This is a genomic window from Alphaproteobacteria bacterium (assembly GCA_016722515.1).
In the GTDB taxonomy this organism is placed as follows: domain Bacteria; phylum Pseudomonadota; class Alphaproteobacteria; order Rickettsiales; family JADKJE01; genus JADKJE01.
On sequence record JADKJE010000005.1, the window covers coordinates 1 to 57,671 of the forward strand.

The following is a 57,671-nucleotide window of genomic DNA, read 5'->3' on the forward strand; positions in this document are numbered from 1 at the left end:
GTCAGTTCGCCATGAGCGACAAACGCAAAAAGGCCGACGATGGGGGTGCTCTACCGAATAAGGCTTGGGGACTGCTCATTAAGTTTTCAGAAGACCATGGCAAGATTCTGCTTTTACGCAAAGACGCGCAAACCAAGAAGAGTCTGAAGGAACGGCTGCAGGATTTCTTTGGGCATCAGAACCCCAGCCTAAAGGCGGAAGACCCGTTTGAGGAAGTGACCGAAAACGGCAAGAAGCGTTACAAAGCAAAATTCAACGTATTTGCACGCTCTGACAACAACGCCTAGCGTAGGCTATGGCAACAGTCATGGTCAGGAAATCGCGTAAAGCCGCAGATTGTCTTGACTAAAAAAGCCGTACTGGCTTTTCCCAAGTACGGGTTTTTTATAACTGAGAGCGATAGAGCGGCGTACTTTAGAAAAAATGGGCTGTTTTAGGGGTGGGAAAGTCAGGATAAAGTCATGGGAAAACACCGCACAGACTGGGCTTTTGCGGGGCAACCGTTACCGAGTGTAGAACGGTTGTCTTTCAGTTAATGGCGGAGGGAGGGGGATTCGAACCCCCGATACGGCTTTTCAACCGTATAACGGTTTAGCAAACCGCCGCCTTCAGCCGCTCGGCCATCCCTCCGTTATAGACGTAGATCTTCCCTCCTTCTTGAGGAGGGAAGATCTAACATAACTATCTTATCGCTTTTTTTCAAGCAGAAACTTATTCTTCATCCTCAGGGATAATTATCGGAGGCGTTTGGTCGTTCGGAGTCAAGCCATAGCTGGTGGAAGGAACGTAGGACATTCCTGGGCCCGTTGGCATAACGAATGGTTCAGCATCGATGCTGCCGTTGGAATTTGAGCTTTCGCCATCATTTTCGCCATCACCCGGATTTTCTGGGTAAGGAGCGCCGCGATTGCTGCGATGCGCGTGCTCACTACGGTCACCACGATCATGGCGCGAGTCGCCATCATGCTGCTGTTGATCGCCGTGTTGATGTTGGTGATCGCCTTGCTGATGGGGTTGGCTATAACGGACATTTTGCTGATGATACATAACAATCCGATTAAAATGGTCAGCATGTTGCAACCAATATTCAGTATCAGTACGATCCTGCGTCATTTTCGCCATTTCCATGTATTTATCGCGCATTTGGATCGCACGACGCAATGGAACCGCTGCGTAAGGATCTTGGTTGGGGTTATTGCCGCCACCATTACTATGGCCGCGGTAGCCGCCTCCAGGGCGGTGCTGAGGTTTGCCCTTTGGGCGGTTGTTGGGATTGCCACCACTACGAGGGGGGCCTGAAAATCTTTTGCGGCGCATCGGCTGCATACTTGGCTGCATGTTGTCTGACATAGACTCCACTTTCTTAGGTTAAAGGAAACGTCCACTAAGGCCTGTTTGCTACAACACAACGGATAATCCCACTGAGATCCCGCCGCAATTCATGCACATGAAACCCTATATTCCCCAACAAACTTGCCACTTCCGTTTCCTGGTGATTGCCTATCTCACAGATAAACCATCCACCTGATGGTACGATATTTGGCAGTGTGGGTATAATCTTCCGATAATGCTCTAGTCCATCTTCTCCACCAGACAACGCCCGATGAGGCTCATAATCTCTTACGTTAGGCTCTAGTGATGCAATATCAGAACTCACTATATAAGGAGGATTTGTTATTACCAGGTCAAACCGACCATCAACATCCTCACCAAATGATCTTAATTGAAATTCACCCCTTTTGGCAAGCCCTAAATGCACGGCGTTGGTTTTAGCGATTTCCAGGGTGTTTTCGTTGATATCAATGCCAATGCCCGTGGCACAAGGGAACTCAGCCAGCAAGGTTAAGAGAAGACAGCCAGTGCCGGTCCCTAAATCAATGATCCGCAAGGGTTGATTCTTATCTTTAAAGAGAGTCAAGGCTGCTTCTATCAGCGTTTCGGTGTCAGGGCGGGGAATTAATGTTTCGCTGGAGACGTTAAAGGCACGTCCCCAGAATTCCTGCGAACCGACAATCAGTGCATAGGGTTCGTGGTCAATGCGCCTCTTTATGAAGGATTGATAGAGGGTATAGAGCTCCTGGTTTACGGTCGCTTCAGGATAGCCAATGACATATTCCCGCGTTTTTTCTAGAGTGTGCGCCAAGAGCAATTCGGCTTCAAGATGGTGCAAATCAATCCCCGCGCTTTTAAGCGCATGTTTAGCTTCGCTTAATGCCTGCTCAATCGTGCGTTGGGGTTTAATCATCGGCCGATTCAGAAAGTTTTATGGCTTGATCTTCTGAAATCAAGGCATCAATCAATTCGTCGAGTTCACCTTCTTTGACCACACCATCAATTTTATAGAGGGTAAGGTTGATGCGGTGATCGGTAACGCGTCCTTGTGGGTAGTTGTAGGTACGGATACGCTCCGAACGGTCTCCCGATCCGACTTGTTGTTTACGACTGGCGGAGCGTTCTTTTTCTTTCTTTTCGCGTTCCATTTCATAAAGGCGGGAACGAAGTATTTTTAAGGCTTTAGCCCTGTTTTTATGCTGCGATTTTTCATCCTGCTGTGACACAATCAAACCAGTCGGAATATGTACGATCCGTACCGCACTGTCGGTCGTATTAACCGACTGACCACCTGGTCCGCTTGAGCGGAACACGTCGATACGCAGGTCTTTTTCTTCGATATGGATATCAATTTCCTCAGCTTCTGGTAATACCGCAACGGTTGCTGCTGAAGTATGTACACGGCCACTTGATTCAGTTTCAGGGACCCGTTGCACGCGGTGAACTCCCGATTCAAATTTAAGGCGGGCGAATACATTTTTGCCGGTAATGCTGGCAGATGCTTCTTTATATCCGCCAATACCCGTGTCGGAAATGGAGAGAATTTCAAACTTCCAACGGTTACGTTCACAATAACGCTGATACATTCTGAATAAGGATGCCGCAAACAGTGCGGCCTCTTCACCGCCAGTGCCTGCACGGACTTCCAGGATAGCATTTTTTTCGTCGTCTTCATCTTTTGGCAGAAGCGACATCTTAACCTGATGTTCCAGTTCTGGCAGGAGCGGCTTTAAGGCATAGAGCTCCTCTTCGGCCATCGATTTCATTTCAGGGTCGTTTAAGAGTGAATTTAATTCTTCGATGTTTCTTTCGACTTTCTGGAGTTCATGGATTTTTTCAACAATAGGTGTCATCTCCGCATATTCTTTAGAAGAAGTGACGTATTCTTCATGTGAAAGCTTATCCGGTGACTGCAGCTTGTCGCTCAGAAGTTGGTGGTTTTGCAGAATTTTATCCAGTTTGTCCGAAAAACTCATAATCTCTATCCTTGGGCAGGATTCCCTGCTTTGTTTTTAAGTCTATTGAATGGCGCGCAGTATGTCGGCAGCCGTGAATGCTACGGTAGATTGCTGGCTCTGGTCAAGATTTTTAATCACCACCTGATTAGCAGCAAGTTCCTGATCACCCATAATCACCGCATGGCTTGGGTTTAATTTAGAGGCTTTCTTGAGTTGTTTACCCAGATTATTTCCGGGGTAAAGCTCGACTACGATGCCACTTTTTTGACGTAATTCATGAACCAATGTCCATGACGCACTCAGCGCAGCTTCACCCATAGGGATGATGACAATGGGGCGTGGCTGTTGAAGGTTAAGATGGGTACGAGCCAGTTCGTATAAACGTTCAACGCCCCCAGCACAGCCCACGGCTGGCGTTTCGGGGCCACCCATCATGCTGATGAGTTTATCATAACGTCCGCCTGCCAGGACAGTCCCTTGGCTTCCTAGTTCGGTGGTGGTGAATTCAAAGGCGGTATGGCAGTAATAATCAAGGCCACGTACCAGTTTAGGATTTAGATGAAACGCAATACCTATGGCTGAGAGTCCCTGCTGAACCATATTGAAGAATTGTTTGGCATTCTCAGTATAGAAATCCCCCAATATCGGAGCGCCAGCAACAATCTTTTTATCATTCTCATCTTTAGAATCGAGGATGCGCAATGGGTTTTTGGTCAGTCGCATTTTACTATCGTCGGATAGTTCCTGCTGATAGCGTGAAAAATAAGCAACCAATGCTTCGCGGTAATTGGCGCGACTTTCATCGTCCCCTAACGAATTAAGCTCAAGGGTCGTGCGCGAACGGATACCCAATGCTTCCAACATATCGGAAGCTAAAGCAATCAACTCAATATCGGCGGTAGGTTCAGCAGAACCGATCGATTCTAAGTTAATCTGGTGAAATTGGCGATAACGCCCTTTTTGTGGGCGTTCATGGCGAAACACAGGGCCAGAAGAAAAGAATTTAAGCGGCAATTGATGGTGCATGCCGTTGCTGATAAAAGCACGGCAGATACCGGCGGTAAATTCAGGGCGCAAGGTAATGCTGTCATCGCCCATGTTAAATGTATACATCTCTTTGGTAACAATGTCGGACGTATCACCCAGGGTGCGCTTAAACACGTCCGTAAATTCGAAATTAGGGGTAATAATCCCTTTAAAGCCGTAGCGTGAGGAGATATCTCTGGCAATCGTGACGACGCGTTCAAATAATGCGTAATCATCACCGATGATATCCTGGGTACCGCGAACGGGCTGAAGCTTCATGGCTTGTGGTTTCGTAGACATAGATTTCTTTTATGCAAGATGGAAGAGGCCACTATACCATGAAAAAATGGTTGGGGGAATCCTCAACATCAATAAAAAGGCCATCCCTGCCTGGGTTAAGTAATAACCAAAAGAATATACGCTTTTTATCGTCTTTTTATCGTCATCACGACGCCGATGAAACCGCCGATCCACCCTTTACTCAAATTCGATAAAATTTATTAATAATTGATTTATTGAAAAACATAATAAGATTTTGTTTCCATTGTGTTGGTTGTCATTTGATGTTAGTTATTTCATCAAAATAACATAATATTAAAGAGGGACGCAATATGAAATCAAGCGCATTATCCGCAAGCGAGATACGGATTCAAGAAGATTCAGATACAAGCCAACACGCTGCACGTTCTTCCCAGGAAGAGCTTCCTTTGCTTGGGAGTCAAATAGTGGCGTTTGTTCAAACCATAAAACAATTTCTTAACCTAAAGGAAGAGAAATCCCCAGAGGAGATGACTAACCAGATATCGCAACTTTATGCCACCGCAACGTCTCTGTATCAACGGTTTAAAAATGAGCAGAAATCATTAACAGTTCCTAGTCATATTTCTCTATTTTATTGGGCCTATTTAAAAACGCATCTACTCTACACAGAACGGGTTGTGGTGAGCGAACAAGAAAAATGGGAGTGCCTAGCCCCAATACCGACTATTGTGAACGACAGCATAGATGAGGGTGATGTACAAAAACTACACCTGCGTCTAGCTGAATTAAGCTTAGTCGTTGGAATGGTTCCTTCAGCTGAAACACCACTTCAACAATGTTTGGATTATTTTCATCAATTACAAGCGGGGATTCGTTCCTTTTCGAAGGTTAGCAAGGATGAAAAACAGCGCCTGGCTCCTTTATTTATTCAGCGGTATAACGAGCTGATCTCGTTGCGTAAATTGCCGCATGAGTATCAGGATCATAAGTTGGCGGAGAGTCTTCTTAAAGCCAGCATCAAGACTCACATGGTTCAGGTATTTATTCTTTTATCGAATCATATTGAAATGTCTCCTGATAAGGCAGTTGAGCACATGCAAGCCATGTTGTCGATGTTAGGATCTAAAGTGACGCCTGGTGCTGCAGAAAATCTTTTGGATTTCTACGCCGAGAAACTTCAATTGCAGCTTGCGGCCGAACCTTCGTGCGCGTTTGATGCATTATGTAATACCTATATTGCACAGCTGAAGCTGGTTTCTCAGTTAGAGCAGATAAAATGGGAAAAACTTGCGGCTATTTATAAAGATTGTTTGGCCTCCGGAGCTATTCTTTTTAAACACTATCAAGCAATTAAAGAAACACTGACTGAAGATCAAAGAAAGCTGTTTTCAAATGCCTATCATTTTAGTGTTAACCGAGGAACTTGCCATATAAGAGAAGTGTTGCCTGCTAAAGTTCAGCGGGTGAAAGATATCATTCAGGCTGTAGAAACAGGTGGGCTTGAGAAAAATCCTGGATATCTGGCTATTTCGTACCGACATCTTCAGGAATATGCCTTTTACCCCAACAAAGTTGTTGCGGTTGATGATTTTATTCAAGAGGTGAGAGGATTAGGGCGTAAAATCAGGGAATGCCTGCCGATGCCCGCAGATCCGCATGCTGCATTAGCTATAAGGACGGATGAACGCTGGGATGTTGAAACTTATTACGCTAGTTATCTTCAAGAATTGAAGGCAGCGCTATGCCGTGAGCAATATAATTATGTGATTGATGGTATTAAAAAAATCAGGGATGAAATGCCTATAACCATTCCTGTCTTTGAAGCGTGGTTTGACAGTCATTTGGCACAGGCTTATTTATACAGTGGACTAAGCAAATCAGGACGTTATGAAGAACGTGAATTTCAAGAGCGGTTGAATATTGTGCTGCCATTACTGTGGGATGTTTATTGTCATGGGATGATAGGCGCTTCTGATCCGGATACTCATTTTTTCCTCTATCGTTCGACTGTACTTCAAGACGTGATGGGAAATATTTATAGCGAGGTTAATATTATTGGCAAAATAGCCCTTGAGCTCTTATCTAAACACGTTAAAAATCCTATTCGGGGCACATCAAGAGAGGTCCTTGTTGATTCCTTAATGCAGATAACCCAGCTGCAAGGACTCTTATTTGGGTATTATTCATGGACAGAAACACACTCTATCAAGCGCTTTTTAGGTGGCGAGGGAAGTATGGGTAGCATGGAAAGAGTAGAAATACCCGTTTTATGGAATGAGTACTTAGACCTTTTCAAACGTTGCGAATTCTATTTTCAAAAGCTGAACCATGAACATGTTATCTACCAGGAAGCGCTAACGAACCGGGCAACGGATGATGAAAGGGCCCTTAAACTAAGAGAAGATATGCAGGCTGATGCATATAAGGAACTGTTAATAGCGCTGGAGAATGCAGACAAGCAAAAAACTCCTTCCTTAGCTAGGAATCACAACACGTCACATTCTAAAAAATTTAAACGGAAGAAACCGAGTAAACGGCATAAGCATGCTAACCAAAATCATGCTCGAAGCGCTTCTAGCAGCAATGGTTTAGCGCCAAGATCAGATCAAGTGAATGACAACATCATGGTGATTGCTCCAAAAACACCTATGCGAATCAGGGTTGAAGAAGCTGAAAAATGGATTGGGATGCAAACGCATGAGAAAGCCGTGCAGGCATATTGGGGGTTCCATTCTATTTTAAATGATTATCAGCGCGCTGGAGTTGAGAGTGAAGATGCCTGTGAAAATCAAATCAGGGCCTTGCTTGGAATAGCCGACTGCCATGGATTTTCTGCACGCAGATTGATTAATCAGCGCAATGTTTATAGTGTGGATGATGCTATCGGTGAGTATCAACAAGGAATAGATGCACTTCAAGCGGTTTCAGAATGGCTGCCTGGGCTTACACATATCCAGCAAGTAATGATTCTTGATGCGGCCAGTTTAATGTTAGATCGCTACTGGGCAGAATTAGAGTCCTGTAGTAAATTTAAACAGACGGAACTGGCCAATCTCCAATCGAGCAGGAGAAATGCTATCCGCAATATGGGCATCAAGGCCTATAATCAGCAAAATTATGAAAAAGGGTTGCCTGAATACGAATCTCAATATGGGCCTGTTGCTAAAAAGCCCACGATAGAAGTGGTTCGAAAAGTGCAAACCATAGGAGAGCAGCAGCGCCAAAAAGAAAAATTTATGTCACATACGGATATTGAAGCATTGATTCGTGAATTAGGCTTGTTTGCTTGGAAACACAATACCAACGTGAAAAATGTCGAATCGAATTATCGCAGTTTATGTAAACAACAAACGGCACACATAAAATCGATGCAGGAATCCGTTGCTGAGGTTCGGACGACTTTGTTTGGTAAAAGCCAAACGAGGGTGATTCCGCAATCAGTAGTTGAAAATTCTGTTGGAATTAGCAGGTAATTGGTTGTTATCCATAGACACAATCAGTCCGTTAATGGGCGTTCTAGACGCTATTTACTCCAGAAAAATAGAAGCACAATTATGTTTGATGAGCTAGTGTAGCTCTTTAATTTAGCGGATTGCTTCGTGGCGGATATGTGAATAAGTAAACCCTTGTTTATATGGCCTAACGTCTGGGGGCGTAGGGCTTGTTTTAGGTCCTGATGGCAACTTTCCTCCCTCCTAAGTTGCAAGGAAAGTCTGTTTTGCAACGTATTCTTTTTTCAAGAATATATGGCAATTTTCTGTTATTTTATTTTAAATAATTGTTTTTATTGTTATATTGGTTTATTATGAGTGTTCTTATTACTGTTTATTGTGATTATAATGATAAACATAAGCCATAAATTGGTAACGCCATGAAATTCAATAATCAGCTCTATTATAACGAAAAAAATACAACCATAAAATACAGTTATGATGGTCCTGGTGAAATGGATGTTGATCGTCTTGTACAACAAAAAACCTATTATAAAAAAGATAATGCAGACGGCTGGAAACCTAAAACCCTCATTTTAGCGGATTGGACAGCCCCATTCTGGGGATTGCAAAAAATTGATCTTATTCATTTAATGCTGCAAACTTGGCTTGATGAAGAGGGTGGATCTCTCTATCTTTGGCAGCAAGAGGACGACAATGAGGGAAAATTAATTAAATTAACAAAAGAAAATCTAAATTGCCTTCGTGATTCTAAAATGCGTCAGGCGATAAAGCCTGCTTTTCCGCATGATTTAACGGTCCAATTGAGCATTGAAACAAAAAAAGCGTTTGATACGATTCATGTGTTGGATGATTACTGGATTTGTCAACTCATAGAAATGAGTTTAAATGAGCGTCGTTTAGATATTACTGCATTTGAAATGATGCAGGAACAAGAGCGAAACAAAATTACAGACATAATCAACGCTTCATTTCCTCCACTTCAAGCGGGATACTACACGTGCTGGAATGATGGTTTGGGTGTTCATTACCCCAGCAAAGAAGAATATAGGCAACTTTTTGAAAAGCATTTTAATTCTAAACAGATTTATCTAGACCCATTGGATCTATTTTCTTGCAGCAACAGAATTTTTCACAATAAAGAATTTTTAATTAATAACAAAGATAAATTGCTATCGCTTTATTTAAAAAACAGTTCTATTACCCCAGATTTGATGGAGGTTTTATCTAACTTAAGACTAGAAAAGTTTACCATAGAACTTTGTACAGTAGCACCTGAAACACAACTTAATAGATTAAATCCTGAGTATTTTAATAGATTGGAATTGCATAATAATGAAATATTGCCTGATCAAGTTGAGCAGCTCCTGAAGAATGCCTATAGTTTAGAATATTTAAAGATATCAAACTTCTCCTATAATCACGACGGAATACTGCCTTTTACCTGCACAAAAAACCTTCATACATTTGAGGCAATATTGAGTAAGGCCGTGCACTTTGACGAGATCATCAAAAACAGCCCCAATCTTGAAGAATTAGTTTTATCCCAATGTAACTTTCAAGATAAGCATTACAGTAAATGGGCTGGACATAATTTCTCTAAGCTTAGGCTGCTAAATGTAAGCGGTAGTGATATAGATGAAAATGATCTTATTGAAATAATCAAAAATGCGCCACATTTAGAAGAATTAAACATCGCTCATTGCAAAAAACTATCCCAAGAATTTTTTACAGTTCTTAGTTCGTTTTCTCTTGAGAAAATAAAGAATTTTTCTTTAACGGTCGATAGCAGTATCAATGCAACAGTGCTGCATGAGCTATTTAAAAAGATGCCTAATTTAGAAAGATTAGGAGTTTATATTGATGTACTGACTGAGGTATTTTCTAATCTTTATTTTAAAGAACTAAAATATATTACAATAAACTCTGGAGTGAAATATGGAACAGGAACGGAATCCTTTATCAAGCCCAGATCAAGCCCAATTACCCCTTTCCAGCTTGAGTGGTTAATCACAAGGTCACCACAATTAAAGAATTTAGATTTAATTAATTCTTCTTTATTACCAGAAGAAGTTAGTGAACTCCGTAAGAAATTTGAACATGTCACTGTATACCATCATTCAATCGAGCCCATGGCTAATAAGGAGCTTAGTGACCCCAAACATAATTATCGTGAATTTCATGATTATAAGCCCAATGATCCAAATGAGCCTTTTATCTATAGGGGAGAGAATCAGAGCCTTGACCAAAACATGGTCATTGAAAAACTTTCACAATACTGGACCTTAACGGACTCGCAACACAAGCAACATATACCCGCAATCCAAAACGGAATTTGTTCGGCACTCAGTCGTTTCTTTGTCGACGAGAGTTATATCAAACGTCTCTTTGTTGACGAGATGAATATCAAAATCCTGCTTGAATTAATGCGTGCATGGGATGGATCCAATACTATAAGCGATGAATTCCAGAAGTGTTTTTCAACTCTGGAATATTATGTTTTAAATTATCAGCTTAGCCCTACACATAATAAAAAACATTTTGTGGGTACAAATATATCGGCTCTGCTAGAAAAAAAAGCTTCTAATAATTCTGGTGAAACACTTTTGTTATCAAATACATGGCATCACATTGCCCTTGAATACAAAGTAAATGGGGAGTTCATTGAATGGATTATCTATGATCCTAATTATGTAGAGGGCCCTAAATCTTTTGGGCGTGATAGCTCCCCTGATAAGGTAATAAAAGCATTAGAAGATTCACTAGGTAATTGCATCTCGATAGACATTATGAACCCAAGTCAAGATCTGCTTTACTCTACGATTGAACCTAGAATACCTGACTACTTCATTGAAGAAGGAGGTTTATTAACGTTAGCAATTCTAGAGTCATCTCAAGTCAAACGCATAGTAGAAAGATTGCAATCAAAACCCTTGCAGCCAAATACTTTTTCTGGTCTTTTATTACGCTGTACGGAAGGCTATCCTGCATGGTTTAGAGGAGTTTCAAGTGAGAACCCCGTCCTTAGTGCTTACACTAACGATTTAATTCAGCAGTTTCGTGAAATCGATCAAGATGCTGATATAAAATTAAAGCGAAGCCTCGAGGCTTTAGGTCCCCAAGCTTGTGTAGAGGGTTTAGATTTGCTCTTTCCCCATTTAAAAAATGAGCATCAAGCGTTATTGCATTCTCTCAAGATGATAGAGGAATCATCACAACACCCCCCAGTGCATCCCCTTGAAGCACGCCTCAGGGAAAAACTCAGCACGTGGGAACGAAAGCAAAAGCCTGTTGATTCAGTCGAGAATTATTGTGAAAAAATTGTGAATGCGACTTTCAAGGAAAAACCTCTGCATAAGTTAGCCATTGAATTTACCTCAAGTGATGATGTCTATGCCTTCCATTTACATTTAGAAAAAGCTTGTATTAACAGCGAGCTACCTGTTTTTTATGTTAGTTCACCCGATGATTTAATCTGTTTTGCCCGCCATATAACCCGTAATGGTGATAACATGGCAACCATCCATCAAGCGCCTTCGGGCCCCCTCCATGATTTCTTAAAGCAGTATCAAAACGATAATCCCGTCTTAATCATCAATTACGACAAGTTTGACTCTGATGATATGGTAAAATTCAATACCATACTAGACGATATTCGAATGGTTGATGGTGTTAATATTCCTGAATCCACCTTAATCATAGGTCTTCTCAATACGAATAAACCAAATGCATATTGCGGAGCTGATTTTTATTCTCGTTATACTAAGGTCATAAAATCTCCCTTTAAAGAAGGCGTATTGCGTAACGAATTGCTTCCCTTGCCAATTCTAGAAATGTCCGATGAGTATTCCGATCCCAAATCTGTTATTAATCTTTATCACACGGCTGATTGGAAGGAAGAGCTGCTTGGGCGGTGGATGCTGAAAAAAGACCATTTGGAATTTGAAGAAGGTTTATTAGCCCCTGCACTCAAACACATGATAGAAACTTATCAGCCCATTAAAATACACAATGCACCTTGGCACAACCCAGATTTCCGACATTTTTGGGAGCTGGCGCTACTGCGTTGGAAAATAGAACATGCTGGCAATACAATCGTTCTTCCAAAGAACCTTCGTTTAACAACACATGACGGCTATAGCCTTCAAAATCTTGCAGTTGTGGTACAGAATGAAGAGTTTGTTGAAACTACCATAGATGAATCGATATTTGTTCTCAACCCCACCGAATATAATCGTTTTTTTGTTGATTCTGAATATGAGGAATCAACCCACAGCATAACGATGAAACCTGGTATCATAAAGCAGCAGGCTGAAAAACAGAAGGATCTGCGGATTTATTATACCAGAGGCGTCAATGATCATCAGTGGGCAAAATTTCTGACTCATTGCAAAGATGCCGGTATCGAGTCAGTAAAAGTACATACCCTGGTTTTCCATGAAAATTCGGTCAATCATACAAAAGTATATACCAGCAATGATGTGGATTCGGTGGTGGCCATCATTGCCGCTGAAGCCCGCAGCAAGAACCAAACACCCAAGATCATTGATGTGTCGGAATGTGGTGCAGGCGATGTTTTGAAAAAACTCGTGGGTCGCTATGTTGAGGATACAAATCAGTTTATTTTTAATGAGACGAAAAGTGTCCTACTGGAAGCATTATCAAATCATGAAACCGTCATTTTAAAAGGAGCATTTTCAGCTGAGCTATCCGATGCATTAATGCCCTTATTGATCAAACGTCTCCAGGATAATGCACCACCATCAGGCAACTTACATCTCGTTCCAGATAACCCACAACATTTTAATGTTATAAAATGGGAACAATGGTTCATCTCCCCCGAACATAAAAGAAACATTCTAGAAGAAGACGGAATTCAAGCTGGAGCCTCGCCTCAATTAATGGATGAGCAATTGCAAAACGAATCGTTAAGTCAATTAAAAGCCCGCCAGCGTTATATGAGCATTCATTCTGATAAGCCTGCTGAGGCAAGCACTGATGCTTGGATAGGAATGAATTCCCTTCCTGGGGGAGTCTCTATGCCTCCATTTGATCTCTCTAAAAGCAAAGAACGTTCAGATGCCTTTGTCGAAGACCGTATGAAACAGGTTAAGCAGGGGCTAAAGCATTCGCCTTTTGTCGTGCTTACGGGGCTTACGGGTGTTGGTAAAACAACCTTCGTCCAGAAATATTTGTCACAATCCGTCTCGTTACATCAGGGCCTGTCTGAACTCAATAAATGGATTAATGACAAAAGCGACGGTGATAAAGTCCTGTTTATCGATGAAGCCAATGCTATGAATAGTCATTGGTCTCAATTTGAAGGTTTATTCAATGATCCACCGTCCATCTTCATCAATGGAGAATATCATCGCTTAACTCCTGAGCATAAAGTGGTCTTTGCTTGTAATCCTCTATCATATGAAGGAGGCAGAACATTACCCGCGCTCTTTAGACGTCATGGAAATGCCATCTTGTTTGAACCGATGATAATGGAGCATATCTATGAGACCCAGCTGAAAACATTATTGGCTAAAACAGCCCTTGAAAGCGAGAGCCTAACGATCGCTACCATTTTCTTAAATGCCTATCAGCAAGTTTGTCGTTATTCGCAAGACAGAGTCTTAATTTCATCCCGCGAAGTCCAGCAAATGGCTTTGCTGGTGTTAGCAAAACATAACGAAAACCCTCAATTAGACCCGAAGAAATTGGCGCATTATTACGCTTACGAAGTGGCCAGAGCGCTCGTACCAGCTGCCCATAAAGAGGCATTTGACCAAGGGTTTAAAAAAGACCGGCCATTTGATTTTACCACATGCCCTCTCTCTCATTATAAGATGACAGCCAAACGTCAACCTGTAGCTGAGCATATTCATGATGTATTGACTATTCAAGGATTGCGCCGCGATCCTAAATGCATCAACAAAAAGAGTTTGCGCGCTTATCCTGGACAGAGTGGAATTATCCTGGAAGGAAAACCAGGTGATGGTAAAAGTTTATTGGTAGAATCGATCCTGGAAGCACGCGGTTATAAAAATAGGTCCCTGGATGCGAAGGACACCCCTGGTGATAGAATTTATTATAAAATTCCCCTGGGCATGCAGGCTACCCAAAAAACGGCACTCTTAAGGAAAGCATTTGATGAAGGAGCCGTTGTGCTCATGGATGAAATCAACAGCTCGCCTTTGATGGAACCCTTATTAAACGCACTGCTTGGTGGTAAGACACCAGAAGGTAAAAAAGCCACTAAAGCTGGGTTTTTGGTTATCGGAACGCAGAATCCTGTGACTATGGCTGGACGATATACGATGAGTGATGCCGGTGAGCGCCGCTTTAAAACCGTTCATGCTCCATCGTATTCCCGCAATGAAATGAAGTCTATTTTAATCGAAAAAGGCTATTCCTTGGATCTCATTAAAGTCGGGATTAAAGTGTATGAAGAACGCTGCGACTATGCCCGCAAAAATCACATCCGCCTTGAACCAACCTTTAGGGATCTTGAAAGGATACTAGACAAATTGAGGGCAGTAAAAGAGAAAATAACCGAGAGAACAGAAACGGGGCATGCTCGTTCTTACACCTCAAGACTAAATCAGCAGGGAACAGATAAGAACAAAACAATACGGGAGAAGTCCTAACATTCTGCCTGATTAACCTATTGATTTTCAGGAGATATATCACGGTCCTGCCTGCTGCTTTTGACTCGCTCACTACGTTTCATTATCGCCATGCCTCCAGGAATTCTTTTAAATGGGGGCGTTGCTGACCTTCTTCTTGCAAATAATGCACTGCATCGTTTAAGCATTGCTCGAGTGATGAAGGGGACAAAGTGCCTCGGTGATACATAAAATGCAGATACAATAAATAGGTATTCATGACATCCGTCTCGCAATAGTTACGGATCTCCTGAAGTTTACCCTGGTCAAACAGTTTCATGACATCGCCACCATCGGTTCCCAGTTTTCCAGGAAGGCCAAGCAGTACGCAGGCTTCATTCATTTTAATAGCACTTGAGGCGCCAAAATCAGACAAGCCATCCATCAAATCGCAATGCCAGTCGAGGCTGTAACGTTGGGTGTAACTGTTCCATTTATCACCGCTTTGATACACCCAGGGGGCGCTGATGCCGTGGTGCATGGCTCGGAATTTAAGGACAGGCAAATCAAACGTACGGCCATTAAAACTGACTAGCCGTGCTTTCATTTTACCTAAATGATGATAGAAACCCTCTACCAGTTGTTTTTCGCTGGAATCGAGATTTCCACCTGTTCGCAGTTCCTGTAATACATAATGTTCTTGATTGCCTTCGCGTTGGATTTCGGCTTTTAGAAAACTAATCGCCACAACTCGGTGGAAGGGTTGGCGCAGAAATGAATTTTTACCTTGGGTAATCTCAAGATGGTATTGTTCCAGAGCCTGGCGTTGAAGCGTGATGTCATCTGATTCACACCCGGTAAGGGCGTGGGCAAGGGCCGTATCGGGGATGGTTTCAATATCAAAAACAAAAAGTTGATTGTGCATGGCGTATTGCGTTCCTAAACAGATACGGCTAGTCTACCCAATAGACCAGTTTGAGGCCAGTGCTTTATGAAACCCTGCGGCAAAAAGCTTTTTCGATGTGTAACCTTTGTTATGACCTGCATGCTGATGATGCAGGCCCATGCTGCGTTTGCCCTGGCGATTATCCGCGATGTAGAAGAAGAAATGATGGTGCGTGAAATCATCGATCCTATTTTATTAGTGGCAGGAATCGGTCCCCAGGAAGTCAAAATATTTTTGGTAAATGACAAGCAGGTGAACGCTTATGTCGCAGGTGGCATGAATATTTTTATTCATACAGGTTTATTGGTCCTTAAAGATGACCCTGAAGTACTAAGTGGTGTTATGGCGCACGAAATAGGCCACATTGCCGGAGGCCATATCAATAAAACCGATTCGGATCTGCAGGGGCTTTCTGTCGAATCGGCTCTTACCTATTTGCTAGGTATTGCGGCTATTGCGGCTGGTGCACCTGCAGCAGGGCAGGCCATCGTGATGGGTGGACAGCATATGTTGCAGCGTCACGTATTAAAATATTCACGTTCGCATGAAGATGCAGCGGATCAAAGTGCGCTTACCTATTTATCGCAGCTTAATATCTCACCACGTGGATTATTTTTTGTGCTTAATTATTTAAGCAAAGATGCCACGCAGCAATTTGGGCAATTAGATCCCTATTTGCAGACGCACCCTTTGTCTCGTGAGCGGGTGTCGCATATTCAACATTACATGGATATGAACCAGAAGCAGTGGAAGCCGATGCCCGAAGATTTTCGCCGGCGTTATGCGATGGCTATTGCCAAATTAAAAGCCTATGTACAGCCGGCACAACAGACGTTGCGCGAATATCCGCTTGCAGACCAATCACCAAAAGCGCTTTATGCAAGGGCTATTGCTTATTTTAAGAAACCTTATTTTGAAAAATCGATGGGTGAAATTGATAAGTTAATGAAGTTAGATCCTAAGAATCCTTTTTATCCAGAGTTGAAGGGGCAAATATTATTGGAAAATGGCAGAGTTGAAGAGGCACTGCCATTTTATGAAAAGGCGAATACGTTAGTATCACACCCTTTGATGAAACTAGAATGGGCAATGGCGCTTATTGCTGCGCAAGACCGCAATCCTGAAAAAATTTCCTATTTGATTGCTGCGGGCCCACTTCTAGAAAAAGTACTATTAGAAGAACCGGAAAACAGCCTGGCCTGGTATCAACAGGGCATTGCTTATGGCAGGCGGGGGATGCTAGGGCAATCGTATATGAGTTTTGCCGAAGAGGCGATGCTGAAGAATAAAACAGAACAGGCACAAAAATATTTAGTGCTGGCCGATAAAAATCTTGCCGATGGGTCGCCTTTGCGCCTGAGGCTTGCTGATATGAAAGACGTGCTTAAAGAACGCAGCAAAAAAGCCAAGAAATAAGACTTGCTTTAGCAGGGAAAAATTTCGTATCATCTAAATTAGACTAATTATTACTGTACCTTAAGGGAGGTGACTATGAGCGTAGATCCTAAAATATATATTCTATCGGGCGTGATTGCAGCTGTGGTTTCAGCGGCAACTCATTTTGGTCTGCAATATCAAGGACAAATGGCCGGAACGGGAGCGGTGACATCGGTTGCCCAGGTGCGTGCGATTGCCCAGCAGGTTATCGATGAAGAACCCAAACGGATTGTTGATTCGGTGGATCATTATGTAGCGACAAAACGCGCTGAGGCTCAACATGGTACTGAAATTAAAAATGTGGATCTCAAAGACGATGGTAAATCTCCCGTTGCTGGTAACCCTCAGGGGGATGTGACGATTGTTGATTTCTTTGATTATTCATGCTGTTATTGTAAGCGGGTGCTTCATGATAAGTTTCAGGTTTTAAGTGAAGATAAAAACGTTAAAATCATTTTCAAAGATTTCCCGATTTTGGGTCAGCCTTCACTAGAAGCATCAAAAGCTTCATTGGCCGTGTTTGCTTTGGCTCCTACAAAATATACCGAATTCCATCAAAAACTCATGGAGAATAATGCACCAAGAACGCAGGAACTATTTGAGTATATTGCGAAAGAGGTTGGTGTTGATCCTGCTGCGCTTAAAGCCAAAATGCAGGAACCTGCCATTGTCGAAGCCCTTAATCGGAATTTAGAATTCGGTAGGCAGTTAGGCGTGCATGGTACTCCAGCATTTGTCATCAACGGCAAATTGATTCCTGGTGCTATCGATCATGCTACCATGGTTGATTTGATTAAGCAGGCCCGGGCGAAGAAGTAACGACTCCGGATTTTACCCACCATTTGGGATAATTAAGTTTAAGATCGGCGGCGCCTTGGTGCGCCTGCCGTTCATCTGCAAATAATCCAAAACACGTGGCTCCGCTTCCTGACATGCGGCTGATGCGACATCCTGGGAGTTGTGACAGGGCAGAAATAACAGAGTCGATTTCGGGATAAAGATGGCAGGCTGTTGCCTGGAGGTCATTACGCTGCAAGCTCAGCCATGTAAGTAATTCGTCTGCTTGGGTGGGAATGGCATCGCTCAGTGGAGAACTGAAGGGATAATTTTGATCTTTGAATGCGTTATAAATAAGCGGGGTGGGAACGGGAAATGTTGGATTTGCTAGAATGATATAAAGAGGCGGTACATCACCTAAAGGCTCAATAATATCACCCATTCCTTTTACCAGCACCGGTTTTTGATAAATGCACATGGGTACATCGGCACCGATGGTTAGCCCCAATTTTTCCATTTCTTTTAAAGGGATATCGGTACCCCATACCTGGTTTAGGCCCAAGAAAGTGGTTGCAGCATTGGTTGAGCCACCGCCAATGCCGGAGGCGACCGGGAGTTGTTTATCCAGTGATACAGTAGCAGCGAGTGGGTGTTTAGTGAGATTAGCCAGCAGTGTTGCTGCTTTGGTAATGGAGAGATCGTCATGTGGCGTATTTAATAATTCTTTCGCGCATGGTCCCTGGATATGAACGCTGAAAATAGGAGCATCTTTAAAATGGAGTGAATCGCCAATCGAGCAAAAACCTGCCATGGTTTCAAGGGTATGATAACCATTGGCTAACCTGCCGGTGATGTGGAGGAACAGATTGATTTTTGCTGGGGAAAAAAGGGTTAGCATGATGGGTCCTGTCTATACGTGTAAGGCGAAGAAGTGCGCTCGCCATCTCTTCTCTGATGAGCAGGGGAGAGGAAGGAGAGGGCCGTGCTGTTTTTTTAAATGAAATATATACGAAAACGCACTAATATCAAACCAGGAGCGATCATGGAGGGCCCTGTGGAAATAGAACGTCAAACCTTGGAATATGATGTCGTGATTGTTGGCGGTGGCCCTGCGGGTTTATCGGCTTCTATTCGTCTTAAACAATTATCGTCTGATATTCGTGTGTGCGTGGTAGAAAAAGGTTCTGAAATTGGTTCTCATATTCTATCGGGTGCTGTGTTTGAAACTAAGGCGCTGGATGAATTAATTCCCGATTGGAAGGAGAAAGGTGCTCCGCTGATTACTCCGGCTAGACAGGATCATTTTTTGCTGTTGAGTAAAAGGCGGGCATGGAAATTGCCAACGCCGCCACAAATGCACAATGAAGGCAACTATATTATCAGCCTTGGAAGATTGTGCCAGTGGCTAGGTGAGCAGGCAACAGCTTTAGGAGTTGAAATCTATCCGGGTTTTCCTGCGGCTGATATTCACTATGATGATCAGGGACGGGTTAATGGCATCATCACCGGTGATATGGGAATCGGTAAAAACGGCGAGCAAACAGAATTATTCCAGCCAGGTGTTATCATCAAAGCGGCCTATACCTTACTGGCAGAAGGGTGCAGAGGCTCCATATCAGAGCGCATTATTCAGAAATTTAATTTACGCAAGGACCGTGATCCACAAACCTATGCGATTGGTATTAAAGAAATCTGGCAGGTTGATCCTGCGATCCATTCACCGGGAAAAATAGTGCATACGGTTGGTTGGCCTCTCAATGCATCTACGTATGGCGGATCATTTCTTTATCATCTGGACGAGCATAAAATTGCACTAGGCTTTGTGATTGGGCTTGATTATCAACATCCCTATTTAAATCCTTACCAGGAATTCCAGCGTTATAAATCACACCCGGCGATCTGTCGCTATTTAGAGGGAGGAAAGCGGATTTCTTACGGTGCACGCGCGTTGAATGAAGGGGGATGGCAATCTATTCCGCAGCTTCATTTTCCAGGAGGGGCGATCATTGGTTGTTCCGCTGGTTTTGTGAATGTGCCTAAGATAAAAGGCAGCCATACGGCGATGAAGTCGGGAATGTTAGCAGCAGAAGCGGTGAATGCCCAATTCGTGTCGAACCCACAAGGGGACCTAGAAAATTATAGCACGGCCTTTGCGTCATCATGGATTGCCGAAGAGCTTAAGCAATGCCGCAATATCCGCCCTGGTTTCCGCTTTGGCTTGTGGTTTGGGTTACTCCATGCGGCTATTGATACGTATGTTTTTCGAGGAAAAGCACCCTGGACCTTTAAGAACCATGCCGATCATACCCAGTTGAAATCAGCCAGCCACTGTGCGCCTATTGCCTACCCAGCGCCGGATGGGGTGGTGACGTTTGATCTTATGTCGTCGGTGTTTTTGTCGAGTACCAATCACGCGGAAAATCAACCGGCTCACCTTACATTAAAAAATCCCGACCTGGCTATGGCCACCAACTATAAAAAATATGCTTCACCCGAGAGCCGTTATTGCCCGGCAGGTGTCTATGAAATCACGGAAGAATCAGGACAGCCGGCGCTAAAAATCAACGCACAGAACTGTGTACATTGCAAAACCTGTGATATCAAAGACCCATGCCAGAATATTCGTTGGACCACACCTGAAGGTGGAGGCGGGCCGCATTATTCAGGGATGTAGCATAACATGGGAAGGGCAGGCTGTGCCAGTGATTACCAGGTAATCACCCACGGCTCTTTGACTGCTTCTTGGTGCCATTCCTGCATGTGGGGATGAGCAATCATGGTATCGATATAAGCCAGGCAGATGGGGCTTAAGGAAATGCCGTAGCTGACAAAACGAGTCACGACAGGGGCATAGAACATATCGGCTAATGAATATTCGCCCATGAGAAAAGGGCCTGATTGGCCGTATTGTTGACGGCTTTGTTCCCAGATGTCTTGAATACGTGCTACATCCTTCAATGCTTCTTCAGGAGCATCGACAGGTTGGCTAACCCGTTTTAAATCCATACGGAACGCTTTGCGCAGGGGGATAAATCCTGAATGCATCTCCGCTACAATCGAACGCGCCCAAGCGCGTGCAAATGAGTCTCTTGGCCAAAAATGCCGCTCAGGGAAGAGTTCAGCCAAATATTCGCTAATGGCAAGGGAGTCCCATATCACGAATCCATTATGAACCAATACAGGAGCGCGACCTGAGGCTGAATGCTGTATAAGTTTGGCTTTGGAATCGGCTTGGAATAAGGGGATAAGATTCTCTTCAAAAGGAACCTCAGCATGTTTAGCAGCCAGCCACGCCCGCAAAGACCAGGATGAATAATTTTTATTGCCAATCACTAGTTTTAACGACGACATGATTGCCCCTTTTCATCAGGAAAAATATAAAGAATTAAAAAACAATAGAAACTAGATAAAGCTCCAGAAACTAGATAGAGCTCCACCCCAATGCTTCTTTGGTTTTTGGATCCAGGATCAGTTTACCTGTCTCTTTATTTTGGACGGCGATGTACTTCTTTACGGCCATAATATTTAACAGGTATCACAGCAGTGCCATTATAGGTTTTGACTTTTACACCTTCGCGTGCGGCTGGATTATTTTTGCTTTTTGACATGACTCATCCTTGTTTCAATATGAAGCCTCAAATAATCGACAATATCCTGGGATTTGTCAAGGGTTATCTACTTTGGCATAAGATTTGCCAGGCCTGCGCGCATCATGGCCTTTTTGTCCATTTTGCTGAAACGCTTCATCATGGTCTGCATATCTTTAAAGCGTTTCAACAGCTGGTTGATTTCCTGGACGGTCGTGCCAGAACCTTTGGCAATACGGCGTTTACGGGAGGCATTGATCAAATCAGGATTTTGCCTTTCTTGATCGGTCATGGACGAAAGGATGGCTTCCTGTTTGGTAATGACGCTGTCATTGATATTGGCATCCTGCATTTGCTGCTGAATTCTGCCCATACCAGGCAACATGCCCATCAGGCCACCCAATCCGCCCATTTTTTTAAGGTTACGCAATTGAGCAGCCAGGTCATTGAGGTCGAATTTTCCCTTTTGCATGCGTTTGGCCAGTTTTTCGGCTTCGTCCTGGTCGATGGCGGTAGCCGCCTTTTCAACGAGGGAAACGATATCTCCCATGTCTAATATACGTGAAGCGATACGGTCAGGGTAGAATGGTTCGAATTCGTTGATTTTTTCGCCTACCCCAACAAACTTAACCGGGCAACCGGTGACGGCACGCATAGAAAGAGCAGCGCCCCCTCGGCTATCGCCGTCTATACGCGTGAGGATTACACCGGTAAGGGGCAATCGTTCGGTAAAAGATTTGGCGATATTGACAGCATCCTGTCCGGTGAGTGCATCGACTACCAGTAAAATTTCTACTGGTTTTAGCAGCCCTTGCAGTTGCACGAGTTCATCCATCAATGCTTCATCCACATGGAGGCGTCCGGCTGTGTCAACTAATAATACATCGGCATGTTGTGCCTGGGCTAATTTGAGCGAACGCTCGGCAATGGCTAAGGGTTTTTGGCCCTCTATAATAGGAACGGTTTCCACATTGATTTGCTTGCCGAGTACTTCCAATTGATGCTGAGCGGCTGGGCGGTAAATATCGACCGAACTCATCATTGCTTTGCGTCCAAGTTTTTTGGTGAGATAATCGGCCAGTTTAGCGGTAGAGGTTGTTTTACCGGAGCCTTGCAGGCCAACCATTAAAATAACAGCAGGTGGAACCGTGGTTAAATTAATGTCAGATTGTTCACTGCCTAGCATTAAAACGAGTTCATCATGGACAATTTTAACCACCATTTGTCCTGGGCGTATGCTTTTAACCACATCGGCACCAATGGCTTTTTCGCGCACACGCGCTACAAAATCCTTAGCAACCGCAAGCGACACATCCGCTTCCAGTAAGGCAATACGGATATCCCTTAAGGCTTCATCCACATCTTTTTCGGTCAAGAGTCCGCGACCGGTAAGGCGATCCATTGCGCGGTTAATGTGATTGCCAAGATTTTTAAACATACGACGTCCTTCTTCATGAGTGCTTCCCACTATACTGGACAAAGGCTTTCAGGTCAAAGCCGGTTTTTAAAGCGTGAGCATATGAAGAGCATATGAAGAGCATATGAAGCTGTGCCAGTAGCCTATAATTCATACTTTTTAAACGCTTACTAGGCTATAATAAGGGGATACACTTCTTAGGGAGGAGTGGTTATGCGTGGCGCTGGTTTTCGTAAAAAAGGGTTTACCCTGGTTGAAATGTCGGTAGTTCTTGTGATTGCCGGCTTGCTAATATTTGGCATCAGCGTAGGTTACGTACTTAAAAAAAATGCTACGCTTAAATCGATTGTCGATGATATGGGAGCGGTGAATACAGCCGTTCATGAATTTGAAAAAACCTATGGTGGCTTACCTGGTGATTTATGGAATGCCACTGAGAAATTTGGCGCAACCAATACGAATAACGGTAACGGGAATGGATCGATTGATGGTACCGAGCATGTATTATTTTGGCAGCATTTGCAGCTGGCTGGCTTAATCAAAGGCTCTTATGATGGTGCAACCAATAAACCGGGAATTGGTGTGATGAAAGCACCGTATCCCCAAAGTGGCTATTATGTTACCTCGGTCAATAATGTGTTTCGTATCGGCATTGCTATCTATAGTGATACTGATAACAGCGGAACCATCGACCGTGTCGATACCGAGGACCGCATAGCCGTGCTGAGTCCATCGGATGCAAAATATCTCGATGAACGTTATGATGATGGCGATCCCACCAAAACCTCTGGTATTATTTATGGGTTTGAAGGCTCAAGCGCTTCAGGGACTTGTGTCAGCGGTGGTAAATATAACACGCCCAATGACGGTATTGCCTGTCGGTTGGAAATGGTGTTAGGACGTGAGAATTAAACGATACTGTTCAAAGGTAAGGGGAATTGCGTGACCAGAGCTATGTTTTGGAATGGGTAATTGCGCTGGATCCCCGATTTTTAGATGAGCGCTCGCCTACGGCTCACCACTCATCTAAAAAACGAGGATGATGCCCCAAAATCCATACAACAAAAATAAAAACGCTTAATCACGTTGCTTAAACGAATCCAGCGATCCCATAGCTCTGAGCAGATTAGCCTTCGACACATACCAATTATAGGTAGAAGCCACCCGTTGCTGGCGTGCACTGGCAAGTTGTGCCTGGGCATCGAGCAAATCGATCAAACTGCCAGCACCTGATTTATAGCGGGCGAGGGCTACTTTTTCGGCTTCGGTGGCGCTTGTGAGTAAATCGGAGGTGGTGACTAGGTTCTGGTTGATGGTATCGAGGTCCTGGTAGGCATTCCAGATATCCTGGGAAATGCTTTGTGCGGTTTGTTGTTGCTGTGCTTTGGCTGCGGCCAAATCATGGCGGGCGGCGTTGATATCATAGATTTTAGAAAAGCCGCTAAACAAGGGAATACTCATCTGTATGCCGATGGTGGAGGTGGAATGGTCAAAAGTAGCGTTGGATAATCCATGGCTTTCGCCAATACTGCTGTTTAAGGAAATACTGGGAAGCAAGCCTCGACGTGCCAGGGCTAAATCGGATTTACTTTTATCAACGTTGGCTTGGGCGGCAAGTAATGAAGGATGTGCCGTTTTAGCATGGGTGATCATTTCATCGATAGAGTGTTTGCTGGTTTCGGGAGTGGGTTCGTTCATTGCAGGGTCGGCCAGCTGAATGGTTTGATTCGAATCAAAACCGATATTGGTCAGCAATGCCCCCTTGGATTTAGCCAGGGTATTTTCGGCTTGGATACGGGTCAGCTTGGCTTGAGAATAAGCGGTTTCTGCTTTTAATTTTTCAACCATGGGTGCGGCACCGATTTGTTCGCGGAAAGATGCTGCATCAAAACTTACCTTGGATGATTCTTCCGATTCCTTTGCGGCGTCGAGTTCTGCGGTAGCACCGTAAAAATCATAATAGGATTTCAACGTATCAAAAATGACCGATTGCAAGGTGGTATTATGGGTGTAATTGGCGGCCAGTAATGTTTGCTTAGTGCGTTGAACGCTGGCTTCGCGCTGGCCAAAATCAAACAGCAGGTAATCGAGGGTCAAGGCATCTGTGAGTGTTTCCTTTGGTTTGGTACTGGTCGTGGATCCGGTGGCGCTGCCACGGTTATTGCCATAATTAAGTTCGCCCTCAATCGTTGGCAGGTAAGCGCCTCGTGCACTGCCAAGGCGCGCCTGGCTAGCCAGAAATCTTTCCCAGCTATGTTGGGTTTTGGGATTGTGGCAAAGGGCTAAAGCAATGATGTCATTGAGGGTATAGGATTTTGCCGGGTCGATGGTTTGCGGGCATTGGGTTGGTAGTGGAGTGGCATTGCCTGCTGTGTGGGTGCGAAGTGGATCAAACGAATCATTTGCCCTTGCTGTAAGCGGGGTGGAGGCGAAGCCTATCAAGCTCAGTGCGACTATAAGAAAATGGAGTTTCCTAACATGATTCACAAACATTATTAGACCAGGCCTTTCAACAAATCCATCCATTCGTCACTCAATACCGTTTGTTTGGATGCACAGAGACTTTATGGGGTGTTAGAGAATATGGTAATTGTGGAGCTAATGATTAGCAAGCTAATTGTTTTTTTTGTGAATGTCCTACGAAACCTCTGTTTTGGATGCATTGCCTTCACACCGCCCCGGCCTTCGGCCACCCCTACTGGCGGTTATTGCCAGAAGCTTATAGAGGTCTGTACGGAGTTATTGAACAAATCAGATCTACTAACGGTCAGGGTTCTTAAGCTCTACTCGCGCCAAGCAGTAGAGTTAAAAAAGGAATTGCCATGACGTGCCATTCCTTCTTTTTATCGCATGTGATCTCTTGCTTTTCGTGATCTTTAAGGTTTATAATCATTACATAGCTAATGATTAGCATGCTAATAATTATAGAGAGTGCACCTATGCCCGTTTATGATCATGAGAAAAGCATTGGTTTTTTGATGGGGGATGTTTCAAGGTTAATGAAACGAGCCTTTGATACCCGCATTAAGGAGCTAGGCATTTCTACATCGCAGTGGATTGTGCTCATGCAGATTTGCCGTCAGGATGGTTTAAGCCAGATTGAACTTGCTGAACGGGTTGAGATCGAGCAATCGACCCTGGTGAGGCATCTTGATAATTTGCACATGCAGGGGTTAGTAGAACGTAAGCCTGATAGGCTGGACCGGCGTATCAAGCGTGTCTATTTAAAAGATAAAAACCATCCATTGATCAAAGCATTAGAAGTTGAGGCAGAAGAGGCGCGCGCTATGATGCTTGATAAAGTAGGTGATGAAGAATTAAAAAATGCTATGCATGTTTTACGCCATATTAAGATCAACCTATTAAATTATAGTATGAAGGTGGAGAAGCAGAATGAGTAAAGCCAACCCCTATCTAAAGATTCTCGTTACACTCCTAATTATGATGGCTATCGGTGTTGGTGTTTGGTATCGCATGGGCGGTAAATCTTCCCGTGCGCCAGAATCGGTCTTGTCAGAAAAAGCTCAACCCTTAGCAGCAACGAAGGGGAAGGATGCTGCTCCGGCGGCCTCCGTGATAACCATTACAATGGCACCTGTATCCCTTCATGCGGCCCTCTCGGCTGTGGGTACTTTAGAAGCGGCGGAATCGGCTGATTTAAAAGCAGAATATGCCGGCCAGGTCAAAGCCATCCCTCTTCAAGAGGGGCAATTGGTTAAAAAAGGGGATGTGTTGGTGGAGCTGGATGATAGCATTGCCAAAGCAGATCTTGCCAAAGCCAATGCGGTGCTTGCCAATATGAAAACACAATTTGGCCGCTCTGAAGAACTGCAGAAGAAAAATTATATTTCTAAGCAGGAGTTGGATCAATCGAAATCAGGGTACCAGGAAGCATTGGCTGCTGCCGATTCGGCGCGGGTGCGTTATGATAAGACCAAAATCCGTGCGCCATTTGATGGCATTGCCGGTTTAAGGAATTTCAGCGTGGGTGATTATATAGAAGTGGGCAGGCTGTTGACCACGGTTGATAAAATCGATCCTGTAAAAGTGGATTTTATGGTTCCTGAAAAGAATTTTGGTGATATCAAATCGGGTCTTGACGTGACGATCGAAACCGACGCTTTTCCTGGAAAACCAGCGCAAGGTACTATTTATGCGGTTGATTCGAGGATCAACCCTGATACGCGTAATTTTCATGCCAAGGCCACAGCTACAAACCCTGAAGGATTCTTACGTTCGGGGATGTTTGCCAGGATTAATGTGAGGTTAGGGGAACGCACTGGTATTTTGATGGTACCAGAAGAAGCCATTTATCCGAAAGGAACCCAACAGTTTGTTTTTGTGGTGAAAGAAGGTAAAGCGGTGTTGACCAAAATAACACCTGGCCAGCGGGAAAAGGGGGCAGTAGAAGTGGTTGATGGATTGCATGTGGGCGATGAGGTCATTATTGAGGGGGTTATCCGCCTGCGTGATGGGGTGCCAGTAAAGGTACTTGATAAATCAGCCGGAGCCACCAAAGCCGCCAATCAGGCTACTGACCAAAACAGTCATCCAGATGAGAATAAGCCATGATTATTTCTGATACCTGTATTAAACGTCCGGTTTTTGCCACGGTTATCAATTTATTCCTTATTTTGATCGGGGTGGTTTCATTCCAGCGTTTATCGGTACGTGAATATCCTAAAATTGATGAACCGGTTGTGACCGTAGAAACACATTATCTGGGAGCTAGTGCTGCAATTATTGAAAGTCAGGTTACCAAGCCGCTGGAAGAATCCCTGGCGGGGATTGATGGCATTGAAGTCATGTCTTCTATTAGCCGTTCGGAACAAAGCCAGATTACGGTTCGTTTTAAACTGGTGATAGAGCCTGATGCCGCAGCAGCCGATGTACGTGACCGAGTGGCGCGCGTGCGGAAAATGTTGCCTGATGAAATTGATGAGCCGGTCATTTCTAAAGTGGAAGCGGATGCGCAGCCAATTTTATATCTGGCGTTTTTCAGTGACCGACATTCGCAAATGGCAATCTCTGATTTTGCCGACCGCTATGTCAAAGACCGCGTACAAAATGTCACAGGTGTGGCAAGTGCCACAATTGTGGGAGAGCGGAAAAAATCGATGCGGATATGGTTGGATCCTCAGCAGCTAGCGGCATTCCAATTAACGCCTGCCGATGTTGAAAATGCACTGCGAAAACAAAATATTGAAATTCCTGCTGGCAGGATAGAAAGCAGTAAGCGTGAATTTACGGTTTTATCGGAAACCGATTTGCAAACACCTAAACAATTTGAAGCGATTATTATTAAGCAAAATGGTGATTCATTCGTTCGGATCGGGCAGGTCGGTAAGGCCGAAGTCGCCCCCGAAGATGAACGAAAAGTCGTTCGGTTTAATGGCCATAATGCAGTAGCATTAGGAATTATTAAACAGGCAACGGCTAACCCGCTTGAAGTATCACAGGGTATCCGGAATTTAATTCCCAAAATCCAGGCATCATTGCCACAGGGGATGCGCTTAGCCATAGCCTATGATACCTCTATTTTTATCGATCGTTCTATCAAGGCTGTGTATCACACCATTATCGAGGCGATTGTGTTAGTGCTCTGTGTGATTTTCTTATTTTTGCGTAATGTCCGTTCCACCTTAATTCCGATGGTGACTATTCCCATTTCGTTAATTGGTGTGTTTGTCGTTATGTTTATGCTTGGCTATACCATCAATACCCTCACATTACTGGCGATGGTCCTGGCAATTGGTTTAGTGGTGGATGATGCCATCGTGATGTTGGAAAATATCTATCGCCATATGGAAGAAGGTATGCCAGCAATGCAAGCAGCTTATAAAGGGAGCCGTGAAATTGCCTTTGCCGTCATTGCTATGACGATAACGTTGGCGGCCGTGTATGCTCCCATTGCATTTACGGAGGGAAAAACTGGACGTCTGTTTATTGAATTTGCACTTACCCTTGCCGGTTCGGTTATTATTTCTGGCTTTATTGCGCTTACCTTAACACCGATGATGTGCTCGAGGTTATTAAAATACGAAACCCGTCATGGCAAAGCCTATACGCTGGTGGAAGAATCGTTGAAACGCTTGACGAATGGTTATGAAAAACTACTGACTTGGGCGCTTCATCACCATGCGTTTATCTTAATGATTGGCGTGGCAGTGGCGGGATCGGGGGTGGTGTTTGGTACATTATTGAAATCCGAATTGGCTCCTGTTGAAGATCGCGGCAATATCGTTACTGTGACCACAGCTCCCGAAGGGGCAACGATTGATTATATGACCGATTGGATGACGAATCTTGAACCTATTTTTAAAGCAACACCGGAAGTAGATACATATTTTGTGGTCGCCGGAAGCCCTACGGTGTCTCAAGGAATTGCGTTTGCACGGTTAAAGCCATGGGAAGAACGCCATAAAACCCAGCAGGAATTAACCAAGGAATTTACCCCCAAAATAGTTGGAGCACTGACGGGAATAATGGGATTCCCAACCAACCCTCCGTCGCTTGGTGCCAGTATTCGCAGTAAGCCGGTGCAAATGGAATTGTTGACCAATGGCACCTATGAAGAACTGGATGGTTATATCAGTAAGATTTTAGAGGCGGCTTCTAAAAATCCGGGCTTGACCAATGTCGATAGTAACTTGAAACTGAATAAACCCCAATTATCCATCCTGGTTGACCGTGATAAAGTAGCCAGTGTTGGTGTGGATATTGATGAATTGGGACGGACACTCGAAACCATGCTGGGAGGCAGGCAGGTGACCCGCTATAAAGATGGCGGCAAAGAATATAAAGTGATTGTGCAAACCAGTGATCAGAAACGCGAGCGCCCTCAGGATCTGGCTGATATCTATATTCGCAGTAAAAGCGGCGAAATGATCAAATTATCCAACGTGCTGACCATCGATGAAGCTGTGGCTCCGCGTCAGTTAGATCATTTTAATCAATTACGTTCGGCGGAAGTGACGGCAAGTCTTGCTCCTGGCTATACAGTAGGTGATGCACTTACCTACCTGGAAGACAAGGCTCGTGAAATTATCCCATCCACCATGTTGATTGATTATGACGGCCAATCGCGTGAGTTTAAACAAACCAGCTCCAGTATCCTGACCGTCTTTTTATTGGCGCTGATGTTTATCTTTTTGGTGCTGGCGGCTCAATTTGAAAGCTGGGTCAGCCCGTTTATCATTCTGTTGACCGTTCCGCTTTCGATCGCAGGGGCGTTGATGGTTCTGTATTTTGCGGGTGGTACATTGAACGTTTACAGTAAAGTGGGGTTAGTGACACTGATTGGTTTGATTACCAAACACGGTATCCTTATCGTTGAGTTTGCCAACCAGCATCGGCATCAGGGATTGGATGCGTATCATGCCATTTTACATTCCGCAAAATTGCGATTACGTCCTATTTTAATGACCACCGGTGCCATGGTGTTAGGCGCGTTACCTTTGGTTATTTCGCACGGTGCTGGTGCAGAAAGCCGCCAGCAAATTGGCTGGGTGATTATCGGCGGGATGTCGGTTGGAACATTATTTACCTTGTTTGTGATTCCAGTGGTCTATCAGTTGATGGCCAGGTTTACCCGGGTTGAGGAAGAGCTGAAATAAAGAAGCCAGGAGACTTAGGAGTGCTTTACCTTGGCCTGCCGCCAGTCACCTTTTCTCCATCAAAAACTCTGGTTTGTTAAGCAATACGTGCCTACGGATCATGCTGCTTAAAAGGGTTGAAGATTACGGGGTGTGTGGAATAGGTGTTTTTCTATGAAATTGGCCTTCCGTGGTATACAAATTTCATGGATAATTAACCCAACATAAAGGATGATTGCTATTTTTGGGCAACTCATAATCACGCCAAGCTTGATCGTTTAATCTTGAAAGATGGTGTGCATCATGGTTTTGAATTTAAATATACATCGTCGCCGAAAATGACAAAATCATTGAGTATTGCTTTAGAAGATCTTGGACTTGAAACGGCCACCATCATTATTCCTCACGGTGAAGCTTATCCACTCGCTGGACGTGTTCGTGTATGTGCATTAACGGAATTTATTAAAAGCGTGGCGTCATCGATAATAGGTCAGTAAATAAACACCCAGCATAATTGTTAACGATAAGACGCTGACACCAATAGGCCAATTTCTGGCAAGTATACTTTGTTTATGCCCAATCTTAAATACCATGTGCTTGATTCCAAGCAGGAGTGGTATGGTTATTTTTTTACCTTCACGCATAAGAGACATCCATCCATATTCTCCTAAGAGAAGTATATGTCTAAGCACTATGCGGTATAGCCAGTCAATATCGAGGCTTATGCCTTTAACAGGAACCAGCAATGGGTAAACCACAAAAAAACCGATGATGGAATAGAGGATGAGCTGGCATTGATTATACCATTCACCATGCACATAACCATCAAAGGTGAGATGACCAGGCAGCAGTGAGAAAAGGAACTGAGGTACAACACCCAGTATTAAGCAGATAAACGCTGCGATAAACGAAGGGAGTAATAAAGAAAAAGGGGTGCTTTGTTTACGAAATCCGGCATCACGGTTGAAAAAAATCATCCAGGTAAAACGAAAGCCTACCTGTAAAATGCTTGCCGAACCCAGGGTTAAAACAGCAAAGCTAAGCCAGGACTGGTCATAGGGAGCAAGAGACTGCAAGCTTAGATGTTTTGCCACAAAACCGATTGTACCCGGTAGGGCACTTAAGGTCAAAGAACCCACAGTCGATACAAAGGCGAGTGCGGGCATGGTTCGATATAGTCCACCTAAATCACTTAATTTATGTTTATTCGTCACGATAATAATGGTTCCGGCCACCATGGCAAGCAAGGCTTCTGCTATTAGATTTTCAATGGCAAGCATAGCCGTTGCCTGGAGTGTAAAGGACGTTCCTACCCCAATGGTAATAAGCATCAAGCCGATTTGGCTAACCAGACTATAACTCAACATCCGCCTGATATCATTTTCGATGATGGCATAATACATGGCCCACACGGCGGTGATTAAACCGATATAGACCAGTAATTCTACGCCGGGCAAAATAAGTATAAGCGCAAAAATAGCGGCTTTAGTGGTCATGGCCGTTAAAAACACAAAGCCTCCAGGTGAGCTTTCTGGGTAGGCATCGGTAAGCCAGCCATGCAAGGGGAACGCTGCGCAATGGAGCAGCAATCCGAGGGCGATTAAAACGGGGTAGAGAAGTTTCATATTGAAGAAGAGGGAGCTAAACGATGATAATGGTATATCCAAGGAAATAATCGATAGATCGTGTGTGAGGAAAACATGACCGGCGATACCGGCAAATAACACAATTCCACCCAAGAGGTGCATCATGAGATAGCGTCCAGCGGCTTGAAGCGAATGGGGATATTGTGCCGTCATAATCAAGATGGTCGCCAACATGGCCATCCATTCAAAACTGATAAACAATGTTATAAAATCGCCAGCATAGGCAATGGCTAATGCACCTGCGGTGTAGGCATATCCAAGGCTGATTTCCTTAGGCGAAGCTTGTCTGGCTAGAAATAATCCTCCCAACAGGGCAACACAGCTAAATCCAAGTGCAAAAACGGTAGAATAATGTTGAACGATAATGGGTTTAATGGCCATGCCAAACAAGGCCCATTGCCACTGAAGTGATGGGGTGCCGATGGTAGCCAATGCCAAAATAGACACCATCGAAAGGCCAGGAATAATGAGGATAAGTGGCATGCGCAAGGCGCGGGGCGTATACCAAAGGAGCAATGCACCAACGAAAAAATAAAGGCATGGATGAAGCAAGAAGAACATATCAGCGATCCCGATAATAAGTTTCGTGACGTTTCACACAGCGTTGCCATAGACGAGCAAAGACTCCAACCAGTGAGCACACACTTATGCCGATTAATCCAGGCCATAGTGTGAGGGTACTGACCCGAAAACGATCATGGGGGATGAGCCATGCTCCGGCTGTGATCATAATCAACAGGATAGCTAACCAGCGTATACCCGTGGGTGATAAACCAAATTGTCGAAACCAGTGATTCATGGAGTGCCTCCAGGTGATAATGCCAAATGAGCAAGCTGCATGATGCGATCAGGCCATATAAAAAGTAGAATGATAAGACATGCTGTCAGGGTCAAGGCGAGCATCATTGGATAAGGCGATTCGTTGATGCCGGGTACAAAACTTTGATTCACCGGTTTTTTGAAAAAGGCCCTATAGATAATCGGAAAAAAATAAGCGATATTCAGCATTGTGCTGATAAACAATACGATCATAACCGTGGTATTGGCATTTTCAAAAGCACCTTGAAAGAAATACCATTTAGCATACATGCCAAAGGTTAGTGGCATTCCTACCAGTGAAAATGCGGCAATCGTAAAGCAGGCCATGGTGAGTGGCATTTGTAGGCCAATACCGGTAAGTTCGCTGATTTTTGTTTTGTTATGGGTCGTGGCAATATTACCGGCGGCAAAGAACATGGTTATTTTAGCCAGCGCGTGCCCGACCATATGAAGTATGCCTGCTAGTATGGCTTTGGGAGTAAACAGACTGGCTGCCAGAACCACATAGGCCAAATGGCTGATGGTTGAGTATGCGAGCATTTGTTTGAAATCGTCTTTGCGCAGCGCAATGATCGATGCAGCAATCAGCGTGATAATGGCAATCCACGTTAAGACCTCCAGCTCTTGATACGTATGGGAAAGTGTTTGGAGATGCTGGTATCCAAAGATATAGATCACCAATTTTAAAATCGTGAACACCCCTGCATTGACTACCGCAACAGCATGGAGCAAGGCGCTGACAGGAATCGGTGCCACCATGGCTGCGGGCAACCATCGATGCAGTGGCATTAACGCGGCTTTTGAGGCACCATACATCGTCATTAATACGAGAAAAATGGTTAGTTGTGGATCGATATGGTCGCCGATAATGCCACCCTGAATGAAATCAAGACGACCGACATGGAACCAGATGATCAACATCGATGGCAATAAAAAGACCATGGATGGAAATAACAGCATGGCCAAATAGAGACGACCGGCTTTTAAATCGGCTTCTTTTTTACCGTAGGTAACAAGCGGGTACGTAAGCAGCGTAATGCATTCATAACAGATAAATAACGTAAAGAGGTTGCTGGCTAATGCGACCCCCATGGTACTAGCAATAGTCAATGCTATATACGCAAAAAAGCGGGTTTGTCCGGGTTTGTCATTGGCACGCATGTAACCAATGCCGTAAACCGACGTCATCAGCCATAATACCGATACCAGTAAAGCAAAGAGCAATCCTAATGGATCAAGGGCAAAGGTGACATCCACGTGAGGAATGATATTAAACCAGGTGATAAGAGGAGTATAACCATCCAGATAATGTGTTATCAGTAAATACACCACGATCACTAGGCTAAAACTGCCAACGACCATCAGTGTGTCGCGTATATTGGCATAGCGACCACAGAACATGATCAGCAATGCGCAGATAATCGGTAACACGATAGCCAGTGATAACAAAGAAAAAAGTGTTACCATGTTGCCCCCTGAATAAAATGAATGGCAACCTTTTCGGCAAGATAGACACTAAAGCTGGTATCAATCCCGACATAAATAACGGCACCGGTAAACATCCAAATGGATAGCACCATACTTAAAGGCAGAGGTTTTGCTGCGCTGATGGGATGCAGTGTATCTTTCACATACGCGGCTTCAACCAGTTTCCAACAATAAATGCTGGCCATGATGGTCGAACCCAAGATCGCAACAACCGATAGCCACATGTCCTGACGAATAGCAGCAAATAGAAAATACCATTTAGACACAAACCCGCCGGTAAAAGGAATCCCGACAATACTGGCACAGGCAATAACCATTGCAGCCATACATAAAGGCATTTGCTTAGCTGAGCCGTTTAAATGATACAAAGAGGTATCCGCTTTTTGCCAAAGCAAAGCGCCGGCTACCAGGAACAAACAGCCTTTAGCAAGGCTGTCATTGATCATATGGGTAATGCTGGCGGTTAACCCTGTTTCGGTAGCAAAGCTAAAGCCAAGGATGATATAGCCCACCTGGGCGACACTTGAAAATGCGAGCATCCGCTTGACATCTGTTTGATAAATGGCCAGCAACGAGCCAGCTAGCATGGCCAGAATTCCTAGGCAACCGGTAATGGCAGAGAACGGAATATCGTTAAAGGCGAAATCAAACCCAAACAGGGAAAAAGTGATACGGATCAATACGTAGAGGCTGATTTTGGTGGAAGTAGATGCCAGTAATGCCGATATGCACGCTGGTGCATAGGTATAGGCATTAGTCAGCCACTGATGGAGTGGGAAAAGCGCCATTTTCATGGCAAGGCCAAGGGTGATAAACGCAAAAGCAGCCTGAAGTGGTTGAATGTCATGCGCCGATTTAATACGCACGGCTAAATCATCAATATTGAGTGTGCCGGTCATGGCATAAAGCAAGCCAATGCCAATCAAATAAAAGGTGGCTCCAATTGTTCCAAGTACCAGATATTCAAAACTCGACATTAAACTGCGCCTTGATTTACCCATGGCGATTAGGGCATAGGTGGCAAGAGAGGCAATTTCAAGGAATACGTATAAATTAAAGGCATCATTGGTTGCAAGAATGCCATTGATGCCCGTAAGGTAGAGCATGACAACCGCATAAAATACGGATTGTTTTTCCTTTTGAATTTCTATGGTAATGCTTTGGGCAGCATAAGGAAGAATGACGGAGGCTATAAACGTCACCAGCACTAACATCATTGCGTTAAAGAGGTCAATTTTATAGCCAATACCCATCGGAACCGGCCAGCCTCCAAACATATATGTAACAGGTCCACTCACCAGCACATGATGGAGAAGTGTCACCGCGATGGCAAAACTAGCCCAGCAGGTTAAGGTTGCCGCACCCCAGGCCAGACGGCGATGACTAAGCAGTACGCACAGGGGGGCTGCACATAAGGGTAAAAGAACAATGAGGATGATGAAATAATCAGGCATAGGTACTATTCATCCATCTGTTCAACAATGTCATGTTCTTCAATCGTGCCATAGCTTTCTTTAATGCGAACGATAATAGCCAGCCCTACAGCCAGTACGGAAACCCCTACGACAATGGCTGTTAGCATGAGTACATGGGGCAATGGATTGGTATAGAGTATGTGTTCATCGGTAATGATAGGAGCTTGAGCGCCGTTTATTTTACCAAGGGATATATAAAGTAAGAGCACAGAAGTTTGAAAAATAATCAGCCCAACCATTTTTTTGACCAGATTGGTTTGCGTGATAACCGCAAAAAAGCCAATCATCATAAGCAGGATGCTGACCCAGTAATGGGCATGGCTGATAATAAGGTCTAGAGTGAGATTCATGCTTTTCTTCCTGCAAAGAGATAATAAAATAAGACAATAACGGAGAAGACAGAAAGCCCCACACCTAATTCAACCAGAAAAATCCCCAATTGTTGACCAGATTGTGTCGATGTTGACGAAAAGAGATGGTAATCCAGAAAAGCACTTTTCATGGCTATGCCGGCAAATCCTGTGCCGGCATAAATGAGTATCCCGATACAGGTAAATGCTTTAATCATATCAAGTGGAAGCCATTGCTTAGCTTTTTTTAATCCAAATATTTGTGCAAGCAAAATAACGGCTGTAGCCAAAATAGCACCGGCTTGAAAACCACCGCCTGGTGTTGACTCACCATTCATTTGGATCTCAATGGCAAATGTCAGCAAGAAGGGAAACAGGAGTATCGAGATGACACGAAGGATAATATGGTGGGTCATACAGAATCACTCCTGTCTTTTGTTGGCGTGGTTTTGATTGCCGGACGACCTAATAATAAATAGACGCTTAAACCGGCTCCCACCACGACAACGGTTTCACCTAGTGTGTCGTAAGCACGGTAGCTGGCTAAAATGGCAGTCACACTATTGGGAATGCCGATGGCATGGATGGTTCCTTTAATGTAATCAAGGCGCAAATACGCATGTGCTGGAGCAGATACATCGCCAAAATGGGGAAGGCCTAAACTGGCGTAAATCAACGTGCTGCCGGTGAAAATAACAGCCAAGGCTGCACCGGTGATAAGCCACCATGAGGGTTTAGGAGGTTTGATGCTTGTCCCTGTGAACACAAAGGCGGTTAAAATAAGAATGGTGCTGATGCCCGCGCCGATAGCCGCTTCGGTCATGGCAACATCTGGCGCGGCAAGTACCAGATATTCCATCGCCATAATCAAACTGAAGAAAATCAGCATCACGGCACTGGTGATAAGATTTTTGGCACTAATAGCGGCTAGTGCGATGATGACCAAGAATAATAAAAACGTGATATTTAATATCCATTCAGGAGTGAGGAGCATGTGCCGGGTCCTCCTTTGCGATTTCGTGAGGTGATTGATCGGGTGATGATTCTGTTTCAGGCTTATCTTGTTTTAATCCCCACGGAACTAAGCCAGAGGCATGAGCTGCTTTTGCCAAAGCATGGCAGGCGGTGGGGCCGGTGATAAACATAAAGAGAGCAAGCATAACCAGTTTGATCGTAGCTGCAGTGGTTCCTACGAAGCAGGCGGTGCCCAAAATCATTAAAGGTGCGCCGAGGGAATCACTGACTCCAACCGGATGTAGCCGTGTATAAAAATCAGGCATTCGCAATAGTCCAACACTGCCTGTGAGCATCAGTAATGCACCAGCAATCAAAAGAATATATCCGGAAATAATCATGATACTCATGCAATTTCCTCGTTGTCTAGGTGTGTGGGCTGAAGCGCGTCAAGAGGAAGTTCATTGAACGTTCCATATTTATAATAACGAAGGAAGGCAATGGTGGCGATAAAGTTTATAAGTGCGTAGACCAGGGCAATATCAAGGTAAAAATCATGATGGGTCACAACGCCAACCAACCCAATCATGATAACCGTATGCGTTCCAAAGCTATTGCATGCCAATATACGGTCAAAACTGGTAGGGCCAGCAATGCTGCGAATGATTGTACATAACATGCTTACCAGGACAACACCTAAAATGACGAGTTCTATCATATTAGCCCCCCATCATTTCAATTTTGCGGTTCATGGTGCCTTCGACAAGATCATCCATACCTTCTTTGGTTAAGCTGTGAACCAGCAACCTTCCAGGTTGTACAGCAATCGTTACGGTTCCTGGCGTTAGAGTGATTGAATTACCAAAAATGGCAAGCCCTAGGTGGGTTTTTTGATTAGCGGGAACCCATTCCATTTGCGGACAAATACTAGGTTTAATCTGCCAGACCCGCCAGGTGACGTCCCAGGCAGAGAGAATAATGGATTTCAGCAACCACCGGCTATAGGCAAAGATTTTATACGATAAGCCATGGTCAAGCGGTTGATCAAACGTTTGGTTGAGTCGGTAAAGCACACGGGTAGCTAAGAGGCTGGTGACAAAACCGGCCAGAAGCATAACTGGGGTTTTGTGTCCTGAAAGAATGAACCAGGTACCAAAAAGAACAGCTATCCATGTGGCTATCCTGAACACGCGTTGAAACCGTGGGTGGCGCCATAATTTCAGTAGATAGCGGGCGGCAAAATTTAGCATGACCAGGATGATGTTTTTCCATAGATAACGGCTCAGCATCAGCGAGGTGGCGATCGTCGGTTTAATAATACGTAGATAGAACAATACCGAGACGTTCCATACAGAGATTACTGTTTTTTCTATGATATTAAACCAAACCCAGCATGCTCCCCAGGCAGCCATAAGCGCCCATGTTTTGAGGCGGTGCCCTGCATGTCGAATTGGCGTATAAATACGTTCTAAAGTTTCCCTGTCCATGATTCCCGATGTCATTTCTAGATAGCGTTATTGATTTAGTGTAGCTACTTTGAGATGCAGAGGCAAGTGTGGTTTTAAAGGAATTTAAAATTGTTCAAGTCATTTAAGGCTTTTTGAAGTATACTAAACCAAACGAAGTGGCATAAATCCTTGGGGGTTCGCAATCGCGAGATCATATGAAGACTAAAAATACACACGAACTTTTGCTCTACCGAGACGGCCTTATGCTGATTCTTAACAAACCAGCCGGAATTCCAGTCCATGCGGGTCCAAAAGGCGGACCTAACATGGAAGATTATTTTCCTGATTTGCAATTTGGCCTTCCCAATCCACCTGGGTTAGCCCATCGATTAGACCGCGATACCAGCGGTTGCCTGATTTTAGGCAGGCATCGTCAAGCGCTGAGAAAATTGGGTAATTTATTTATGCAGGGCCAAATCACTAAAACCTATTGGGCGGTGGTTGAAGGCATACCCGCTGAACCCAAAGGCACGATTGACAAACCACTCCGTAAAAAAACCAGCGACACCCGCAGCTGGTGGATGGAAATCCATGAAGAAGGGCAACATGCCGTAACGGATTACGAAGTGTTGGGGAGTGCTGATGGCATTAGTTGGCTGGCACTGTATCCTAAAACAGGTCGGACACACCAGATCAGGGTGCATTTAGCTTCTTTGGGCTGTCCCATTATCGGTGATCCTGTTTATGGTAATAAAGAGATGAACCTCACGCGCAAAGGGCCCCCCATGCAGTTGCATGCTCGGGCAGTCAAAGTACCTTTGTATGAGAAAAAAGAACCTATTCTAACCGAAGCCCCACCTCCAGAATATATGCAGGTCTTTTTGAACGCGTGTGGGTATAAAGCTGCTTAAAAAAATAAGCTTTCATACCGCAAAAGCGGGTAAGCGGGCAAATTGTTTCTAATGGACTAATTCCGCGATCATACCAATAGCTTTCTCAACGGTCGCCAATCTAACAAGGCTTCGATCACCTTGAAATAGACAGGCTTGATGAATGGTTGGCATCTGTCGCGATGCTATAGCCAGATGCACAGTGCCAATTGGTTTATGGGGCGTATCACCGGTGGGGCCAGCGATGCCAGTGACAGCGATACAATAGTGGGCTTGAGAGTGGTTAAGGCCACCTTCGGCCATGGCGATGGCCGCTTCACGGCTCACGGCACCATATGTTTCTAGTAAAAGGGGCGGAACCCCTAACATCTCCATTTTAGCTCGGTTAGAATACGTGACAAACCCACGGTCAATGACGTCAGAGCTTCCAGGAATCTCGGTTAAAAGGGCGGCGATGAGACCTCCGCTACAGGATTCTGCCAGGGCAAGCATCAGAGATTTCTGACGGCATATCGCTAAAAGTTGTGCGGCTTGAGTCAGTAGATAGTCAGGGAATGCCATATCGAACTTTATAAATCGTTATCAATCATTATCAATCGCTATGAATAGAGGGAACATAAAGAGAGTTATGGGGTAACGGGGTGGTTGTGAATGAGAGCATAGGCTAAGAATATAAAAAGAATATGAAGGGTAATGGAGGCAAAGACGGCGGCCACTATATCATCGAACATAACACCAAAAGCACCATGGATGCGCTGGTCACACCAGCGGATTGGGAAGGGCTTGAGAATATCAAATACCCTGAATGCAGCAAAAACAGCTAAAAGCATAAGGGCGCCGTAGTACGGGGATTCCATATAGCAGACGGCCAATGGTTTAAAGGTCATGATCATAACAGCGAGCATCCCCACCACCTCGTCAATGACAATTTCAGAGGCGTCATGGGTTCTTGTTGCTTTCATATAATAGTGGGTCGCAATGGAGCCAATGGCCAGAAGGCCTAGGGTAATCAGGCATAATAAAATAAAGGTAAGTGGCACGGCACCAAATGAAGCACCTAGCAGAATAGGGATGGGGAGGGTAAAAAAACTACCCCAAGTACCCGGAGCAGGTTTCATCTTTCCAGAGCAGAACCAGGTGCAGATCAACGTTAAAGGATGATGCCATGGGAGGCTGCGTGCAGGAGAGTAAGAATGGTCAAGCATACGAATTCCATATAGCGTTTTTAATAAAAAGAGATCCTACTTGTCCTGGCAAAAAAGATCAACCTGTCAATTAGCAAGAAGCGAATATGGGCGGATAATGGCCAGACAACAGGAGGGATAAGGACTTAATTTCTGATTTGATCAATTTCTACTTGACGAATAAATTTATGACAGGTAGTATCTCACACCCTTAGGTCTATATTGTTAATTTTTAACGGACAACAAACGATGCCTACAATAAATCAGCTGGTGCGCAAAGGCCGTACTCCAAAGCGTAAAGTCAATAAAGTTCCTGCCATGCAGGGCAATCCTCAAAAACGTGGTGTATGTGTACGTGTGTATACAACAACCCCGAAAAAACCTAACTCAGCTCTTCGTAAAGTAACACGTATGCGCTTGACCAATGGTTTTGAGGTCATTGCTTATATTCCAGGCGAAGGACACAATCTGCAAGAACACTCTGTCGCATTGATTCGCGGTGGACGTGTAAAAGACTTGCCGGGTGTGCGTTATCACGTTGTGCGTGGTGCCTTGGATACGCAAGGTGTTAAGGATCGTAAGAAAAGCCGTTCTAAATACGGTACTAAGAGACCTAAATAGATTGTTGAGATTAAAGAGGATATAACATGCCACGCAGAAGAGCCGCAACCCAGAGACAAATTAATCCAGATGCTAAATTCGGTAATGAAATTTTAGCAAAGTTCATCAATTGCCTGATGGAGCGCGGTAAAAAATCGGCTGCTGAAGCGATTGTTTATGGTGCTTTGGACATTGTCCATAAAAACACCAAACGCGATCCGCTTGAAGTGTTCTTAGAAGTTATTGAAACAGCAATCCCAAGCGTTGAAGTTCGTTCTCGCCGTGTTGGTGGTGCTACTTATCAGGTTCCTGTAGAGGTTCGCCGCGTTCGTGGTTTGGCTCTGTCCATCCGATGGATTATTCAGGCTGCTCGTAAGCGCCATGAAAAAACCATGGAAGAAAGACTTGCTGCTGAGATAATGGAAATTTTAAATGGCCGCGGTGGTGCATTAAAAGAAAAAGAGACCAAAGAGAAAATGGCTGCAGCAAATAAAGCATTCTCGCATTTCCGTTGGTAATATAAAGAGTATAAGGTAGCATTATGTCACGTACAACCCCACTTGAGCTTTACCGTAATATTGGTATCATGGCACACATCGATGCCGGTAAAACAACCACCACCGAGCGTGTTCTTTATTACACCGGTAAGTCGCACAAAATTGGTGAGGTGCACGAAGGCGCTACCGAAATGGACTGGATGGAACAAGAGCGTGAGCGTGGTATTACCATTACCTCTGCTGCTACCACTTGCTTCTGGAATAAACACCGTATTAACATTATTGATACTCCTGGACACGTTGACTTCACGATTGAAGTAGAGCGTTCGTTGCGTGTACTTGATGGAGCGGTTGCCGTATTTGACGGAGTAGCTGGAGTTGAGCCTCAATCTGAAACCGTATGGCGTCAGGCTGATAAATACGATGTACCACGTATGTGCTTCGTTAATAAACTTGACCGTACAGGTGCTGACTTCTTCCGTTGTGTCGACATGATCAAAGATCGTCTCGGTGCTAAATATGTTGTAACGCAATTGCCAATTGGTATTGAAGATACATTCGTTGGTGTGGTTGATCTGGTTACCATGAAAGCAATTGTCTGGAAAGACGAGTCGCTGGGTGCTGAGTTTGAATATCGTGACATTCCTGATGATCTTAAAGATCAGGCTGAACTCTATCATGCACAAATGATTGAAACGGCAGTTGAAGCAGATGATGAAATGCTTGAGGCCTATCTTTCTGGTACAACCTTGACTGTTGAACAGATCAAAAAATGTATCCGTAAGGGCACAATTGGTGGCTTGTTTGTTCCTGTTCTTTGTGGTTCAGCTTTCAAAAATAAAGGTGTTCAACCGTTGCTTGATGCGGTAGTTGATTATTTGCCTTCACCTTTAGATATTCCTCCTACGGAAGGACAAGATCATAAAGGTAATCCTTTGGTACGTAAAGTGTCTGATTCTGAACCATTCTCTGGTTTGGCGTTCAAAGTAATGACAGACCCATTTGTTGGAACATTGACATTCGTCCGTGTCTATTCGGGTATCCTGACCGCAGGTACGACTGTTATCAATTCAATCAAAGAAAACAAAGAACGTATTGGACGTATGTTGTTAATGCATGCGAACAACCGTGAAGATATTAAAGAAGCACGTACAGGTGATATCGTTGCCTTGGCTGGTTTGAAAAATACCACTACTGGTGATACACTGACTGATCCTGATAATGAGATTATTTTAGAGCGCATGATCTTCCCTGATCCGGTTATCGAAGTTGCTGTGGAGCCTAAAACCACGGCTGACCAGGAGAAAATGGGCATGGCTCTTTCTAAACTTGCCTCAGAAGATCCTTCTCTTCGTATTACGACCGATGAAGAAACAGGCCAAACCGTTCTGAAAGGAATGGGTGAGTTGCACCTGGAGATTATCATCGACCGGATGAAGCGTGAATTTAAAGTAGAGGCTAATATCGGTGCACCTCAGGTTGCTTACCGTGAGACCATTACCCAGAAATGCGATGTTAACTACACCCACAAGAAACAATCAGGTGGAGCTGGACAGTTCGCTAAGATTGAACTTGTGTTTGAACCGCTTGAGCCTGGTTCTGGTTTTGTGTTCGAAAGTAAGGTTGTTGGAGGAAGTGTTCCTAAAGAATATATTCCTGGAGTTGAAAAAGGACTTGAAATGGTCAGAGAATCTGGCATTATTGCCGGCTATCCGATGATTGATTTCAAAGCAACGCTTGTTGATGGTGGTTACCACGATGTCGATTCAAGCGTGCTTGCGTTCGAGATTGCTGCAAAACAGGCATTCCGTGAATATATTCACAAAGCGAAGCCTAAATTGCTTGAGCCAATTATGAAGATAGAAATCATTACCCCTGATGACTACATGGGTGATGTAATCGGTGACTTGAATAGTCGCCGTGGACAAGTAAATGGTATGGAACAACGTGGTAACGCTCAAGTTATCAAAGGTTTTGTACCGCTTGCGTCGATGTTTGGTTATGTGAATAATTTACGTTCACTCAGCCAGGGACGTGCGCAATACTCGATGGAATTTGCACATTATGCGCAGGTTCCTCAACAGGTTGAGGATCAAATTAAGGCAAACGCAGCTTAAATTTAGGAGGATGACTTATGGCTAAGGAAAAATTTGTACGTAATAAACCGCACTGTAACGTTGGAACTATTGGTCACGTTGACCATGGTAAGACAACATTGACAGCTGCTATTGCAAACGTATTGGGTACTAAAATTCAATTCGATCAAATCGATAAAGCCCCAGAAGAAAAAGAGCGTGGTATTACGATTAACGCTTCACACGTTGAGTATGAAACAGCGAATCGCCACTATGCACACGTTGATTGCCCAGGACACGCAGACTATGTGAAAAACATGATTACCGGTGCTGCGCAAATGGATGGAGCAATCCTGGTTGTGAGCGCAACCGATGGTCCAATGCCACAGACGCGTGAGCACATTTTGCTTGCACGTCAGGTGGGTGTACCTGCGATTGTGGTATTCTTAAATAAAGTTGATCAGGTTGATGACGCTGAGTTGTTAGACCTGGTTGAAATGGAAGTTCGTGAATTGCTTAGCAAGTACGATTTCCCTGGAGATGATATTCCTATTATCCGTGGTTCTGCATTGAGTGCACTTGAAGGTAAAAACCCTGAGATTGGCGCTGATGCAGTGAGAAAATTGATGGATGCTGTTGATAGCTATATCCCAATGCCACAACGTCCATTGGACAAACCATTCTTGATGCCAATTGAAGATGTGTTCTCTATCTCCGGTCGTGGAACCGTAGTAACGGGTCGTATCGAGACTGGTGTTGTGAAAGTGGGTGAAGAGATCGAGATCGTTGGTATTAAAGATACGCAAAAAACCACCTGTACAGGTGTTGAGATGTTCCGTAAGCTGCTTGACCAAGGTGAAGCTGGTGATAACGTGGGTATCTTGTTGCGTGGAACCAAACGTGAAGATGTTGAGCGTGGTCAAGTTCTGGCTAAACCAGGAACGATCAAACCTCACCGTAAGTTTAAAGCGGAAGTATACGTATTGAAGAAAGAAGAAGGCGGTCGCCATACTCCATTCTTCAATGATTATCGTCCGCAATTCTATTTCCGTACTACCGACGTTACCGGGTCAGTTAAACTGCCTGAAGGTAAAGAGATGGTAATGCCTGGAGATAACGTGACTGTTGAAATTGAATTGATTCACCCTATCGCGATGGAAGAAGGCTTGCGCTTCGCTATCCGTGAAGGTGGTCGTACTGTTGGTGCTGGTGTCGTTCACGATATCCAGGACTAATTTCTAAGTCATGGTGAAGGTGCTAGGAGCGTAGCTCAATGGTAGAGTACCGGTCTCCAAAACCGGGGGTTATGGGTTCGAGTCCCCTCGCTCCTGCCAATTTATGGATAAGAACATGAGTGATACAAAGATTAAGACGTCTCCTTTTGCTTTTATTCGGCAGGTTCGGCAAGAAGTGTCTAAAATAACCTGGCCAACCAGGAAGGAAACTGTGACCAGTGCTGTGATGGTATTGGTTATCGTTTTTATTGCTGGAGCATTTTTTATGTTGGTTGATTTTGTAATTGTTAAGGCTGTTCAGGCCTTTTTAGGATTGTGAAGAGAATGAGTGGTAACATGGAAGAAGCTAAGTGGTATATTGTCCACGCTTATTCTGGTTTTGAGAGTAAGGTGGCTCAGGCAATTCGTGAGAAGGCCGCGCAGGAAAATCTCTCTGACCTTATTTGCGACGTCATCGTCCCAACAGAGGAAGTGGTTGAGGTTAAACGCGGAAAAAAACAGAACACTAAGCGTAAGTTTTTGCCAGGTTATATTCTGGTAAAGATGGTCCTTAATGATACAACTTGGCACTTTGTTAAAAACGTGCCAAAAGTTACGGGTTTCCTGGGTGGAAAAGGCAAGCCTTATCCAGTTCCGGATTCTCAGGTCCAGTCTATTCTGCGTCAAGTAGAGGAAGGGATTGCTAATCCGCGTCATACACGTGCGTTTGATGTGGGCGAAAGTGTCAAAGTTACCGATGGTCCTTTTGAGTCGTTTATTGGTGTGGTTGAAGAAGTCGATTCTGAGAAAAATCGCGTGAAAGTAGCTGTTTCTATCTTTGGAAGGGCTACTCCAGTTGAATTAGAGTTTGACCAAGTCGAAAAATTAGATTAAAAAGATTGATCTTGCAAAAAGTGAGTTAAGTGAGTTAGAGATATGGCAAAGTTAAAAACGATTAAACTTCAGATTGTGGCTGGTAAAGCAAATCCTTCACCTCCTGTAGGCCCCGCGCTTGGACAGGCTGGCGTTAACATTATGGCTTTTTGTAAGCAATTCAACGCTGACACATCTGGTGAAGAAGCTGGTACCATTGTTCCTGTTATCATCCGTGTTAACGCAAAAAAGGAATTTACCATTGAATACAGGAAGCCTCCTGTTTCTTGGTACATCAAGAAAGTTACTAAATTGGCTAAAGGTTCAGGTGATCCTGGCAAAAAATCAGTTGGTACCATTACGAAAACGCAGTGTAAAGAAATTGCTGAGTTGAAAATGGTGGACTTGAATGCCGCAAGTATCGAAGCAGCAGCCAGAATGGTTGAAGGTTCGGCTCGTTCAATGGGTATTAAGGTAGTTGAAGGTTAGTCATATGACAAAAGCAGGAAAACGTATTCGCAAATTTCGTGATCAGGTTCCTACCGGAATCTCTCCTATTAACGACGCGATTAAATCGGTTGTTGAAGCTGGAAAATCAACCAAATTTGATCAAACGATCGATGTTGCAATCGTGTTAAACATCGATATCAAAAAAGACAATATCCGTGGCATGTGTGATTTACCGCATGGTACAGGAAAAACCATTAAATTGGCTGTTTTTGCTGAAGGCGCACAAGCTGAGCAAGCAAAAAAGGCTGGAGCTGACTTCGTAAGTGAAGATATCGGCGTTGATGAGTTGATTGCTAAAATCCGTGATGGTGAAGTTAATGTGGATCTATGCATTGCTACTCCACAGATTATGGCCAAATTGGGTAAGGCAAATGCTGGTAAAGTCCTCGGACCTAAAGGTTTGATGCCAAATCCTAAATTAGGTACCGTAACGGAAGATGTTGCTAAAGCGGTTGATAAAGCTAAAAAAGGTCAGGTGGAATTCCGTAATGAAAAGGCGGGAATCGTCCATGCTGGTATTGGTAAGGCAAGTTTTTCTTCTGCTCAGATTAAAGAGAATCTGGAAGCGCTTGTGAATGCTATACAGCAAGCTCGACCTTCAGGGATTAAAGGTGCTTATATTCGCCGTATCTATATTGGTTCTACGATGGGACCATCTATAGAGTTCGATGTTAATGAATTACAAGCTGCATAGTTAGTAGGAGTTGAGTTGTGGTAGATCGTTTAAAAAAATCACAAGTCGTTGAGAGTCTGGGAACAGTGTTTTCCAGTAACGAATGTGTAGTAGTCTGTAAGATTAATGCACTCAACGCAGAAGATGTCACGAAGCTTCGTACCCAGGCGCGTAGCCTTGGTGCTGGTTTTGTTGTCACCAAAAACACCCTTGTTCGCATAGCCTTAAATGGATCACGTTTTGAAAATATTCGTGATTTATTCCAAGGGCAGACAGCGATTGCCTATTCTGATGACCCTGTTGCGGCGGCTAAGTTAGTAACTCAGTTCGCTAAGGGTAATGAGGATAAGCTGCAAGTGGTGGGTGCTGGCTTGGGAGTGCATCGTTATGATGCTGCTCAAGTAAAAGCGCTTGCTTCATTGCCATCACTCGATGAGTTGAGGGCTAGGTTGCTCGCAGTTATCAATACTCCAGCTACACGTATTGCTGGTGTGTTGCAGGCACCTGCTGGTCAATTGGCCAGGGTTTTCTCTGCCTATGCGAAAAAGGGCGAGTAATTTTAGGGTTAAACTTTAGATAATTAAGTATAAGGTAATTGAAATGGCAAACTTACAGAATTTGGTTGAAGAATTGTCAACTTTAAGTGTTATTGAAGCTGCAGAGCTTTCAAAGTTGTTAGAAGATAAATGGGGTGTTAGTGCTGCTGCTCCAGTTGCCGTAGCTGCTGTTGCTGCTCCTGCAAATGAGGCGGCTGTTGCTAAAACTGAGTTTGATGTAGTCTTGACTGCTGCCGGTGGAAATAAAATTGGCGTAATTAAAGCGGTTCGTGAGATTACAGGACTTGGTTTGACAGAAGCGAAAGCTCTTGTTGAAGCTGCCCCTAAAGCAGTGAAAGAAGCTGCTGGTAAAGACGAAGCCGAAAAAATTAAGCAAGCATTAGAAGCTGCTGGAGCTACTGTCGAACTTAAGTAGTTTCCAAACGCTATATCTGTGTGGGCGTACATGTTTATGTGCGCCCATTCTGGCTTGTCCAAAGCCTAAACGTGCTTTAAATAATTCATAGCGGAGTATTCCTGTGCCTGGCATCCTAGCTCGTAAAAATCTTGGTAGAAATGAAGAAATTGCACCTATGCCTAACCTCATTGAGGTTCAACGCATATCATATAACGATTTCTTGCAAATGGATGCAGATCCTGAAAAGCGGAAAAATCAAGGCCTTGAGGCCGTTTTGCGCTCTGTTTTCCCAATAGATGATTTTTCTGGGACTTCCACACTTGAATATATAAAATATTCTTTCGACGAACCTAAATATGATGAAGAAGAGTGCCGTCAACGTGGTAGCACATTTTCTGCACCATTGCGTGTTACGCTGCGTCTTATCGTCTGGCTTATCGATGAAGATACAGGTTCTAAAGAAATTAAAAGCATTAAAGAGCAGGATGTCTATTTTGGTGATATCCCTTTAATGACTCACAATGGTACATTTATCATTAATGGTACAGAAAGGGTTGTTGTATCACAGATGCATCGTTCTCCTGGTGTATTTTTTGATCATGACCAAGGTAAAGTGCATAGTTCTGGTAAGTTCCTGTATCAGGTTAGGGTGATCCCATACCGTGGATCATGGCTTGATATTGAATTTGATGCAAAGGATTTGATTTACTTCCGTATTGACCGTCGTCGTAAGTTGTATTTAACCAGTTTATTGCGCGCTATTGGTCTTGATACCCAAGATATTCTTGATCGTTTTTATAAAAAGATGTCCTATACCAAGGTTTCTGGTGGTTGGAAAGTTCCTTTCGTGCCTGAGCGCCTTAGAGGTTCCAAGCTGGAAAATGACTTGGTTGATGCAAAGACCAAAAAAGTGTTGGCTACAGCAGGAACTAAACTTACACCACGTATGTGTAAAAAATTGGCTGAAGAAGGGCTTAAGGAACATATTATTCCAACGGACTCCATTAAAGGAAGTTTTTCTGCCAGTGATATCGTAAATGAAGCTACGTCTGAAGTCATCATTAAGGCCGGCGAAGAGTTTACATCTTCTGTCCTGGTTCACTTGGAAGATGCCAACATCAGTAAATTTGACGTACTGTTAATTGATTACGTCAATGTGGGTCCTTATATTAGAAACACTCTGATTGTTGATAGGAATTTAACCCGTGATGACGCGTTGATTGATATTTATAAAGTGATGCGTCCTGGCGAGCCACCTACACCTGAGGCTGCTCAAGCTTTATTTACCAGTTTGTTCTTTGACGCAGAGCGTTATGATCTTTCCGATGTCGGTCGTGTTAAAATGAACGCACGTCTTGATTTGTCGGTTGAAGATAGCGTTCGCGTGCTGACAAAAGAAGATATTTTACGTATTATCGAGATTCTCGTGCATCTAAAAGATGGTAGCGGTGATATTGATGATATCGACCACTTAGGTAACCGTCGTGTACGTTCGGTTGGTGAGTTGATGGAAAATCAATTCCGTATTGGTCTGTTGAGAATGGAGCGTGCTATCCTTGAGCGTATGAATGCAGTTGATATTGATACTGTTATGCCTCATGATTTGATTAACGCTAAATTGTTGCTGGCAGTTATCCGTGAGTTTTTCGGATCGTCGCAATTGTCTCAGTTTATGGATCAAACAAATCCTTTGTCGGAAGTAACCCATAAGCGTCGTTTATCAGCCCTTGGACCTGGTGGTTTGACGCGTGAACGTGCAGGATTTGAAGTCCGTGACGTACATACGACTCACTATGGACGTATTTGTCCAATTGAAACGCCAGAGGGCCAAATATCGGTTTGATTAACAGCTTGGCTACCTATGCCCGCGTCAATAAATATGGATTTATTGAGAGTCCATATCGTCGCGTAGTCAGTGGTAAAATCACAAGCGAAGTGGTTTATCTTTCTGCGATTGAAGAAGATAAATATGCGGTTGCCCAAGCAAATGCGGTTACGGATAAAGATGGCAAGTTGATTGATGAGTTTGTCAGCTGTCGTTGCCGTGGTGACTTTGTGATGATTCCACCGGAAGAAGTTGATTTTATCGACGTCTCTCCAAAACAGATCGTGTCCGTTGCTGCTTCATTGATTCCGTTCCTTGAAAACGATGATGCGAACCGAGCTCTAATGGGATCGAACATGCAACGCCAAGCCGTACCACTTATCAAGGCTGATTCGCCATTGGTAGGTACTGGTATTGAAGGTGTTGTTGCCAGTGATTCGGGTGTAACTGTGGTGGCGCGCCGTGATGGTGTGGTTAACCAAGTTGATGCTACACGTATCGTGATCCGTGCCAATGAAGGAACAGAAGAGGGTGCTACAGGGGTAGATATTTATAATCTCTTGAAGTTCCAACGTTCTAACCAAGATACCTGCATTAACCAACGTCCACTTGTTTCTGTTGGTGATAAAGTTCGTAAAGGGCAGATCATTGCTGATGGTCCAAGCACAGATAGTGGTGAATTGGCATTAGGCAGAAACGTATTAGTGGCATTCATGCCATGGAATGGTTATAACTTTGAAGATTCTATTCTGATTTCGGAACGTCTTGTAAAAGATGACGTATTCACGTCCATTCATATCGAAGAATTTGAATGCGTTGCCCGTGATACGCGCTTAGGCCCTGAAGATATCACCCGTGACATCCCTAATGTCAGTGAAGAAAATATGCGTCACCTTGATGAAGTCGGTGTGGTGCATGTGGGAGCTGAAGTGAAAGCTGGTGACATTCTTGTTGGTAAAGTGACTCCGAAGAGTGAATCACCGATGACTCCAGAAGAAAAACTTCTGCGTGCTATTTTTGGTGAAAAAGCGTCGGATGTGCGTGATACGTCATTACGTTTACCTCCTGGTGTTACAGGAACGGTTGTTGAAGTCCGTGTGTTTTCACGTCGTGGTATCGATAAAGACGAGCGTGCATTAGCTCTTGAGCGTTCTGAAATTGAACGTTTAGCGAAAGATCGTGATGATGAGCTTATGATCATCGAAGAGGATGTGTATGGAAACTTGAGAAAGGTTCTAACTGGCCAAAAAGCGACAAACGGACCTAAAGGTTTCAAAAAAGATTCCGAAGTAACAGAACAGATTTTAGCTCAATATGCGTTGAAAGATTGGTGGGAATTTGCTGTAAAAGACGAAGCTATAACAGCTCGTATTGAACAGTTAAAACAACAGCTTGAATCAACCAGACAACGTTTAGAGCGTCGTTTTGCTAACAAAGTTGAGAAAGTCCAAAGTGGTGATGATTTACCACAGGGTGCTTTGAAAGTGATTAAAGTATTCGTTGCGTTGAAACATAAGCTTCAGCCTGGTGATAAAATGGCTGGTCGTCACGGAAACAAAGGGGTTATCTCTAAAATCGTTCCCGTTGAAGACATGCCATATTTAGAAGATGGAACCTCGGTTGATATCGTTCTTAATCCACTGGGTGTACCTTCGCGGATGAACGTGGGACAAATCCTGGAAACGCACTTAGGGTGGGCATCTGCCGGCTTAGGTAAACAGATTTCTGCGATTGTCGATCGTATGGGAACGGGTAAAACTATTAAGGATGTTCGTACTAGGTTGCTTGAAATTTACTCGGAGCCGAGTGAGAAGAAAGCACTCGAGTCGATGAAAGACAGTGAGGTCCTTGATTTTGCACAACGTCTACGCCGTGGGGTGCCATTTGCAACACCGGTGTTTGATGGTGTCCGTGAAAAAGATATCGTACGTTTATTGCAAGATGCTGGTCTGGACACATCTGGACAGGTGACCCTTCATGATGGTCGTACCGGTGAAAAATTTGATCGTGACGTAACCGTTGGCTATATCTATATGCTGAAACTGCATCACTTGGTTGATGACAAGATTCACGCACGTTCAATTGGGCCATACAGTCTTGTAACGCAACAACCTTTGGGTGGTAAGTCGCACTTTGGTGGTCAGCGTTTTGGAGAGATGGAGTGCTGGGCGCTGCAAGCGTACGGTGCTGCTTATTCACTCCAGGAGATGTTAACGGTGAAATCCGATGATGTAACAGGCCGTATTAAAATTTACGAGTCGATCATCCGCGGAGATCATAGTTTTGAATCAGGTATACCTGAATCGTTCCACGTAATGGTGAAGGAATTAAGATCCCTTTGCTTACGAGTGGAATTGAAACAAGATATCGACGAATAGTATTATCGAAAGTAATGGGTAGGAGAAGACGATGGCTGTATCAGGAACCCTTGATTTTTTTGGGCAAGTTGGCGGTGGACAATTATTCGATATTATCGAAATTGGCATAGCTAGCCCGAGTGAAATTCGCCGTATCTCATACGGAGAAGTAAAAAATCCGGAGACGGTAAATTATCGTACTTTGAAGCCCGAGAAAGATGGGCTTTTCTGTTCACGTATTTTTGGACCGGTGAAAGACTATGAGTGCTTGTGCGGTAAATATAAACGCATGAAGTACCGTGGCATTATCTGTGAAAAATGCGGTGTTGAAGTCACAACGTCTAAAGTACGTCGTGAACGCATGGGACATATTGAACTGGCCGCGCCTGTTGCGCATATCTGGTTCTTAAAGTCACTGCCGTCTCGTATTGGTGTATTGCTTGATATTGCCTTGAAAGATTTAGAACGTGTTCTTTATTTTGAAAATCATATCGTCACTGATCCTGGACTCTCTGCTTTTTCAAGAGGCCAGATCCTTACGGAAGATCAATATCTGAAAGCGATGGAAGATTTTGGCGAAGGTGCATTTACAGCCATGATCGGTGCAGAAGCCGTTCAAGCCTTACTTAAAGAAATGGAATTGGATAGTTTGAAAAAGACCATTCGTTCTGAATTGGTTGATTGTGTTTCTGAAGCGAAAAAGAAGAAACTTATTAAGCGTTTGAAAGTCGTTGAAGATTTCCTTGATTCTGGCAACCGCCCTGAGTGGATGGTGCTTGAAGTATTACCGGTTATTCCTCCTGATTTACGTCCTCTGGTGATGTTAGATGGTGGTCGTTTTGCTACCTCGGACTTAAACGAGTTATATCGTCGTGTTATTAATCGTAATAATCGTTTGAAGCGCCTCCAAGAACTTTATGCACCTGATATCATTATCCGTAACGAAAAAAGGATGCTTCAGGAAGCCGTTGACGCCTTGTTTGATAATGGACGTCGTGGTCGTGTTCTGAAAAACAGCAATAAGCGCCCGTTCAAATCATTGAGCGATATGTTGAAAGGTAAACAGGGTCGTTTCCGTCAGAATCTTTTGGGTAAACGTGTCGACTATTCTGGTCGTTCGGTTATCGTCGTTGGTCCTGAACTTCGCCTGCATCAATGTGGTTTGCCTAAGAAAATGGCGCTTGAATTATTCAAGCCATTTATTTATGCCAAACTTGAAATGTATGGTTTGTCCAATACGCTGAAAACAGCTAAGCGCATGGTTGAAACCGAACGTACTGAGGTATGGGATATTTTGGAAGAAGTTATCCGCGAGCATCCGGTTCTTTTAAACCGTGCTCCCACTCTCCACCGTTTGGGTATTCAGGCGTTTGAACCTAAATTGATTGAGGGAAAAGCAATTCAGCTGCATCCACTTGTTTGCGCGGCGTTCAATGCCGACTTCGATGGTGACCAGATGGCTGTACACGTTCCTTTGTCAATCGAAGCACAGCTTGAAGCGCGTGTTTTAATGATGTCTTCTAATAACATCTTAAGCCCTTCAAATGGTAAGCCAATTATCGTACCGAGCCAGGACATTGTCCTTGGTTTATATTACCTTAGCCTTGAGGTTCCTGGTGTGGCTGGTGAGGGCATGGTGTTTAGAGATATTGCAGAAATGCAGCATGGTATCGACACTAAAGCTGTAACGATACACAGCAAGATTAAGATTCGTCGCAGTGTTAAAAACGATCAAGGCGAAATCATTGAAACATTGGTTGAAACAACACCTGGTCGTATTTTGATTGGTGAGTTACTGCCATTTAACGTCAATTTGCCATTCAGCATTGTGAACCGTATTTTAACCAAAAAGGATATTTCGAATCTGATCGATTCGGTCTATCGTCACTGTGGTCCAAAACGTTCGGTTATTTTTGCCGATCATCTGATGGAACTTGGTTTCCGTTCAGCTGCGCGTTCGGGTATTTCGTTTGGTAAAGACGACATGGTGGTTCCGCCAACTAAATGGGATCATATCAACCACACCGATCAAGAAGTTCAGCAATATGAACGCCAGTACGCCGATGGATTGATCACTTCAGGTGAGAAATACAACAAAGTGGTGGATGCTTGGTCTCAATGTACGGACCGTGTTGCTGAAGACATGATGAAATATATTTCGGGTCAGTTGAAAGATGTGAATGCGGTGGTCAAAACAGGACAACAAGCCATTAACTCTATTTACATGATGGCGCACTCGGGCGCTAGGGGTTCTGCAACGCAGATTAAACAGCTTGCTGGTATGCGTGGATTGATGGCGAAACCATCGGGCGAAATTATCCCTACTCCGATTATTTCGAACTTCAAAGAAGGTCTAACCGTACTTGAGTACTTTAATTCAACCCACGGAGCTCGTAAAGGTCTTGCGGATACGGCGCTTAAAACAGCTAACTCAGGTTATCTAACTCGTCGTCTGGTTGATGTGGCTCAAGACAGTATCGTTGGTGAAGAAGATTGTGGAACCGATCGCGGCATTATTTTGCAACCGATTATTGAAGGTGGTGAGTTGGTGGTACGTCTGTCTGAGAAAATTCTTGGACGTACGTCGGCTAATGATATTTTCAACCCAATTACCAATGAGATCATTGTTCCTGCTAATGGTTTGATCGTTGAGGAAGCCGTTGAGAAAATCGAAGCTGCCGGTGTTAACGAAGTGAAAGTTCGCTCCGCATTAACCTGCGAATCGAAAGTCGGTATTTGTGCCAAATGTTACGGACGTGACCTGGCGACTGGTGAAGAAGTCGCTGTGGGTGAAGCCGTTGGTGTTATTGCTGCTCAGTCTATCGGAGAGCCTGGAACACAGTTGACCATGCGTACGTTCCACATTGGTGGGGCTGCTACGAAGGGAGCTGAGGTATCGAGTGTTGAAGCTTCGGCCGACGGCGTGATTCGTATAACCAACCGCAATATTGTGGCTAACAGCTCCGGCGTGAACATCGTTATGAGCCGTAATATGGAAGTTATTTTGACCGACAGCAAAGGGAATACCCGTGCTATCCACAAAATTCCATATGGTGCTAAATTATATGTTGATGATGACTTCAATGTTAAAATCGGCGAGCGTATTGCTGACTGGGATCCGTATACGATTCCTATTATCACGGAGCGTTCGGGTATTGTTGCCTATCGTGATTTGGTGGATGGTATTACTCTGCGTGAAGCCGTTGATGAAACAACTGGTATTGCCAGCAAAATGATCATTGACTGGAAACAGCAAAGCCGTGGTGCCGATTTGCGTCCTCGTGTTGTACTGGTTGATGAAAAAGGCAATATTCTGAATCTCTCCAATAGCCTGGAAGCGCGTTACTTCCTACCGGTTAATGCGATTTTGAGTGTAGAAGACCATGCTAATGTCCATGCGGGAGATATTATCGCCCGTATCCCGCGTGAATCATCTAAAACAAGGGATATTACCGGAGGTCTTCCACGTGTAGCCGAGTTGTTTGAAGCACGTAAGCCTAAAGATCACGCCATCATCAGTGAAGTTGAAGGTGTTGTTCATTTTGGTAAAGACTATAAGTCTAAACGTCGTATTATCATTCAACCAGCTGACAGCAATGTTGAGCCTGTTGAATATTTGATTCCAAAAGGTAAGCACGTTACCGTGAATGAAGGTGACTACGTGAAACGTGGTGATTTGTTGATGGATGGTAACCCGGTACCACATGATATCTTGAAAGTCATGGGTGTGGAAGCGCTTGCCCGTTATATGGTCAATGAGATTCAGCAAGTATATCGTCTGCAAGGTGTGAAAATCGATGATAAACACATCGAAGTGATCCTGACCCAGATGTTGCAGAAAGTCGAAATCATTGATCCAGGTGAAACCACCTTCTTGAGTGGTGAACAAGCCGATCGTGAAGAGCTCAACGAAGCGAATCTGAAAGCTGAAAATGAAGGATATAAACCAGCCAGGGCTATTCCAGTACTGCTAGGTATTACCAAAGCTTCATTACAGACCAGGTCGTTTATTTCTGCTGCTTCATTCCAAGAAACAACCCGTGTCTTGACAGAAGCTGCTGTAGCTGGAAAACGAGACCATCTGAGAGGCCTGAAAGAAAACGTCATCGTGGGACGTTTGATTCCTGCCGGTACTGGATTCTTTATGAACCGTGTCCACCGTGCTGCTTCTAAGCGTGATAAGGAATTGTTGGATCAGCAAGTTGCTAATGAAGATACGAATAAAGACGAAGCTGCTGCTTAGTTGAAATTTAGTCATGTAAAGGAGGCCTCTTTTTAAACAGAGGCCTCCTTTTTTGCATCTCCCCCCCCCACAACACACTGGTGTGCAATAAGAACTTCATATAAATGAATGTAGTCCTTCAGGTTTCTGACTGTGACACTAAAAATAAATTGAGACATAAAAATAGCCTGATAACGAATGTACTCATTTCTCACAAGCGCCTTGCAGCGATGTGCCATTATGTAAATCACATGCTGACATTCACCTCACCCTCTCTGAGTTGACGGCATGGTTGCATAGGCGCGGTTTTCCTACAAGCAACACGAAAAAAGGGTACCCCACTCAAGGCTGCTCCTGCGGCACAGCAGGATTTAAGGGAGGCATCCGACCATGGTCACAACATTCAGTTGCCGGTGGATAAAACATGGGGGAAGATAAGCCACTTTTTTGCGAGCGCATCACAACCTGTAAGGAGCACTCAATGTGTTAATGATGCAGTTAATTACTTATAAAGCGATTAATAGTGTGTTTATGTCCTTGTATTTTAAACAGTCACCTGCTTATTACCCAATAATGTGGTGTGACCAAGGGGCAGCAGAAACATATGGTAGCAGCTCACTATCGTCTCGCTTATAGAGCTCTTATCGCAATCTCATTGAGCGATGTTGGAAGGTGATGAATGAGCTGTCATCAATAATCCTTTTTTAGATGATGTCACTTGGAAACAAATAGTTCAACGTTTTTTTTGGGGGGGGGATCGTATCAAAGATAATGTTTGCGTAGTTTATAATAAATTTTTGGTTTCAATGGGTTCTATAATGTGTTTATTTATAAATTATTATTTAGTTCAATAATAGTGTAACAAAAAATGTGTATAGTTCTTTAGTTGTCAATTATATTGTGTATAGTCATGTCAAAATCTTCGTCAAATAACTCTGATATTCCGAATAATAAGAAAGAGAAAATAGAATTAGAGCAAGAGCAACAGCCACATTCAAGTTTGAAGTGCAAACCTCTGACATTTTTTTAGGAATGCCTCATTAGGAGTTATCCAATTGAGTTTTTTGCGTGGTGTTAGGTTATAGTTATCAATGGTTTCATTGAAATCCTCCTTGTTGTATGTGTGAATGTTTGTTTTCTGGGTAAGTCTCTTCGCAGTCTTCCATTGGTATTCTCGACGCCGCCCTTTTGCCATGATGCATATGGGTCGCAGAAGAAGGTTTTGATGTCCAG

At 44.0% G+C, this 57,671-nt stretch carries 44 protein-coding genes, 2 tRNA genes and 1 pseudogene; 25 read left to right on the forward strand and 22 right to left on the reverse strand.

Going from position 1 to position 57,671, the window contains the following annotated elements:
- The coding region (locus tag IPP74_11625) for a hypothetical protein (GenBank protein MBL0319918.1) at positions 1–287 on the forward strand (287 nt) is incomplete at its 5' end.
- A gap of 249 nt (positions 288–536) precedes the next feature.
- On the opposite strand, the gene IPP74_11630 is transcribed toward IPP74_11625, so the two are convergent.
- The 5 genes from IPP74_11630 to IPP74_11650 form a co-directional block, all read right to left on the reverse strand.
- Positions 537–630, reverse strand: a tRNA-Ser gene (locus IPP74_11630).
- An 81-nt stretch (positions 631–711) separates the two neighbouring features.
- Positions 712–1,350, reverse strand: coding sequence for a DUF4167 domain-containing protein (locus IPP74_11635; GenBank protein MBL0319919.1), 639 nt, complete (start codon positions 1,348–1,350; stop codon positions 712–714).
- Positions 1,351–1,384: 34 nt separating this feature from the next.
- The gene (gene prmC / locus IPP74_11640) at positions 1,385–2,245 is read right to left on the reverse strand and encodes a peptide chain release factor N(5)-glutamine methyltransferase (GenBank protein MBL0319920.1); all 861 of its coding nucleotides are present in this window, start codon (positions 2,243–2,245) and stop codon (positions 1,385–1,387) included.
- A complete protein-coding gene (prfA, locus tag IPP74_11645) occupies positions 2,238–3,308 on the reverse strand; it encodes a peptide chain release factor 1 (GenBank protein ID MBL0319921.1) in 1,071 nt (356 codons plus the stop codon). The genes prmC and prfA overlap by 8 nt, the downstream gene beginning before the upstream one ends.
- Before the next feature lie 42 nt (positions 3,309–3,350).
- The gene (locus IPP74_11650) at positions 3,351–4,595 is read right to left on the reverse strand and encodes a histidine--tRNA ligase (GenBank protein ID MBL0319922.1); all 1,245 of its coding nucleotides are present in this window, start codon (positions 4,593–4,595) and stop codon (positions 3,351–3,353) included.
- A 332-nt stretch (positions 4,596–4,927) separates the two neighbouring features.
- Here IPP74_11650 and IPP74_11655 point away from each other — a divergent pair, with 332 nt between their 5' ends.
- A complete protein-coding gene (locus tag IPP74_11655; GenBank protein ID MBL0319923.1) occupies positions 4,928–8,050 on the forward strand; it encodes a hypothetical protein in 3,123 nt (1,040 codons plus the stop codon).
- A 398-nt stretch (positions 8,051–8,448) separates the two neighbouring features.
- Positions 8,449–14,667, forward strand: coding sequence for an AAA family ATPase (locus IPP74_11660; GenBank protein ID MBL0319924.1), 6,219 nt, complete (start codon positions 8,449–8,451; stop codon positions 14,665–14,667).
- An 82-nt stretch (positions 14,668–14,749) separates the two neighbouring features.
- Here IPP74_11660 and IPP74_11665 read toward each other — a convergent pair whose 3' ends face one another.
- Positions 14,750–15,550 (reverse strand): 3'-5' exonuclease, encoded by an 801-nt coding sequence (locus tag IPP74_11665; protein MBL0319925.1) that lies wholly within the window; start codon positions 15,548–15,550, stop codon positions 14,750–14,752.
- Between the two features lie 111 nt (positions 15,551–15,661).
- Here IPP74_11665 and IPP74_11670 point away from each other — a divergent pair, with 111 nt between their 5' ends.
- Positions 15,662–16,987, forward strand: coding sequence for a M48 family metalloprotease (locus tag IPP74_11670; GenBank protein MBL0319926.1), 1,326 nt, complete (start codon positions 15,662–15,664; stop codon positions 16,985–16,987).
- Between the two features lie 75 nt (positions 16,988–17,062).
- Positions 17,063–17,827 carry a DsbA family protein gene (locus IPP74_11675; protein MBL0319927.1) on the forward strand — a complete coding sequence of 255 codons (765 nt, stop codon included), beginning with the start codon at positions 17,063–17,065 and terminating at the stop codon, positions 17,825–17,827.
- Here the strand turns inward: IPP74_11675 and IPP74_11680 are convergent.
- Positions 17,802–18,683: a 4-(cytidine 5'-diphospho)-2-C-methyl-D-erythritol kinase gene (locus tag IPP74_11680; protein ID MBL0319928.1), complete on the reverse strand. Its 882-nt coding sequence runs from the start codon at positions 18,681–18,683 to the stop codon at positions 17,802–17,804. The two genes, IPP74_11675 and IPP74_11680, sit on opposite strands and share 26 nt — an antisense overlap.
- A gap of 144 nt (positions 18,684–18,827) precedes the next feature.
- Between IPP74_11680 and IPP74_11685 the strand changes: the two genes are divergently transcribed.
- Positions 18,828–20,459, forward strand: a complete 1,632-nt coding sequence (locus tag IPP74_11685; protein MBL0319929.1) for an electron transfer flavoprotein-ubiquinone oxidoreductase — start codon at positions 18,828–18,830, stop codon at positions 20,457–20,459.
- A gap of 32 nt (positions 20,460–20,491) precedes the next feature.
- Here the strand turns inward: IPP74_11685 and IPP74_11690 are convergent, their stop codons facing one another.
- On the reverse strand, positions 20,492–21,136 hold the full coding sequence (locus IPP74_11690; GenBank protein MBL0319930.1) for a glutathione S-transferase family protein: 645 nt from the start codon (positions 21,134–21,136) through the stop codon (positions 20,492–20,494).
- A 324-nt stretch (positions 21,137–21,460) separates the two neighbouring features.
- A complete protein-coding gene (gene ffh / locus IPP74_11695) occupies positions 21,461–22,810 on the reverse strand; it encodes a signal recognition particle protein (GenBank protein ID MBL0319931.1) in 1,350 nt (449 codons plus the stop codon).
- 192 nt (positions 22,811–23,002) lie between these two features.
- Between ffh and IPP74_11700 the strand changes: the two genes are divergently transcribed.
- Complete coding sequence (locus IPP74_11700) at positions 23,003–23,701, forward strand: prepilin-type N-terminal cleavage/methylation domain-containing protein (GenBank protein MBL0319932.1); 699 nt, start codon at positions 23,003–23,005, stop codon at positions 23,699–23,701.
- 165 nt (positions 23,702–23,866) lie between these two features.
- Here the strand turns inward: IPP74_11700 and IPP74_11705 are convergent, their stop codons facing one another.
- On the reverse strand, positions 23,867–25,315 hold the full coding sequence (locus IPP74_11705; GenBank protein ID MBL0319933.1) for a TolC family protein: 1,449 nt from the start codon (positions 25,313–25,315) through the stop codon (positions 23,867–23,869).
- A gap of 413 nt (positions 25,316–25,728) precedes the next feature.
- Between IPP74_11705 and IPP74_11710 the strand changes: the two genes are divergently transcribed.
- From IPP74_11710 to IPP74_11725, 4 genes are all read left to right on the forward strand, one after another.
- Positions 25,729–26,190: a MarR family transcriptional regulator gene (locus tag IPP74_11710; protein ID MBL0319934.1), complete on the forward strand. Its 462-nt coding sequence runs from the start codon at positions 25,729–25,731 to the stop codon at positions 26,188–26,190.
- On the forward strand, positions 26,183–27,361 hold the full coding sequence (locus tag IPP74_11715) for an efflux RND transporter periplasmic adaptor subunit (GenBank protein MBL0319935.1): 1,179 nt from the start codon (positions 26,183–26,185) through the stop codon (positions 27,359–27,361). Before IPP74_11710 ends, IPP74_11715 begins: the two co-directional genes overlap by 8 nt.
- Positions 27,358–30,405 (forward strand): efflux RND transporter permease subunit, encoded by a 3,048-nt coding sequence (locus IPP74_11720; GenBank protein ID MBL0319936.1) that lies wholly within the window; start codon positions 27,358–27,360, stop codon positions 30,403–30,405. The genes IPP74_11715 and IPP74_11720 overlap by 4 nt, the downstream gene beginning before the upstream one ends.
- Before the next feature lie 263 nt (positions 30,406–30,668).
- A complete protein-coding gene (locus IPP74_11725) occupies positions 30,669–30,881 on the forward strand; it encodes a hypothetical protein (protein ID MBL0319937.1) in 213 nt (70 codons plus the stop codon).
- Here the strand turns inward: IPP74_11725 and IPP74_11730 are convergent.
- Genes IPP74_11730 through IPP74_11775 form a run of 10 tightly spaced genes read right to left on the reverse strand, consistent with a single transcriptional unit; the run spans position 30,861 to position 38,603 of the window.
- Positions 30,861–32,591, reverse strand: a complete 1,731-nt coding sequence (locus IPP74_11730) for a hypothetical protein (protein ID MBL0319938.1) — start codon at positions 32,589–32,591, stop codon at positions 30,861–30,863. The genes IPP74_11725 and IPP74_11730 overlap by 21 nt on opposite strands.
- A 1-nt stretch (position 32,592) precedes the next feature.
- Positions 32,593–32,829, reverse strand: a complete 237-nt coding sequence (locus tag IPP74_11735; protein MBL0319939.1) for a hypothetical protein — start codon at positions 32,827–32,829, stop codon at positions 32,593–32,595.
- A complete protein-coding gene (locus tag IPP74_11740) occupies positions 32,826–34,316 on the reverse strand; it encodes a monovalent cation/H+ antiporter subunit D family protein (GenBank protein ID MBL0319940.1) in 1,491 nt (496 codons plus the stop codon). The genes IPP74_11735 and IPP74_11740 overlap by 4 nt, the downstream gene beginning before the upstream one ends.
- Entirely contained in the window at positions 34,310–35,791 is a 1,482-nt protein-coding gene (locus tag IPP74_11745) for a monovalent cation/H+ antiporter subunit D family protein (protein MBL0319941.1), read from the reverse strand. Before IPP74_11745 ends, IPP74_11740 begins: the two co-directional genes overlap by 7 nt.
- 5 nt (positions 35,792–35,796) lie before the next feature.
- Positions 35,797–36,162, reverse strand: a complete 366-nt coding sequence (locus tag IPP74_11750) for a cation:proton antiporter subunit C (GenBank protein ID MBL0319942.1) — start codon at positions 36,160–36,162, stop codon at positions 35,797–35,799.
- Positions 36,159–36,578, reverse strand: coding sequence for a Na(+)/H(+) antiporter subunit B (locus IPP74_11755; protein ID MBL0319943.1), 420 nt, complete (start codon positions 36,576–36,578; stop codon positions 36,159–36,161). Before IPP74_11755 ends, IPP74_11750 begins: the two co-directional genes overlap by 4 nt.
- Positions 36,575–37,156, reverse strand: a complete 582-nt coding sequence (locus tag IPP74_11760; GenBank protein MBL0319944.1) for a DUF4040 domain-containing protein — start codon at positions 37,154–37,156, stop codon at positions 36,575–36,577. Before IPP74_11760 ends, IPP74_11755 begins: the two co-directional genes overlap by 4 nt.
- The gene (locus tag IPP74_11765) at positions 37,140–37,517 is read right to left on the reverse strand and encodes a monovalent cation/H(+) antiporter subunit G (protein ID MBL0319945.1); all 378 of its coding nucleotides are present in this window, start codon (positions 37,515–37,517) and stop codon (positions 37,140–37,142) included. Before IPP74_11765 ends, IPP74_11760 begins: the two co-directional genes overlap by 17 nt.
- Positions 37,518–37,522: 5 nt before the next feature.
- A complete protein-coding gene (locus tag IPP74_11770) occupies positions 37,523–37,834 on the reverse strand; it encodes a hypothetical protein (protein MBL0319946.1) in 312 nt (103 codons plus the stop codon).
- 1 nt (position 37,835) lies between these two features.
- Entirely contained in the window at positions 37,836–38,603 is a 768-nt protein-coding gene (locus IPP74_11775; protein ID MBL0319947.1) for a Na+/H+ antiporter subunit E, read from the reverse strand.
- Positions 38,604–38,779: 176 nt separating this feature from the next.
- Between IPP74_11775 and IPP74_11780 the strand changes: the two genes are divergently transcribed.
- Positions 38,780–39,475 (forward strand): RNA pseudouridine synthase, encoded by a 696-nt coding sequence (locus IPP74_11780; GenBank protein ID MBL0319948.1) that lies wholly within the window; start codon positions 38,780–38,782, stop codon positions 39,473–39,475.
- Between the two features lie 48 nt (positions 39,476–39,523).
- Here IPP74_11780 and IPP74_11785 read toward each other — a convergent pair whose 3' ends face one another.
- Positions 39,524–40,015 carry a CinA family protein gene (locus IPP74_11785; protein ID MBL0319949.1) on the reverse strand — a complete coding sequence of 164 codons (492 nt, stop codon included), beginning with the start codon at positions 40,013–40,015 and terminating at the stop codon, positions 39,524–39,526.
- A 65-nt stretch (positions 40,016–40,080) separates the two neighbouring features.
- Complete coding sequence (locus IPP74_11790) at positions 40,081–40,659, reverse strand: phosphatidylglycerophosphatase A (protein MBL0319950.1); 579 nt, start codon at positions 40,657–40,659, stop codon at positions 40,081–40,083.
- Between the two features lie 228 nt (positions 40,660–40,887).
- Between IPP74_11790 and IPP74_11795 the strand changes: the two genes are divergently transcribed.
- The 13 genes and pseudogenes from IPP74_11795 to rpoC all read left to right on the forward strand — a co-directional run bounded on the left by IPP74_11795 (position 40,888) and on the right by rpoC (position 56,459).
- Positions 40,888–41,259 (forward strand): 30S ribosomal protein S12, encoded by a 372-nt coding sequence (locus IPP74_11795; protein ID MBL0319951.1) that lies wholly within the window; start codon positions 40,888–40,890, stop codon positions 41,257–41,259.
- A 26-nt stretch (positions 41,260–41,285) separates the two neighbouring features.
- Positions 41,286–41,756 (forward strand): 30S ribosomal protein S7, encoded by a 471-nt coding sequence (gene rpsG / locus IPP74_11800; GenBank protein ID MBL0319952.1) that lies wholly within the window; start codon positions 41,286–41,288, stop codon positions 41,754–41,756.
- 23 nt (positions 41,757–41,779) lie between these two features.
- Positions 41,780–43,852: an elongation factor G gene (gene fusA / locus IPP74_11805; GenBank protein ID MBL0319953.1), complete on the forward strand. Its 2,073-nt coding sequence runs from the start codon at positions 41,780–41,782 to the stop codon at positions 43,850–43,852.
- 17 nt (positions 43,853–43,869) lie between these two features.
- Positions 43,870–45,045 carry an elongation factor Tu gene (tuf, locus tag IPP74_11810; GenBank protein MBL0319954.1) on the forward strand — a complete coding sequence of 392 codons (1,176 nt, stop codon included), beginning with the start codon at positions 43,870–43,872 and terminating at the stop codon, positions 45,043–45,045.
- A gap of 24 nt (positions 45,046–45,069) precedes the next feature.
- Positions 45,070–45,144, forward strand: a tRNA-Trp gene (locus tag IPP74_11815).
- 16 nt (positions 45,145–45,160) lie between these two features.
- Positions 45,161–45,364, forward strand: coding sequence for a preprotein translocase subunit SecE (gene secE, locus IPP74_11820; GenBank protein ID MBL0319955.1), 204 nt, complete (start codon positions 45,161–45,163; stop codon positions 45,362–45,364).
- A gap of 17 nt (positions 45,365–45,381) precedes the next feature.
- Positions 45,382–45,918 carry a transcription termination/antitermination protein NusG gene (gene nusG, locus IPP74_11825; protein MBL0319956.1) on the forward strand — a complete coding sequence of 179 codons (537 nt, stop codon included), beginning with the start codon at positions 45,382–45,384 and terminating at the stop codon, positions 45,916–45,918.
- A gap of 42 nt (positions 45,919–45,960) precedes the next feature.
- Positions 45,961–46,386, forward strand: a complete 426-nt coding sequence (gene rplK, locus IPP74_11830; GenBank protein MBL0319957.1) for a 50S ribosomal protein L11 — start codon at positions 45,961–45,963, stop codon at positions 46,384–46,386.
- Positions 46,387–46,390: 4 nt separating this feature from the next.
- Positions 46,391–47,101 (forward strand): 50S ribosomal protein L1, encoded by a 711-nt coding sequence (locus IPP74_11835; GenBank protein ID MBL0319958.1) that lies wholly within the window; start codon positions 46,391–46,393, stop codon positions 47,099–47,101.
- Positions 47,102–47,118: 17 nt separating this feature from the next.
- Positions 47,119–47,637, forward strand: coding sequence for a 50S ribosomal protein L10 (gene rplJ / locus IPP74_11840; protein ID MBL0319959.1), 519 nt, complete (start codon positions 47,119–47,121; stop codon positions 47,635–47,637).
- A 43-nt stretch (positions 47,638–47,680) separates the two neighbouring features.
- Entirely contained in the window at positions 47,681–48,052 is a 372-nt protein-coding gene (gene rplL / locus IPP74_11845) for a 50S ribosomal protein L7/L12 (protein ID MBL0319960.1), read from the forward strand.
- Positions 48,053–48,209: 157 nt separating this feature from the next.
- Positions 48,210–52,237, forward strand: a pseudogene (gene rpoB / locus IPP74_11850) (DNA-directed RNA polymerase subunit beta).
- A 31-nt stretch (positions 52,238–52,268) separates the two neighbouring features.
- Positions 52,269–56,459 (forward strand): DNA-directed RNA polymerase subunit beta', encoded by a 4,191-nt coding sequence (rpoC, locus tag IPP74_11855; GenBank protein ID MBL0319961.1) that lies wholly within the window; start codon positions 52,269–52,271, stop codon positions 56,457–56,459.
- The last annotated feature ends 1,212 nt before the right edge of the window (positions 56,460–57,671 follow it).

What these genes read in the sequence shown, in the direction of transcription:
- IPP74_11635 (MBL0319919.1), bottom strand. Translation starts at nt 1,350, where the DNA reads ATGTCAGACAACATGCAGCCAAGTATGCAGCCGATGCGCCGCAAAAGA.
- prmC (MBL0319920.1), bottom strand. Translation starts at nt 2,245, where the DNA reads ATGATTAAACCCCAACGCACGATTGAGCAGGCATTAAGCGAAGCTAAA.
- prfA (MBL0319921.1), bottom strand. Translation starts at nt 3,308, where the DNA reads ATGAGTTTTTCGGACAAACTGGATAAAATTCTGCAAAACCACCAACTT.
- IPP74_11650 (MBL0319922.1), bottom strand. Translation starts at nt 4,595, where the DNA reads ATGAAGCTTCAGCCCGTTCGCGGTACCCAGGATATCATCGGTGATGAT.
- IPP74_11655 (MBL0319923.1), top strand. Translation starts at nt 4,928, where the DNA reads ATGAAATCAAGCGCATTATCCGCAAGCGAGATACGGATTCAAGAAGAT.
- IPP74_11660 (MBL0319924.1), top strand. Translation starts at nt 8,449, where the DNA reads ATGAAATTCAATAATCAGCTCTATTATAACGAAAAAAATACAACCATA.
- IPP74_11665 (MBL0319925.1), bottom strand. Translation starts at nt 15,550, where the DNA reads ATGCACAATCAACTTTTTGTTTTTGATATTGAAACCATCCCCGATACG.
- IPP74_11670 (MBL0319926.1), top strand. Translation starts at nt 15,662, where the DNA reads ATGACCTGCATGCTGATGATGCAGGCCCATGCTGCGTTTGCCCTGGCG.
- IPP74_11675 (MBL0319927.1), top strand. Translation starts at nt 17,063, where the DNA reads ATGAGCGTAGATCCTAAAATATATATTCTATCGGGCGTGATTGCAGCT.
- IPP74_11680 (MBL0319928.1), bottom strand. Translation starts at nt 18,683, where the DNA reads ATGCTAACCCTTTTTTCCCCAGCAAAAATCAATCTGTTCCTCCACATC.
- IPP74_11685 (MBL0319929.1), top strand. Translation starts at nt 18,828, where the DNA reads ATGGAGGGCCCTGTGGAAATAGAACGTCAAACCTTGGAATATGATGTC.
- IPP74_11690 (MBL0319930.1), bottom strand. Translation starts at nt 21,136, where the DNA reads ATGTCGTCGTTAAAACTAGTGATTGGCAATAAAAATTATTCATCCTGG.
- ffh (MBL0319931.1), bottom strand. Translation starts at nt 22,810, where the DNA reads ATGTTTAAAAATCTTGGCAATCACATTAACCGCGCAATGGATCGCCTT.
- IPP74_11700 (MBL0319932.1), top strand. Translation starts at nt 23,003, where the DNA reads ATGCGTGGCGCTGGTTTTCGTAAAAAAGGGTTTACCCTGGTTGAAATG.
- IPP74_11705 (MBL0319933.1), bottom strand. Translation starts at nt 25,315, where the DNA reads ATGGATGGATTTGTTGAAAGGCCTGGTCTAATAATGTTTGTGAATCAT.
- IPP74_11710 (MBL0319934.1), top strand. Translation starts at nt 25,729, where the DNA reads ATGCCCGTTTATGATCATGAGAAAAGCATTGGTTTTTTGATGGGGGAT.
- IPP74_11715 (MBL0319935.1), top strand. Translation starts at nt 26,183, where the DNA reads ATGAGTAAAGCCAACCCCTATCTAAAGATTCTCGTTACACTCCTAATT.
- IPP74_11720 (MBL0319936.1), top strand. Translation starts at nt 27,358, where the DNA reads ATGATTATTTCTGATACCTGTATTAAACGTCCGGTTTTTGCCACGGTT.
- IPP74_11730 (MBL0319938.1), bottom strand. Translation starts at nt 32,591, where the DNA reads ATGTTCTTCTTGCTTCATCCATGCCTTTATTTTTTCGTTGGTGCATTG.
- IPP74_11735 (MBL0319939.1), bottom strand. Translation starts at nt 32,829, where the DNA reads ATGAATCACTGGTTTCGACAATTTGGTTTATCACCCACGGGTATACGC.
- IPP74_11740 (MBL0319940.1), bottom strand. Translation starts at nt 34,316, where the DNA reads ATGGTAACACTTTTTTCTTTGTTATCACTGGCTATCGTGTTACCGATT.
- IPP74_11745 (MBL0319941.1), bottom strand. Translation starts at nt 35,791, where the DNA reads ATGCCTGATTATTTCATCATCCTCATTGTTCTTTTACCCTTATGTGCA.
- IPP74_11750 (MBL0319942.1), bottom strand. Translation starts at nt 36,162, where the DNA reads ATGAATCTCACTCTAGACCTTATTATCAGCCATGCCCATTACTGGGTC.
- IPP74_11755 (MBL0319943.1), bottom strand. Translation starts at nt 36,578, where the DNA reads ATGACCCACCATATTATCCTTCGTGTCATCTCGATACTCCTGTTTCCC.
- IPP74_11760 (MBL0319944.1), bottom strand. Translation starts at nt 37,156, where the DNA reads ATGCTCCTCACTCCTGAATGGATATTAAATATCACGTTTTTATTATTC.
- IPP74_11765 (MBL0319945.1), bottom strand. Translation starts at nt 37,517, where the DNA reads ATGATTATTTCCGGATATATTCTTTTGATTGCTGGTGCATTACTGATG.
- IPP74_11770 (MBL0319946.1), bottom strand. Translation starts at nt 37,834, where the DNA reads ATGATAGAACTCGTCATTTTAGGTGTTGTCCTGGTAAGCATGTTATGT.
- IPP74_11775 (MBL0319947.1), bottom strand. Translation starts at nt 38,603, where the DNA reads ATGGACAGGGAAACTTTAGAACGTATTTATACGCCAATTCGACATGCA.
- IPP74_11780 (MBL0319948.1), top strand. Translation starts at nt 38,780, where the DNA reads ATGAAGACTAAAAATACACACGAACTTTTGCTCTACCGAGACGGCCTT.
- IPP74_11785 (MBL0319949.1), bottom strand. Translation starts at nt 40,015, where the DNA reads ATGGCATTCCCTGACTATCTACTGACTCAAGCCGCACAACTTTTAGCG.
- IPP74_11790 (MBL0319950.1), bottom strand. Translation starts at nt 40,659, where the DNA reads ATGCTTGACCATTCTTACTCTCCTGCACGCAGCCTCCCATGGCATCAT.
- IPP74_11795 (MBL0319951.1), top strand. Translation starts at nt 40,888, where the DNA reads ATGCCTACAATAAATCAGCTGGTGCGCAAAGGCCGTACTCCAAAGCGT.
- rpsG (MBL0319952.1), top strand. Translation starts at nt 41,286, where the DNA reads ATGCCACGCAGAAGAGCCGCAACCCAGAGACAAATTAATCCAGATGCT.
- fusA (MBL0319953.1), top strand. Translation starts at nt 41,780, where the DNA reads ATGTCACGTACAACCCCACTTGAGCTTTACCGTAATATTGGTATCATG.
- tuf (MBL0319954.1), top strand. Translation starts at nt 43,870, where the DNA reads ATGGCTAAGGAAAAATTTGTACGTAATAAACCGCACTGTAACGTTGGA.
- secE (MBL0319955.1), top strand. Translation starts at nt 45,161, where the DNA reads ATGAGTGATACAAAGATTAAGACGTCTCCTTTTGCTTTTATTCGGCAG.
- nusG (MBL0319956.1), top strand. Translation starts at nt 45,382, where the DNA reads ATGGAAGAAGCTAAGTGGTATATTGTCCACGCTTATTCTGGTTTTGAG.
- rplK (MBL0319957.1), top strand. Translation starts at nt 45,961, where the DNA reads ATGGCAAAGTTAAAAACGATTAAACTTCAGATTGTGGCTGGTAAAGCA.
- IPP74_11835 (MBL0319958.1), top strand. Translation starts at nt 46,391, where the DNA reads ATGACAAAAGCAGGAAAACGTATTCGCAAATTTCGTGATCAGGTTCCT.
- rplL (MBL0319960.1), top strand. Translation starts at nt 47,681, where the DNA reads ATGGCAAACTTACAGAATTTGGTTGAAGAATTGTCAACTTTAAGTGTT.
- rpoC (MBL0319961.1), top strand. Translation starts at nt 52,269, where the DNA reads ATGGCTGTATCAGGAACCCTTGATTTTTTTGGGCAAGTTGGCGGTGGA.